Genomic DNA, 43466 nt, shown 5'->3' with positions numbered 1-43466 from the left:
CATGATAGTGATTTGGTCTTTCAACAAAAGTAAGCATTAATTTTAAAAAATTAAAACGTTATAGCATGCCCGTTACATTAAACTTAAAAAAGGAGAATCATATGATCTCCTTTTCCTATTATATTACATTTTAAATAATCTTAAATTGCTTGCGTTTTGGTTTTCAACCAAGCCTTTTCATCATCATTCAATCTGCCTTCCAGTTTATCATAAACCCATTGGTTATACTGATTCAACCAGTTTATATGTTGCTGATCCAGTAACGTTTTATCAACTAGATCTGTTGCAATATAGCAGATTGTCAATGTTTCAAAATCCATAAACTCTCCGAATATGGAAGAACCGGCATGTTTTGATAAGACAAGATTTTCAATGCGGATACCATGTTTTCCCTCACGGTATAAACCCGGTTCAATCGAACTGATCATTCCCGCTTCAATTGCAACATCAATATTTGCGGCATTAAACGTCTGCGGACCTTCGTGTACATTCAAAAAGAAACCAACACCATGACCAGTACCATGTCCATAATTACGTAATGTAGCCCAAATCGGACGACGTGTAATCGCATCAATCTGATAACCTTTAGATCCTTGCGGATAAATAGCCTGGCTACCTTCTATCGTACCCTTCAATACAGTTGTATAATCTTCCTTCTCTTCCTGCGTAATATTTCCCAACGAAACCACACGCGTAATATCTGTTGTTCCTGTCTGATATTGACCTCCCGAATCGACCAATAACAGCCCTGACGTTTTTAAATCGTAATTGCTTTCTTTACTAGCGGAATAATGTGGCAATGCACCGTGGTCTAAATAGCCGGCAATGGTACCAAAACTAATATCATTAAAACCAGGTTGCTCCTCTCTAAACTCTTGTAATCTTGCGGCTATAGAAATCTCAGACTCACCACCGGCAGGTACTGCCGATTCCAGCCATTTAAAGAATTTAGTCATCGCAACACCATCATTGATCATTGTTTCGCGCGTATGTCCAATCTCTACTTCATTTTTAATTGCTTTCAGAGAAGCTGAAGGATTGATTTTCTCAATGATTTTTACGCCAGAGGGAATAGAATCATAAATAGCAAAACAAGTTCTTTTTGGATCAATCAAAATAGATTCTACAGCTAGATTGCTCACTTGTGCATACACTTCCTCATAAGGCTTAACAGTTACACCGGAAGCTTCTAAACTGATAACCGTTTCCGAATCCAATTTAGCTGTTTCAATATATAAAATAGCTTCATCTGCTGTTACATAAACGAATCCTAAAACAACAGGATTACATGGTACGTCACGTCCGCGGATATTAAGCAACCAAGCCAAATCATCTAAAGAAGAAACCAGATGTGCCTGTGCTCTATTTTTGGCCAATACAGTACGCACAGCCGCCAATTTAGATTTTGTAGATTGACCTGTTGTCGTATCGGCCAATAAATATGCTTTTGCTAAAGGCAAAGCCGGCCTACCCTCCACAATGGAGACAATAGATCCACATGACCGTCAACTACAATATCAAGAGGTTTCAAGATTTGCTGAACAGATTGTGCAACTAACAAAGAAGCTAAATTACCATCAAAAGCAACTTTGGCACCTTTTGTTAAATGCTCACCTAACCAATCTGCGTACTCCGCATTCCCTTGAACTTTTAATTTTACAAGTTCGAAACCGCTCCCTGCCAGCTGTTCATTTGCCTGAACAAAATAACGGGTGTCTGTCCACAGACCTGCGAAATCCTGTGTAATAACTAAAGTACCTGCTGAACCTGTAAACCCTGATGTCCAAGCGATACACTTATAACGATCTGGTAAATATTCACTTATATGCGGATCAGAAGAAGGAATGATATAACCATCAACACCTTGCTCTTTCATCAGACTTCTAATTGCCGTCAATTTTTCTGAATGCGTCATTGTTTCTTTAATTTGATCATGCAAGTTATAAAATTTCAAGAAGTAAACACGTTTTGAAGGCTAACTTTTGACTTTCATATTAAACACTTTTGATCAAACAATAGTATCTTTATGAAAACAGAAAGATTTAATATTAATGAAAACCAGTATATCCCTTACCCTTCTCAGTATCTGCTTATCCCCGTTATACAGTATTCCTACTTATTCACAGTCAGCAACAAAAACCAAAATTGAAGAAGCTTATCGTCAATTTGAAAAAGACCCTTCGTTAAAAAATGGTACAGCATCGCTATCCGTATTTGATGCAATCACAGGAACACCCATTTTTCAGCATAATCAAGAGATAGGATTAGCAACGGCTTCTACGATGAAGATTATCACCGCGAGCACAGCATTTGATATTCTAGGCAAGGATTAAATTTAAAACCAATCTATCATATACCGGAACGATTCAGGCCGACGGCGTGCTCCATGGAGATATTATTATTGAAGGTAGTGGAGATCCCACGTTGGGAAGTAACCGTTACCCCGAAACCAGTGAAGAACAAATACTCAACAAATGGATCTATGCAATCCAGAATGCTGGTATTAAGGAAATAAAAGGCCGTATCATCGGGGATGACAGTCGCTACCAAGGATATAAAGTTCCTGGAGGCTGGATCTGGTCCGACATTGGAAATTATTACGGTGCAGGAGTGTCTTCACTAAACTGGAGAGAAAATGCCGTAGGGGTAGTTTTCACACCTAACGATGCCCTTGGAAAACCAGCAACAATACAAAAGCTTACTGCGGATCTTTCCTATATAAAAATCACGAATGAAGTTACTACGGGAAAAAATGGCTCAGGAGACAATGTATACGCCTATTCAGGTCCATATGCTACAAACATTTACATCCGGGGCACGTATGGTTCAGATCTTAAAAAAACAATTGAAATCTCCGTACCGGATCCAGCTTATGATGTTGCCTTTCAATTAACAAAGGCACTTAAGAATGTCGGCATTAAAACCGCTGAATTACCGAGTAATAGTAAAGCGATTTCAACAACAGAAATCTCAAGACATATTCTGGACACCCATGAATCACCTGATCTTGCTGCGATTATCTACTGGTTCAACCAAAAAAGTATTAACCTATACGGTGAAGTATTACTGAAAGCAATTGCATACCAAACGGCACAAAAGACTGAAACAAGTGAGGGAGCAACCTTTATTCAAAAATATTGGGAAAATAAATTGCAGATCAATAGCAGTGAACTCAACAATCAGGATGGATCTGGTCTTTCTCCACAAAATAGAGTGACAACCGCTGCCATGACCAAGATTATGCAGTACGCACAATCACAATCCTGGTTTCCCGAATTCTATAAAAGTCTGCCCGAATACAATAATATGAAGATGAAAAGCGGTACGATTGGAGGAGCTTTAGGCTATACCGGTATCCAAAATAATAGCACAGGAGAGAAATTCACCTTCACCTTATTAGTGAATAATTACTCAGGATCGACTAGTGCAATGCGCAAACGAATGTTCACACTTCTTGATGCCTTAAAATAAATTGACACTTCAGAATAAATTTTTGACTATTTATCATTTCTTTCTCAAAAAAAGAATGATACATTTGTAACCTTAGTTTAACAAACTAGCACTATATAAAAGAATTAAAATGAGTAATGTAAATCGTAAACAAGCGGCATTAGACTACCACTCAATGGGTAGACCTGGTAAAATAGCTGTTGTGCCAACCAAGCCAACAAATTCTCAAAGAGACTTATCGCTAGCTTATTCGCCAGGGGTTGCTGAGCCTTGTTTAGCTATCGCTGCAAATAATGAAAATGCTTACAAATATACTGCAAAAGGTAATTTAGTTGCAGTTATTAGTAATGGTACGGCTGTTCTAGGTCTTGGAGATATTGGCGCTGTAGCCGGCAAACCAGTTATGGAGGGAAAAGGTCTATTATTTAAAATCTTCGCTGATATCGATGTTTTTGACATTGAACTTGACACTAAAAATGTAGATGAGTTTGTCAATATCGTAAAAGCAATGGAACCTACCTTTGGCGGTATCAACCTGGAAGATATTAAAGCTCCAGAATGTTTTGAAATCGAAAGACGCCTAAAAGCGGAAATGAATATTCCGGTTATGCATGATGATCAGCATGGTACAGCAATTATTTCTTGTGCAGCCTTGATCAATGCGTGCGAACTGATCGGAAAAAATATCGAGGATGTTAAAATCGTCGTAAACGGCGCAGGTGCTGCCGCTATTTCTTGTACAGGTATGTATGTATCTGCAGGTGCAAGAAAAGAAAATATTGTTATGTTAGACAGTAAAGGTGTAATCCGTCGTGACCGTGAAACGTTAGATGCGATGAAAGCTACTTACGCTACTGACCGTGATATCCATACGCTTGCTGATGCGGTAAACGGATCTGATGTTTTCATCGGACTTTCTGCAGCAGATGTGTTGACTCCAGAAATGTTATTGACAATGGCTAACCAGCCGATTGTATTAGCAATGGCAAATCCTAACCCGGAGATCGCTTACGACTTAGCAATTGCAACACGTAACGATGTCATTATGGGCACAGGACGTTCAGATTATCCGAACCAAGTTAACAATGTGTTAGGTTTTCCTTACATCTTCCGTGGTGCGTTAGACGTACGTGCAACAGCGATCAACGAAGAGATGAAAGTGGCAGCTACAAAAGCAATTGCTGACCTCGCTAAACAACCAGTTCCAGAAGAAGTAAACTTAGCATATAATACCAATAATCTAAAATTCTCAGCAGATTATATCATCCCAAAACCTAATGATCCACGTTTGATCACTGAAGTTTCAGTAGCAGTTGCAAAAGCAGCCATTGAATCAGGTGTTGCAAAGCATACAATCGAAGATTGGGATAAATACAGAGAAACTCTTCGTAAAAGATTAGGTCAAGATGATGCTATTATGCGTAACTTGACAATGGCAGCAAAACGTAATCCTAAACGTGTTGTCTTTGCTGAGGCAGATAACTACAAAACACTTCGTGCGGCACAGATCGTAAAAGAAGAAGGTATTGCAGTTCCTATTTTGCTAGGTAAAAAAGGAAAAATCAATGCTTTAATCAATGAGTACGGTTTTGAATTAGCAGGCGTACAGATCATTGATCCATTTGAAGAAATGGAAACAGAACGTGTCAACCAATATGTTGAACATTTGTTTGTGAAAAGACAACGTCGCGGTCTTTCAAAATTAGATGCTAAAAAGCTTTTAATTGACCGCAACTACTTCGGAGCAAGCATGGTGCAGTTTGGCGATGCCGATACCTTAATCTCCGGATTAACAAAAAACTATGCAAATACGATCAAACCAGCAATCCACGTTATCGGAGCAAAAGAAGGTAGCCGTATTGCGGGTATGTACATGATGTTAACAAAAAAAGGCCCTATCTTCTTAGGAGATACTACTGTTAACAAAGAGCCTTCAGCAAAAGAGTTGGCAGACATCACCGTATTGTTAGATAAAGCAGTTAGAAAAATGAATGTAAGCCCTCGTATTGCATTACTTTCTTATTCTAATTTCGGTTCTAACGAAGGTAACACACCGACAAAAGTTCGTGAGGCAATTAAAATCGTACACCAGGAGCATCCTGAAATTGTTGCAGATGGTGATTTACAAGCAAACTTCGCATTAAACAGCGAGCTATTAGAAGCAAACTTTCCATTCAGTACATTGAAAGGACAACCAGCAAATACGTTGGTATTCCCGAATTTGGAATCTGGAAATATTGCATACAAATTATTACAGGAAGTAGGCAACGCCGAGGCTGTTGGTCCAATCTTATTGGGTATGAACAAACCAGTTCACGTATTACAATTGGATAGTTCAGTTCGCGAAATCGTGAATATGGTAACGATCGCTGTTGTCGATGTACAATCTCACGAAAAACAAGGTAATTAATTCCGTATCGCTATGTATGCATATTTTAACGGAAAATTAGCACATAAAGCACCTACCCATGTTGTTCTCGACGTGGGTGGGATTGGCTATTATATCCATATTTCCCTCAATACTTTTTCCTTGATTAAAGACCAGGAGCAGTGTAAGCTATTCATTTCTTTTCAGGTTAGGGAGGATGCGCATACCTTATACGGATTTGCAACAGAAGGTGAAAAAAAACTATTTGAAAATCTGATTTCAGTATCAGGTATTGGTCCAAATACAGGCCGTATGATCCTTTCATCCAATACACCGGAAGAAATACAATCTGCTATTGTAAATGGTCAGGTTACACTGATTCAGCAAATAAAAGGTATTGGTCCTAAAACAGCACAACGTTTGATTTTAGAATTGCAGGATAAGCTAAAAAAACAGGGCGTAGAATCCTTGTCAACGATTCCAATGGCACAATCTGTACCAGACGAAGCATTATCCGCTTTGGTCATGTTGGGATTCAATAAAGCTACCTCAGAAAAAGTTTTAAATACTGTCATCCAAACGGATCCAAATCTGACCGTCGAAGGAATGATCAAATTAGCTTTGAAAAAGTTGTAAAGAAAGATTATTTATTTTTAACAAGCGCTATTATTCTGTTAACTTTGAACAGCATAATAGCGCTTTTTTTATGGCAGAAGATTTAACAATTAAAAAAGGAACAAAGGAAGAACAATATATTGCTCTTCTTCCTCAAATAAAAGGCTTGATCACCGGTGAAACGAATCAAATCGCTAACCTGGCAAATATTGCCGCAGCACTGAAGGAACAGTTCAATTTTTTCTGGGTAGGTTTTTACTTAATTGAGGGTGAGCAACTTGTACTAGCACCTTTTCAGGGACCAGTAGCATGTACGCGTATCCAGTATGGTCGTGGCGTTTGCGGAACTTCCTGGAAAGAAAATAAAACCATTATAGTACCAATGTGGATGAATTCCCCGGGCATATCGCTTGCAGCTCACTTTCAAAATCAGAAATTGTTATCCCTGTTTATAAGGGCAACAACATCATCGGTATTCTAGATGTAGATAGTAGCGAACTCAACGATTTCGATGCTGTCGATGAGCAATATTTAACTGAAATAGTTGCTTTGCTTTCTTAAGAATACCTAAGACAATTTCATCTCCCAGACTTTGATTAATTTATCATCACCTGCAGTGAGAAAGTATTTTCCAGAAGTAGTCCAAAGTCCGGTGTTGATCGATAAAGTATGCGAGTCATAAAATTTATCACGACTGACTGTTTTGCGTAAAGCATAGGTTTCCTCATCCCAAATTTTGAAAGATTTGTCCCGGCTAACCGTCGCAAATACTGGATAACTGGGATGTGGGTAAATGCCATATACGGTAAACATATGCGGAACAAACCCATGCTGCTCTTTTAAAGTTGCTACGTCGGAGATTTTCAATGCAGCATCTCTAGCTCCACTCAAGAGCTCAAGTCCGCTACGAGAGAAGATCAGACTCGTAATCGGCATGGTATGTTTCTGGTTCGCTAATAGAAAATGATAATCTTCTGCAGAGAATAAAAATATATCCCCGTTCTTATCTCCAAATGCGATTTTCTTTTGATCATGAGAAAGAGCAATCGTACGGATTGTGTTGGAGGAAATAGCAAATTCATATATCTTCTTGTAATCTGTCAAACACCATACACTAGCAATACCGTCCTCCCCTACGACAACCAGCTCATTCTTGGTCGGAATACTCTGAAGGGCAAAAATTGCTTTCTTAGAAACTTGAATGCTCGCTATTAATTTTTGATTTTCAACATCAACAATCATAACCTTACCCTCACGAAGTGCAATCGCCAAAAAAGAGGTATTAGGGATAAGATGTAAGGCGTAAATTGAAGAACTTACCGCACAAAGAATGCGCTTGAATGACTTCGTTTGCAAATCCCATTCCACTACACCTTTATCATTTCCTCCAGAAAAGAACGTATTGGTAAAATATCCTCTCTCCAAAGCGAAGATAGGATTTTGATGTCCAGTTAATGTTGCTGCTAATTCCATTTCTAATGTATCCATAATCATATTACCCTATACAAACTTAGCTAAATTTACATCAACTAGAAGCTATATCAGTAAATTTACAGCATATTATAAATCTTAAAAGGCACCCATAGGTGCCTTTTTTACAAATTTTATACATCTTAATAACGTAGAACAATACTATTGATGTCTACCTTCGAGATTCTTAGCAATTGTCTCTAATGAAATTCCTTTTTCGCGTAATAATACGAGAAGGTGAAACAATAGATCAGAAGTTTCATTAATAAAATCATGCTCTGTTTCTGTCAATGCAGCGATAACTGTTTCTACGGCTTCTTCACCTACCTTTTGAGCAATCTTATTGATTCCTTTTGAACGCAAACGATTAACATATGATTCATCGGAAGGAAATTCATAGCGATGTTTGATGATTCGCTCTAGCTCCAGCAAGAAATTTTGATTAAAATCAGTATTAAAACAACTGCGGCTACCTGTATGGCAAGTAGGGCCTGCAGGTCTCGCTTTAATTAATACCGTATCTTTATCGCAGTCAATATGTAAGCCGACAACCTCTAAAAAGTTCCCACTTTCTTCACCCTTAGTCCATAAGCGGTTTTTACTTCTTGAAAAAAAGTAACACGCTTCTCGGCTTGTGTTTTTTGCCATGCTTCTTCGTTCATATAACCGAGCATTAACACTTCCAATGTTTGGGCGTCTTGTACAATTACAGGGACAAGTCCGTCACTTTTTGAAAAATCTAACATTTCTTTTAATTAGTATCGAGTATATGGTATGAAGTCATTAGAGTTGCTATAGTAAGCAAATTTAACGTACTACAATGCCATTACTCCTTAAAGTATTCTTTAATTCTGGGATAAGGATTTCACCGTAATGAAACACTGATGCTGCCAAAGCGGCATCTACATTTGCCTGTTGAAATACATCGACAAAATGTTGCTGATTACCCGCACCACCGGATGCAATTAACGGAATAGTAATAGCATCATTGATTTTTTCAATAATCCATTATCAAATCCATTCTTCGTTCCATCATGGTCCATAGATGTCAGTAAAATCTCACCAGCTCCTCTTTCCTGTGCCTCGTGTACCCAATCCTCTGTTTTGATATCAGTCTTGATACGGCCTCCACTTAAGTGGACAAAGTTTTGACCATCTAGAAAACGCGTATCAATCGCAACAACAACAAATTGTGCACCAAACGCTGCGGCAAGATCATTGATCAATTGTGGATTACGAACAGCAGCAGAGTTGATCGAAATCTTATCTGCTCCAGCATTCAACAAAATCTCAGCATCTTTCATTTCGTTAATTCCACCTCCGATTGTAAATGGAATATTGACCTGACGCGCAACAGCCTTAACCAGGTCAATAGTTGTTTTACGCCCTTCATGCGTGGCTGCAATATCTAAAAAGACCAATTCATCAGCTCCCTGTTCAGAATACTGCCATGCCAATTCAACTGGGTCACCAGCATCACGTAAATCAACAAAATTAACTCCCTTTACTGTGCGGCCATCTTTAACATCAAGACAAGGAATTATACGTTTTGCTAACATCCTTAGAAGTTAATTAACGATTTCAAATTCCAATCTTTAATCTCTTCAATTGAAATTCTATTCTCATAGATCGCTTTACCAACAACAACAGACTCCATTCTTCCCAATGATTTTAAGTTGCTGATGTCTTCCATTGAACTGATACCACCAGATCCGATTAATTTAATTATAGGAGAATGATCTAATAATTTCTTATATAATTCAACACCAGCACCGCCTAATTTACCATCTTTGCTGATATCCGTACATAAGAAACGGTAAAAACCTAAAGCTAAACACTTATCGATATATGCAATTAACTTGATTGGAGAAGATTCCAGCCAACCTGAATATTTAATCACCTCGTCCAATACATCAATTGCAATAACGATATGATCGGCATATTTAACTTTACCTTCATTTAAGCTACTTAACTCTTCCAAAAATGATGGATTAGTGATTGCCTGAGTACCAACAATAACACGGTAAATACCAGCATCAACCAATTCTTTAACTTATCAATACTACGAACACCGCCACCGTATTGAATTTTCATTTCTGTTTTTTGAATGATATCAAATAAATATTCTTGATTACTAAAATCACCTTTTGCACCATTTAAATCAATGATATGTACCAATTCTGTACCATTTGCATGATACTTCTCAATCTGCTCTTCTAAACTGATTTCATAAGTAGTAACATCGTCATAATTTCCTTCTCTTAGACGAACAACTTTCTTATCTAATACATCAATTGCGGGTATAATATACATTGTAAACTGTTTTTTATTTTCTAACTTAATTTTGAAAAATTCACTAATAATTGCTCTCCAGCCTTTCCTGATTTTTCAGGATGAAACTGCACACCATAAAAATTACCTTTTGCTATAGCGGCCGAAAATGGCAATCCATAAGCACACATTGCTGCCGTGTATTTCGCATCATACTCAATGAAATACGAATGTACAAAGTAAAAATAAGCATTATCTTCTATATTGCTGAATAATGGATTGTCATTTCTGATCGATACACTATTCCAACCCATATGCGGAACTTTTTCCTTGATTTTTTTATCAAAGTGTAAAGTCTTCAAAGGTATAATGGATAATAAAGAGGCATTTCCTTCTTCTGAGAAATCTGTTAGCAACTGCATGCCCACACAAATACCCAGAACAGGCTTATCAATGTTATGGATACATGAAGCTAAACCTGAGTCACGCAGTTTTTGCATCGCTGCACCTGCATGTCCTACTCCAGGAATGATAATACGATCATATTGCTCCAGCTCTTCTTCCTTGTTGACCATGCCATAAGCTAGTCCAACACGATCTAAAGCTGCTGTCAATGAAAATATATTACCTGCTCCGTAATTTATAATTCCTATCATTTTTGTTTTTTTAGATGTCAGATAATAGATATCAGACATGAGATTGAAGATATCTGATTTTCTTATATGCTATTTTTTTAGAAATTAGGAAACGATATCCGGTCTCCAATCTATTATCTATCGTCTCAAATCTAATATCTCTAACCTACCGATTACAAAACTCCTTTCGTACTCGGGAGCTCCATATTATCAGCATCACGACGTACAGCTTTCTTTATTGATTTGGCAAAAGCCTTAAATATTGCTTCGATCTTATGGTGCTCATTGTCACCTTCAGCTTTGATATTTAAATTAGACTTAGATGCATCCGAAAATGATTTGAAAAAGTGGAAAAACATCTCTGTAGGCATATCACCAATTTTCTCACGCTTAAAATCAGCTTCCCAAACAATCCAATTACGGCCACCAAAATCCAAAGCAACCTGCGCTAAGCAATCATCCATAGGTAATGTATATGAATAACGTTCAATACCACGTTTATCACCCAAAACCTTTAAGAATACTTCTCCGAGCGCAATACCAGTATCTTCTATCGTATGATGTTCATCAATATATAAATCACCCTTCGCTTTTACTGTCAGATCGATTGCACCATGACGGGCAATCTGATCCAGCATATGGTCAAAAAATGGCAAACCTGTTTCAATATCACCTTTTCCTGAACCATCTAAATTCAATTTGATATAAATATCCGTTTCATTCGTTTTACGATGATGTTCACCGGTGCGTGTTCCTAACTTCAGGTATTCATAAATAGACTTCCAGTCGGTTGTTTCAAGACCAATTGTTTCTGCATCAATCTGCACATTTTCCAAAGCCCCCAAGTCATCATTATTACGTAGCCAAATAGCTTTAGCACCTAGATTTTGAGCCAGCTTTACATCATTGACACGATCTCCGATAACAAAAGACTGTGCTAGATTATATTGTGAAGGATCGAAATAATCCAATAGCATACCGATACCTGGCTTGCGTGTAGCCGCATTTTCATGAGGAAACGTACGGTCGATATGTTCTTTAGAAAAAACTACACCTTCAGCCGCAAATGTATCCAGTATAAATTGATGGACAGGCCAAAAGTTTTCTTCTGGATGAACATCTGTACCCAGACCATCTTGGTTAGAAACTAATACTAAGTCGAAATCTAATTCTTTCGCGATGCGTGGAAGGTATTGCAATGCACCTGGGTAAAATTTAAGTTTAGCAAAAGAATCAATTTGTTGATCCTCAGGTTCCAAAATTAAAGTACCATCACGGTCGATAAACAATACACGTTTTAGCTGATTAGGCATTATTTTATATGTTGATTGTGGTTAATTTTTCCAATAATATACTATTCTCTTCTGGTGTACCGATTGTAATTCGAAGACATCCTTCACAAAGTTCAACTTCGAGCGGTCACGTACAATGATACCGTGTGATACCAAATAGGCATATACTGCTCTTGGATCATTCATTTTTACCAGAATAAAGTTGGCGTCAGAAGGAGTAATGTGTTGGACCATATCCAGTTTGTACAATCCCTGCACTAACTTTTCACGTTCCACCACAGTTTGTTTGATCCAGCTATTAACCTGATCAACTTGATCTAATGCTTCCAGAACAATATCCTGTGTCGCTTGGTTAATATTATACGGTGGTTTTATCTTATTAAATACCGAAATAATTTCGGTACTTGCAAAGGCCATACCTAAACGTAAAGCGGCTAACCCCCATGCTTTTGAAAGCGTCTGTAAAACAACTAAATTTTGGTATTCGGCCAATTCCTGAGTAAAGGATTTAGTTTGTGAAAAATTAATATAAGCTTCATCCACCACAACCAGACCATCAAAGTTGTTCAAAATGGTTTCGATATCATGACGATTTATCGTATTACCGGTTGGATTATTCGGTGAACAAATGAAGATCAATTTAGTATGCTCATCGACAGCATTTTCAATACCTTCTAAGTCCAATTGATATTCCTTTGTTAAATTTACCTTCCGAAAAGCAACATCGTTGATGTTGGCTGAAACCTCATACATGCCGTATGTAGGTGGGACTAAAATTACATTATCAACACCTGGACGACAAAATGCACGAAATAAGATATCAATAGCCTCGTCACTTCCATTACCTAAGAACATATTCTCTGCAGGCACTCCTTTAATATGTGCTAGCTTATGCTTAAGTTGATGTTGCAGAGGATCTGGATAACGGTTATAGTTATGCGCTAAAGGAGAACCAAAAGCGTTTTCATTGGCATCAATTAAGATAGATGCTTCCCCCTTGAATTCATCTCTAGCAGAAGAATAAGGTACGAGATTTTTAATATTTTCCCGTAAAAGTTTCGTTAAGTTGAATGGAGTGTCCATTAAATTATTAAATTATAAATCGTAAACTTAGATAAATTTGCTTACATCCACAATATAATTACAGATCAATAGAAATTTAGCCTTATTTATTGTTAGTTCATAGGTATTGACGCATGCTGCTCAAATATAACTTTATTGCTCCCTTCTGAGAATTTTTGGCTAATTTAATATAACAGGGAGATTTTACAAATAACATTATACCGAAAACCATTTTCCCTCTTGCGATAGCATCGTTTTCGGGAAAACAGACTGCGCCTCAAGTAATAAAGGCTGTAAATCTTTATATCGTGCAGAATAATGACCTAATAGTAATTTATCTGCATGCGTTTCCTTGGCTATCTCTGCAGCCTCCAGGGCTGTAGTATGAAAAGTTTCCTTTGCACGATCGACCATATCATGGAGAAAAGTAGATTCGTGGTAGATTAATGTTGCATGTTGAATATAGGGTAAGTAGTTTGCTGTACGAATGGTATCTGAACAATACACATAACTGCGGGATAATGGTGCAGGCAACGTATAATCTGATGCGCTGAACACCTGTCCATCTTCACGAACATAGTCCACCCCATTTTTTAATAATTGATAATAAGCAACAGGTATACCGGCCTCCTCAATATCTTCTACAAGTAGGTGTCGTGAACGCTGTCCCTCATCAAAACGAAAGCCAGTACAGGGAATTCGGTGAGTCAAAGGAAATGTACTTATTTTAATGGTTCTATTTTCAAAAATAACCTGCGGTTCTTCGGCAGAAGTTTCATGGAAAATAAGATCGTAGCGAAGTAATGTCTCTGAATATTTAAACTGAACAGCTAATATTTCATCAAGTCCCTTTGGTCCATAAAGGTGTAGATCACTTTTACGCCCAATCAGGTGCATGGAGGACAATAACCCAACTAAACCGAGGTAATGATCTCCATGCAGATGACTGATAAAAATATGATTTATTTTATTGCTTTTAATGCCATAACGGCTAAGCTGCATTTGTGTACCTTCTCCACAATCAATTAAGAACAATTGCTCATTGAAGTTTACGACTTGACTAGTTGGATGCCTATCGTACATAGGCGTTGCGGAACTATTCCCTAAAATCAAAACTTCAAATCGCATATTATTTTTCTTTCTCTCCTCTATAATCTAATTCAATTTCATGTGCAAAAACACGGTCTTCAGCATCTTTAACAGAATTACGATCGTAAAGTTGGTCTGTAGGTGAGACATTTCCAATACCTCAAGGACTTCAGAATCCAAGTTTGCTAAAATGAATAGCCCACCACTTGAATCACAAAGACGATTTGCTAATAGTGCCAAGCGAATACTGCTTTCGTCTATTTTACGCACATTAGATAAATCTAAAATAATATTACGTTGACCAACCGTGTTTCTCAACAAAAACTCACCTTTTAATTTAATCGCTTTTTCCGCATCTAAGCTATCACAAAGCGGTTCTATTACAATATAGCGGTCATGCTTATCAATCGTATATTTCATAATCTAGATCCTTTCTCTTAATATTTTAGTTGTTTTAAAGCTTGAGTCACATTCCGTTCTACACGTTCCAAAACATCTTCTTGATTTGGATAAACAAACTTCTCGCCTACAATATGCTCATAAAGTTCGATATATCGCTCAGAAATTGATTTTATTATTTCATCTGTCATTTCCGGAACCTGCTGTCCATCTTTACCTTGAAATCCGTTTTCAATTAACCATTTGCGTACAAATTCTTTCGACAATTGCTTTTGTGCTTCACCACTTGCCTGACGTTCAGCATAACCTTCCGCATAAAAATAACGGGAAGAATCTGGTGTATGAATTTCATCGATCAAAATAATCTGACCATCTTTTTTGCCAAATTCATATTTGGTATCCACCAAGATCAATCCTCTTTCAGCTGCGATTTCAGTACCTCGTTGAAATAATGCTTTTGTATATTTCTCCAACTGGATATAATCTTCTTCACTCACGATTCCTCTTGCTAAAATAGCATCTCTGGAAATATCCTCATCGTGACCTACTGCTGCTTTTGTCGTGGGAGTAATAATAGGTTCAGGTAATTTATCATTTTCTTTCAACCCCTCTGGCAGCGCTTCGCCACATACCGAACGTTTTCCTGCACTATACTCTCTCCAAGCGTGACCAGATAAATAGCCACGGATCACCATTTCTACTTTAAAAGGCTCACACATTTTACCAATCGTAACACTTGGGTCCGGAACAGAAACTACCCAATTTGGCAGAATATCTTCCGTTGCTTTCAAAAATTTTGCAGCGATCTGATTTAACACCTGTCCTTTGTACGGGATAGGTTTTGGTAATACCACATCGAATGCCGAAATACGATCTGAAGCCACCATAGCTAAATATTCATGAGCAATGGTATATACATCACGTACTTTACCTCTGTAAAAAGAGGTTTGATTTTCGAAATTGAAATTTGTTTCTTGTATTGCGTTCATATATTGATGAATGGATAGTATCTCTCTATCTCAAATTTATTATTGACTATTAAATATCTCCGTAAGCCTCTAAAATGCGTTTCACTAGTTTGTGCCTCACAACATCTGAACCGTTTAAATGTATAATATCAATACCCTCAATATTATCCAGCAATCGTACAGCAGTTGCTAGTCCTGACTGATTCTTTCTTGGTAAATCGATCTGTGTCACGTCACCCGTAACAATGAATTTTGCTGTCGGTCCCATTCGGGTTAAAAACATTTTCAATTGCATATCGGTTGCATTCTGTGCCTCATCCAAAATCACAAAACAATTATCTAAAGTACGTCCACGCATAAAAGCTAACGGAGCGACCTCAATGGTTCTATTCTCGAGATATCCTTTAAGTTTTTCTGCTGGAATCATATCATCAAGCGCATCGTATAAAGGACGTAAGTAGGATCAACTTTTTCTTTTAGATCTCCCGGAAGAAAGCCCAAATTTTCTCCAGCTTCAACAGCCGGTCGTGTTAAGATGATACGTTTGATTTCTTTATTGCGTAATGCACGGACCGCTAAGGCAACGGCGGTGTAGGTTTTACCTGTACCTGCAGGACCTATAGCGAAAAGGATGTCATTGTTTGTGATGCTATCCACCATCTTTCTTTGATTCGGTGTACGTGCACGCACAATAATGCCATTAGGTCCAAAAACAATAGGCTCGGAACCGACACTTGCAGCTTTATCAGCAAGCATTTTTTCTTCCAGTACAGCAGATCCCGAAGTTGTCTGCATCAGGTTTTCCAAATCCATTAAGGAAAGTTTATTGTACTTTTCCAAATGGTTGATAACATCGTCAAAGGAATTTTTGAAAGATTCAAGTTGCTTTTCATCACCCAATACCTTCATCTCATTACCCCTAGCTACAATTCTCAATTTTGGATACTGTTTTTTTATGTAGTCAAAGTGCTCATTCTGAGCGCCCCAAAGTATCGCTAAATTGATAGCATCCAATGTAATTTGTAATTCGTTCAAATCATTCAATTTAAGGTGAATTATTTCCATATTGGCCTGTTACCTACAAACATCAACCAATATCCAAAAATACAGTATTAATATCAATTTTAGCATCAGAATATGCAACAAAAATAAAAAAAGAGTTCATTTTTTATTTTTATATTGGTGGATATCAAGATTAAAAACATCCAACTCAAATCGATCGGATCGAATATGTACATTCTATTTATTTTTATCAGAAGACATTACGTACTTTTGCGTACCTTTTCTTTTTTTTGAGTTAATTTTACTTTAATTTTGAGGATTAAGTTTATATATTAAAACCTTAACAAAAAGAATTCTAGGGTATATCATAAAGGGTAATTAAGAAGAATGGGAGTTATTACATTAACAACAGATTTAGGACATAAAGATTTCTATCAAGCAGCACTTAAAGGCAGTTTGATATCGGAACTTCCGGATGTTCGAATTGTTGATATTACACACGAGATACCTGCCTTCAATATTCCGAGAGCAGCTTTTGTGCTGGCCAATGCTTATCATTATTTCCCAAAAAAACAGTCCATATCATTGGAATCAACACCTTATTTCATGAAGGATCACGTTACGTGGCAATGATGTATAATGATCACTTCTTTGTAGGTGCTGACAATGGCATCTTTAGCTTACTCTTAAATGGTGATAAACCTCAAGAACTTGTTGAACTTAATTTGATTCAGGATCTTCGATACTTACATTTTCCACTTGCTGATATTTTGACCAAATCGGCCTGTCACATTGCTAAAGGGGGTAAATTAACGGATATTGGCAATTCCATAGATCAGACAGTTGAAAAAGTTACGTTACAACCTATATATGACAATGATACCATCCGCGGTAATGTCGTCTATGTCGATGCTTTTGGAAATGCGATTACCAATATCTCCAAGGAACTATTTAACCGTGTACAAAAAGGTCGAAGCTTCACACTCTATTTTAAAAGAAGTGAAACCATCACTAATTTATCATGGAACTACAATGAGGTAACGGAGGGAGAAAAACTATGTTTGTTTGGAATCAGTAATTATCTGGAGATCGCTATGAATAAAGCAAACGCAAGTCAGCTCTTAGGATTATTTGATGATGAATCTCATATCATCAGAATCGAATTCCACAATTAATAACAAAACGAGCGATTAAACTTTTATTCCTTTTTTTGTCTTATCCAAGATTTTAAAAAAATATCATTTGAATATGCAGTTTATAAAAAGTCTTTCTTTTCTTCTATTCTTTCTGACAGGTTTTGCTGTTAGCGCACAAAATGCAGACTCAACTTCCTTTGAGGCACAACGTATGCGTGTCAATAAACTTATTGAAGATCGTAAAGTAAAATTTGGAGAATACGATCTAAGTCTGGAAAAGAAATCAGCCATATTTGGGCTTTTTAAATCGAAAGATGATATGCAGCGCACCATAGATATTTTAAAAAATATCGTCATCACTGACAACAATATTTTTTGGAAACACGTAGACTCATCAGCATCAAAGATGATGAAAAACAGAAGTTCCAGAATCTAGCTTCGGAATATGACAAACAGGTTTCTGCTTACATGGGCACCATCAATAAGCTGCAAAAAGAGAATGAGAAACTCAAAAAAGACATAGAAAATCTAGAAGGAAGTGACAATAGTTCAAATATTTTACTTTATATCGCCCTCGCTATCATAGCTGTTCTGAGTTATTTCATATACCGAAATCAAAAAATTACTAAAGGATGATAAGTGATTAATGAAGAGTAGTTACTTTTGCAGGTCTCAATATTAAATTGATTGGTGCTATGGCAAGAGGATTTAACAGCGGAAATAAGCAAGAAGAAGAACTACCAAAACCGAAACTTAATAAGGAATTATTAAAAAGAGCGGCACAAATACTATCGTATCTAAAACCATTTAGAACCAAGTTTTTGTTAGGAATGCTTTTCTTGATACTTTCAAGTTTGGCAATGCTGACTTTCCCAGCACTTTTAGGTGCAATGATTGATGCTTCTGAAGGAAAACAAACTTACACATGGCTCCCAGCCGATGTTTTTGAAATAGGATCCATCGCTTTTGTTATCCTCACTTTTACTTCCATTGTCTCTTTTTTTAGAATTCGCCTATTTGTGGAGATTGCAGAAAAATCTCTCGCATCAATTCGCCGGGATTCATACCAGAAATTGATATCACTTCCCATGGAGTATTTTGCCAATCGTCGCGTTGGCGAACTCAACAGTAGGTTATCTGCAGATTTGGCGCAGATACAAGACACCATGACAACTACTTTAGCTGAAATCTTGAGACAGTGTATCAGCTTAGCATTTGGTGTTGCATTATTAGTTTTTGTATCACCAAAGCTAGCTTTAATGAACTTATGCATTTTGCCAATACTCGTTGTAACAGCTATTGTATTTGGTAAATTCATCAGAAATCTATCACGTCAGGCACAAGATAAATTGGCAGAATCTAACACCATCGTGCAAGAGACATTACAGGGAATCAGCAATGTTAAAGCTTTTGTCAATGAATATTATGAATCAAACAGATATTCCAATAAATTAGATGCCGTTGTTGGCTTAGCGGTAAAAGGTGCAACATATCGTGGTGCATTTGCTTCCTTTATCATCTTCTGTATCTTTGGTGCTGTCATTGCAGTGATCTGGTACGGTTCTACTCTAGTGTTTTTAGGAGAAATGTCTGTTGGAGATTTGACTACTTACATTCTATATTCGATGTTCGTTGCTGGATCTATGGGTAGTTTTCCAGAACTCTATGCCAATATTCAGAAAGCTCTGGGAGCAAGCGAACGCGTACTGGAAATCCTACAGGAAGAACAGGAAAGTATCACAATCGATGAATCTTCTAAAGAGATCCGTAAACATTTTCATGGTGATCTGACTTTCAACCATGTATCTTTCTCTTATCCTAGCAGACCTGATATTAAAATATTAAAAGATATTACCTTTCATGCGAAAGCTGGACAAAAAATTGCGATCGTCGGCCCGAGTGGTATCGGTAAGTCAACTATTGCTTCATTGGTCTTGCAATTTTACAAACCTGACAGCGGAGAGATTCTATATGATGGGATGAGCAGCGCTGACTATTTATTGTCTGACATCCGTAATCAAGTCGCCATTGTTCCACAAGACGTCTTACTTTTTGGCGGTACTATTCGTGAAAATATTGCTTATGGACGCCTAGACGCTGATGCTGACCATATCATTACAGCTTCAAAACGTGCAAATGCACATGATTTTATTATGAATTTCCCGGAGGGCTATGATACACTGGTAGGTGAAAGAGGGGTTAAATTATCCGGAGGTCAACGTCAACGTATCGCCATTGCGCGCGCTTTATTGAAAGATCCTGCGATCCTTATCCTGGATGAAGCAACATCATCATTGGATTCCGAATCAGAAAGACAAGTACAATTAGCACTTGAAGAATTAATGAAAGGAAGAACTTCCATTATCATCGCACATCGATTGTCTACTATTGTAGACTCGGATCAAATTATGGTCATCGAAAACGGCGTGGTGTCCGAATCAGGAAATCATATCGAATTAATGAGCAAAGGTAGTGGACTATACCATCACCTGTACTCATTGCAATCCAAACATAAGATTCAAGTGTAAAAAAATGTTAATTCATAAGCCCTTTTAAAACTTTTCTCTGTATCAACTGTTTAATTGGTATCATAGTTGAAAGAAGTATATTAAAATATGAGCGATATGAAAAATAAAAATGGATTAGTTGCATTTGCGTTAATAGGTTTAGCAGCAGGTGCTGCAGCATGGTATTTATTAGGTACTGATGATGGCAAGAAACAATTAAGTCGTGCTAATGACGGAATTAAAGATCTGACTCGTTCTCTAAAAGATGTATCAAAAAGAGAAGCAAAAAGAGCTCGGAAATTAGCAAACCAGGCTTCCGAGGAATTACATGCTTTAAAAAATAAAGCTGCTGAAGGATTTGGATCATTGAAAGATAAAGCTTCTGATGAAGTGGATGCTTTAAAAAATAAAGCAAAAGAAGTAGGCAGAGAAGCATTGAATAATACCAATAGCGCTGCTCATAAATTAGCAGATCACGTTGACGATGCTGTCGATACAGCAAAAAGCAAAGTTGATAAAGCCTAAAACCTTTTAAAATTTACTTCCTCGTTGCACTATTCATTCAGCTTATTACATTTCATTTGTATCTTTGCGCTGTATGAATTTACTACAACAAGTAAAAACTTTAGTCTATAAAGATGCTATTCTAGAGTGGCGATCCAAATATGCCATCAATAGCATTTTACTATATGTAATATCTACAGTATTTGTTTGCTATCAAGCATTCAAATCTGTAGATGCTACGATATGGAACGCTTTATTTTGGATTATCATGCTCTTCGCATCGGTGAATGCCATTAATAAGAGTTTTACACAAGAAAACCAACAACGCCAACTTTATTATTACTCCATCGTAAACCCGAAAGCAGTTATACTCGCTAAAATCTTTTATAATATGTGCTTGATGGCATTTTTGGCCGTTGTTGCATACATCACCTACTCTGTAATTTTTAAAAATCCATTAGGCGATCCCGTTTTATACTTTTTGCAGTCATCCTGGGCAGTGTCAGTTTTGCTTCTGTTTTCACTATGGTTTCGGGTATTACTTCTAAAGCTGGAAATAACAGCACTTTAATGGCCATCCTGAGTTTTCCCGTTATTATTCCGTTGCTTATTGTACTGATTAAGCTGTCACAGAATGCAATGCAGGGTATGGATAGAGCAGAAAGTTTGAATGAAATCGTCGTTTTAATTGCAATTAATATCATCACAATCACTGTTTCTTTATTGTTATTTCCTTACCTTTGGCGTGATTAATTGCACAATTACAGTTTTTAAATATTCATAAAAATGAGAAAAAGTTGGTGGAAAATTTTGGCAGTAGTCTTAATTTCATTGGTCATCATTGCAGGGCTACTAGGTCCAGTACCTGCTTTATTCCTTCTTCATGAAACCATCCGAAATATTTACTTCCATGTCCCGATGTGGTTTGCAATGCTATTCCTTTATACAATATCTGTTATCTACAGTATCAAGTACTTGAATACGGGCAAGCAAGAGTATGATTTAATGGCGGTAGAAGCTGTAAATACCGGGATTACATTTTGTTTTATGGGATTAGCTACAGGTATGCTATGGGCAAATATTACCTGGGGAGAAGCATGGCCCAATGATCCTAAATTGAATGGATCTGCAATTGCGACATTGATGTACTTGGCCTACTTGGTCTTACGAAATGCGCTTGAAGAAGAGCAGAAAAGAGCTAAAATATCTGCCGTATATAATATTTTTGCTTTTCCTATCATGATTGTTTTGCTTTATATCTTACCAAACTGACTGATTCACTGCACCCAGGAAGCGGAGGAAATAGCGCTTTCAGCAACCTGGACATGAACAATCAGTTAAGACCGGTATTTTATACAGCCGTCATTGGGTGGATTTTGATCGGTACTTGGATGTTTACCTTACGCTACCGTTTACGTATCATCGAACAGAAGCAAAATGAAATTAATTAATTTTTTGAAAAATCTTATTACAATTGATATGAAAAAGTTATCACTATCAATCGCTTTAGTATTAATGACAACATTGAACATTTTTGCACAAGGCGATATTGATATGGCAACTGGACTAAGAAGTTCAGGTAAAATATACGTGGTTGTTTTGGTTATGCTCGTTTTGTTCTTAGGAATAGCTGGTTATTTGTTTATCCTGGATAGGAAAATAACAAGATTAGAAAAGAAACAAAATCAAAAATAATTTTACAATATCATCTTATAAAAGGCAATGCTATCATATCAAAAATGTGATGGCATTGTTGGTTTTAATCAACCTAATTCGGAATTAAATAGTAATATTGTAGAGAACAACTTGTAACAAGGCATACATGATTATCAGTCAATTTAGGAAATTCACGCCCATTAATATCGTTCTTCTTATACTTATAGGATTTTTCCTATGCTTTGGCGTATTCATTCATCTGCCCGAAAGCCTGACTCCTATCCTGTTTGAGCCCGCACTTGGCAATTTACTCGGAAAGGACGGTATCAATACCTTATCACCGCAAATGAATGTGCTGGTGACATTAGGATTAACCATTATTCAAGCGACCATACTAAATCGAATCATCGGTCATTTCAACTTGTTGGGTAAACCAAGTTTTCTTGTTGCATTGATGTATTTGACTTTAGCCAGTTTGTTTTTACCATTTCTGGTTATATCACCTACCCTGATCTGTAATTTCATATCGGTATGGATGCTGAGCAAATTATTAAGTTTATACCGGCAACAAGATATCAAAGCACTGATGTTTGACCTGGGCATGATCGTAGCTATCGGTAGCTTGATCTATTTCCCTTTCATCATCATGTTTCTTTTACTTTGGATCAGTCTCATCATTTTCAGACCATTCAACTGGAGAGAATGGATTTCACCGTTGTTGGGTTTTGCAACCATCTATTTTATCCTTGCGGTAATCTACCTCTGGTTAGGGAGATTTAAGGATTTCTATAGCATCTGGCTACCGCTGACGAAAACATTTCCAACAACAGTAACGATGGAAATCCATGATTACTTTGTACTTATACCCATCGTATTTAATTTGATACTTTTTCTCATCATTCTAAAAGATAATTTTTTTAAGAGCGTAGTACATATTCGAAAATCATTTCAGCTCTTATTTTTCATGTTGTTATTAGCAGTTGGTTCCTTTTATTGGAACAAGCAAATAACCGAAACACACTTTCTACTATGTGCACCTCCATTGGCAATTTATATGGCTTATTATTTCACACATGCAAAGAAAAAATGGCTTTTTGAGAGTGTATATGCAATCATTATTTTAACAATACTGTATTTTCAGTTTTTCTAAAATTTTAGCTATCAGGAGTTTAACCTTTTTTAACAAAATCAACTCTACAAGGTCGCAAAAATTAAATAGTTTTGTATGCTGATAGGATCATCTTAAAATATAAATTTGAACAGATTTTTAACCCGTTATACCGATCTTTTCGCATATTTTTAGAATCTTTGAAACACAAAACTTTAATATATTATTTATATAAAATAAAAGTTTCGCAACTTTAATCTATAATCATGCAGAAACGCTTTTTAAGCTCCATTACAAGTAAAGTACCTCAAGTGTTATTGACTTTAGGCTTATTATACAGCTCGTCAGCAGCATTTGCGCAGAAGTCGACGTCTGCATCACCTTATTCACAATTTGGCTTAGGTCAAATGCGTGAAGATCTACTACCTCAACATCGTGCGATGGGTGGCTTATCCACGGGTGTCCGTTACTTCGGTTCAGTTTATAATACGAATCCTAGTAATCCAGCTTCTTACTCTGCTGCCCAATTCAGTACTTTTGATGCCGGTCTATATGGAAATTTCACCCAATTGAGTTCGAAAAATAAGTCAGATAATACGGCAGATTTTGCTTTCAGTCATATCACAATGACCTTCCCAATGAAAAAAGCGGGCGGTATCAGTATCGGTCTTTTACCATACTCAGATTTAGGTTACAACTCAAACAGTACACAAAAAATAGACACCGTTAATTACAGAAAAACATTTACCGGAGAAGGTGGGTTAACAAAAGCTTATTTCGGATACGGTGTTAATATCACGAAGAATTTCAGTGTCGGAGCTAATATTTCTTACCTATTTGGTACGTTAAATGATTTTAGCCGACTTGAATTACCCTTTAACTACGGTCTGAACGTACAACAACAAGATAAACGTGAAATCCAAGGCGTAAGCTTTGACTACGGAGCGCAGTATTACAAAACGATCAATAAAGAATATTCTATAACAGTTGGTTATTCGGGATCATTGAATAATGCGATCCATGACCGCACAACATCATTTGTGACGCGTACGCTACCCTCAAACAATAGTGATGACACAAACATCGCTTTGGATACAGTGAGTCAAACTGAGCGAACAAGAAGAGATTTAAACCTTCCATTAAAACATAATGTAGGTATTACTTTTGCCAGAACAAACCGTTGGTTAGTAGGGGCAGAATTCAAATATGCAGACTGGTCGAAATTTCAGGTAAGAAAAAACGAAGAAAACTTAAAAACAAATTATGGATTTGCAATCGGTGGACAAATCACACCAGATCCAACTTCATTTAAATACACAAGCTTAATGGATTACCGTATCGGCTTCCGTTATAACAGAACGCAATACTTTATCAACAAACAGGATATCAATGATATGGCTATTACCTTTGGTGTTGGCCTTCCATTAGCAAGAAATCCTTACAGTGGTGCATTTTCCAAAATCAATATCTCTGCAGAACTGGGACAAATGGGAACCATGAACAATAGCTTGATCAGAGAGAGATACGTCAACTTGAATGTTGGTTTTACTTTAAATGACCGTTGGTTTAGAAGAAACTCCATTGATTAATCAAGAGACTGATATGGCAACACATACAATTGCCTCAAAAAAGCATTATACATTGCCTCTACTGCTCCTCATTGCAGTAGGGGCAATCTTCTTTACGGCTTGTGAACCCGATTTAAAAGAAGTAGATCGGATCGCTAATCTTAAAAAAGAAGAAGCCGTTGATATCTCTCGTCACGTCGACGTCATCTATAGCGATTCAACGATCGTAAAAGCACGGATGACTGCTCCTGAAATGCGCATTAAACATGATAGTACGCAAGTGTATGAATTTCCTAAAGGTATCCAGATCATATTCTATGATAAAGATGTTAAAGAAACACAACGTATTATCTCGGATTATGCGATTCAGCATGAAGCGGCAAAAACAACAACATTCAAAAAGAACGTTGTCGTAACGATGGCAGACGGGTCAATCATTAAAACAGATGAAATCATCTACGATGAAGGCAAAGAATCTTTCTATAATAATATGTCTATAACGGCCTATTTCAAAGATAATAGAGGTAACCTACAAGGATCTTCCTTTACTTCTGATAAGGATTTTAAAAAAATAAATATCCAAAATTCAACAGGTGTCATGCTCGTAAAAGACAATAGTATGTTCCCTTCATTTGGTCAATAAAATTTGCTCAAAACAAATTTGGATGAAATAAGTTTCCCTTAATCAGAAATAATTACTCTTTTTTTTATAAAAATTGTATCTTGCACCGCATTTAGGCATACTATTTCCTAAATAATGGTATTTTAAGTATTTAAACAATAATAAACACAATAAACAGACTATGGGATTAATGAGCTTTTTGCGCAACCGAGCTGGTTTCATTTTAACTGGAGCTATGGCTGTGGCAATTCTAGCATTTTTATTAGGAGATGTTGTCAAATCTGGAACTCCGTTTTGGGCTAAAAACCAAAATCGCGTAGCAGAAATAAATGGAGAGAAAATCGATTTCCAAGAATTCAACCAACAAGTTGATCAAACAGCAGAAATGTTTAAGCAACAAATGGGTGGTAACTTGACTCCTCAAATGAAATCATATGCTGTACAACAGGTATGGAATCAATTGTTGCAAAAAGAAATCCTAAAAAGCGAGATTGAAAAAATCGGCTTAGAGGTTGGTAAGAATGAATTAAATGATTTAGTAACTGGTAATCGTCCTTCTAATCAAATCGTTCAAGCTTTTACTGATCCACAGACAGGTCAATTTAATCGTAACCAATTGTTAACATTCATTTCACAATTAAACACCGCGGGTAATCCTCAGGCAGCACAACAGTGGGAAATGTTATTAGCAGCTGTAAAGGAAGAACGTTTGAACAATAAATACACAAGTTTATTAAACAATAGTGTTTATGTTACTTCGTTAGAAGCTAATGATGAATATCAACAACGCAATAAATTAGCAAATTTCAAATATGTATTATTGGATTATGCTGGCGTTAAGGATAGTGAAATCAAAATCACGGATGCTGACTATCAAGCATATTACGATGAGCATAAAAACTCATTTAAAAATCAAGAAGAAACTCGCTCTATCGAGTATGTTGTTGTAGATGCACGTCCTACTGCAAAAGATATCGATTATGCAAAAGAGACTATCAATAGATTGAAAACTGAACTAGCAGCTTCAACAAACGATTCTTTATTTGCATCGATCAACTCAGACAATAAATACCCTTATACTTTTGTTAAAAAAGGTCAATTAAGCCCAGCATTGGATTCAGTACTTTTCAATGTTCCTGCTGGAACTATTGTAGGTCCTTACGAATCTAACGGTCTATTTGAGATTGCTAAAGTAGCACAAACGACTGTTGGACCTGACTCCGTAAAAGCTAGTCACATTTTATTGAACGCAACTGCTGAAGGTGGTGTTCAGAAAGCATTAGCAAAAGCAGACTCAATCAAAGGTTTATTAGCGAAAGGAGAAAGCTTCTCTTCACTAGCTGTCCAATTCAGTACTGACCAAGGTAGTAAAGTAAATGGTGGTGAACTTGGTACATTCCCTCGTGGACAAATGGTTCCTGTTTTTGATAACGCTGTATTCAACGGAAAAACAGGTGATATTAAAGTTGTGGAATCACAATTTGGTGTACATATCATCAAAATCGAGAATCAAATTGGCTCTGCAAAATATGTTAAAGCTGCGATCGTAGATAAAGCGATAATCAGTGGTAAAGAAACACTAAACACGGCACATAGCAAAGCAAATGCTTTCTTAACTGCAGCTACAGCACAAAACTTTGCTCAAGAAGCTCAAAAATTAGGATTGAAAGCAACTACTGCAACTCGTGTTTTAGCAATGGACAATACATTGGACGGCAATGAAGCTCCAAGAGAATTGATCAAATGGGCATTCGAAGCTAAAAAAGATGATATTTCTGATCGTGTATTTGAAACAGAACAATCGTATATATTAGCACGTCTTGTTGATGTACAACCTAAAGGTATCCTGCCTTTAGCAACTGTGAAAAAAGATATTGAGCCTGCTGTAAAAAACGCAGTTAAAGCAAAACTATTGACAGAGAAAATGAATGCTGCTTTAAGCGGTGCTGGTTCTCTTGATCAGGTAGGACAGAAATTAGGTAAAACTCCAGTAGCGGTTGAAAATATCGTATTGGCAAATCCAGTTATCCCTGGAGTTTCTTTAGAAAACAAAGTGGTAGGTACTGTATTTGGTTTACAACCGAACAAACCATCTAAAGCAATTGAAGGTGCACAAGGTGTATATGCTGTTCAAGTGAATGGCTTTGTTAACCCAGCTGCGATTCCTGATTTAAATGCTCAGAAAAAACAAATTTTAGCAGGAAAACTTCAACGTTCTTGGGCTTCAATTTTCAAAGCTTTACAAGATAAATCAGAAATCACTGACAATCGCGTGAAATTCTTTTAAGATAATTTTAATTAACTTTGTAGCCGGACGAGTATATCGTCCGGCTTTTTTATTATTTGATATGGATATTCAAACCGACATTGTAAATAAAGTTGCTCAGAGTGGTATTATCACTGTAGATCTTGCGAAGTTCAAGCCATCAGGTGAACTTGTTGAATATGATATTAAAGACAATCTATTTCATGGCCTGATCTTAAAAGAGAAAGACTTTAGAGATTTTATAAAAACACATGACTGGTCAGCTTATGCAGGCAAACATGTCGCAATTACATGTTCGACTGATGCTATTGTCCAGACATGGGCATATATGCTGTTAGCGACCAAATTAGAGCCGTTTGCAAAGACTGTTGTATTTGGAGATCTTGCTGAACTCGAACGTATTCTATACGCCCAAACTATAGCCGAAATTGATATGTCTGAATATACTGATCAACGCGTTGTTGTAAAAGGATGTGGAGATATCAAAATTCCGGAATCGGCTTTCGTTCAGTTCTCTACTGCCTTGGCAAAAGTTGCGAAAAGTATCATGTATGGAGAACCTTGTTCTACCGTTCCTGTATTTAAACGTAAATAGCGGTATTCGTAATTTCAAAATATTTTTGTATTCTTACGTATATGAAAAAGCTAGTCTCGTTAATACTCTTAGTGCTCAGTTTCTGCGGTCAGATATTTGCTCAAGAACTTCCTCATTTGAAAGAAGCCGCTTTTAAAGGCGGAGAAAAATTAGAGTACAAATTAAAGTATGGTTTTCTATCTGCGGCAACTGGCCTATTGACGGTAACAGATACTAAATCAGGTAGCGGGGCACCGGCATTCCGGTTATATGCAACTGGGAAAACTGCCGGAGCATTTGCTTTATATACAGTTAAGAACGAATACAACTCCTATATAGATGGTAAGACTTACCTGCCTTATTATTATACTGAAAACATCAGAGAAGGAGGCTACAGACGGAATGATAAGGTTACTTTCGATCAAAAGACAAGATCAGTAAGCGGAAATAAAGGAGACTTCAAAAGTGTAGTATCTCAAACATTTGATTTACTATCAGCATACTATTTTGCGCGCAATTTAGACCTTTCGTCTGTCAAGCCAGGAGAGTCATTTAAATTGACTTATTTTTTAAACGACGAGATCGCCACATTAGGAATTAAATATATTGGTGTAGAAACCATAAAAACAGATTTAGGATCGTTAGAATGTCTTAAATTCAGTCCTGAAATAAAGCCAGGAAGAATTTTCAAGAAAAACAGTAAGTTATATCTTTGGGTAACCAATGATGGGAATCGTATCCCTGTAAAAGCTAACGTAGACATTTTAATTGGTTCTGTCACATTAGAACTCTTAAAAGCCGAAGGCTTGAAACATAAACTCGGACAACGTGCGAGTTATTCAAAATAAAAAATATCATGATAGAAGTAGGAAATGTATTAGTGCACGAAGATTTGATTAACAATGATTTCGTATGCAATCTTTCCAAATGCAAAGGCATTTGCTGTATAGAAGGAGATTCCGGCGCTCCATTAAAACAAAATGAGCTGGCCATACTTGCGGAGATATATCCAAAAGTAAAACCTTACATGACAGCTAAGGGTATAGAAGCCATAGAAGATCAAGGCACACATGTCATTGATATGGACGGAGATTTAACAACCCCATGTGTCGATGGTAATAAAGAATGTGCATATGTTACCTGGGAAAATGGTATCACAAAATGTGCCATTGAGAAAGCATATGAGCTTGGAGATATCAACTGGAAAAAGCCCATTTCCTGTCACCTATACCCTATTCGTACGACAACTTATCCTGAATTTGATGTGCTTCATTACGACAGATGGCACATCTGCAAAGATGCATGTACTTTTGGAAAAGAACTACAGGTTCCTGTATACAAGTTTCTAAAAGATCCGTTGATTCGGGAATATGGTGACGAATGGTACCAAAAATTAGAGAATGCGGTAGATTCATTATAATCTATTGCTTATATTTATAGACATTTAAGGAGATTATAGTGGTTTTTAACCATCTTGCATGCTGAAATTAAAAGAAATACAACGTCCCATCCTCAAGGAATTGGCAACTTTTGAAACTGAATTTAAAGCTTCAATGAAAAGTTCAATCCCTCTATTAGATCGTATTACAGGATATATTGTGAAAACCAAAGGAAAACAGATGCGTCCAATGTTTGTTTTCTTTTCGGCAGGTCTGTGCAACGGTATAAAAGAATCCACCTATCGTGGCGCTTCCTTAGTTGAGTTGCTTCATACAGCGTCATTGGTTCATGATGATGTTGTAGACAATGCAAATGAACGAAGAGGTTTCTTTTCTGTGAACGCACTCTGGAAAAATAAAGTATCCGTTCTAGTCGGTGATTTTTTACTTTCCAAAGGATTGCTTCTTTCAGTAAAGCATCATGAATACGACTTACTGAAAATTGTTTCAGAGGCCGTTGAACAAATGAGTGAAGGTGAATTATTACAGATTGAAAAAGCACGAAAACTAGATATCGAAGAATCAATCTATTTTGAAGTCATCCGTCAGAAGACAGCTTCATTGATTGCTTCCTGTTGTGCTTGTGGAGCATCATCATCTGGTGCCGATGCGACGACCGTTCAGAAACTACATGCATTTGGCGAAAAAATAGGTATAGCCTTTCAAATAAAAGATGATTTATTTGATTTTGGAATCGACGATGTGGGCAAGCCACTCGGTAATGATATCAAAGAGAAAAAAATGACTCTACCACTGATATATGCATTGAGTCAAGCGGACAAATCAGAAAAAAGAAGAATCATCAATCTGGTAAAAAACCATAGTGATGACAATAAAAAAGTAGCAGAAGTCATCGAGTTTGTAAGACAAAGTGGTGGATTGGAATATGCAACAGAAAAAATGTTGGATTACCAAAAAGATGCTTTTAAAATATTAGATGAATTTCCTGATAATGAATATAAAACAGGATTATTACAACTTGTCAAATTTACAACTGAAAGAAAAAAATAGAAAATGAGTCACGAGATCATGTTTTTTGGAGGATTTTTAATCTTCATTATTTTAATGTTAGCGATCGATTTAGGAGTGTTTTCAAAAGGAGACAAAACTGTATCCCTAAAAAGTGCCGCCATCATGAGTATAATCTGGGTATTATTAGCATTAGGCTTCTACTGGGTTTTACGTCACTATGGCCATGAATTACACAACATTCAAGATCTAGATCATCTGCAACAAGTCATCAAAGCTCATCTGCATGACGTTAAAATCATACCTGGAGATCTGGAAGGGAGTATTGCGTTATACAATAACAACCTAGCCCTAGAATTTATAACAGGCTATGTAGTAGAATATGCCCTATCTGTCGATAATATCTTCGTTATGGTGCTCTTATTTTCATCTTTTGGTATTCCAGAGCGTTACTACCATAAAGTATTGGTATGGGGCGTAATTGGAGCTGTATTAATGCGTTTCATATTCATCTTCTTAGGAGCAGCATTGATTACAAAATTCGGGTGGATCTTATACATCTTCGGTGGATTCTTATTGATTACCGGTATTAAGATGTTCTTAAATAGAAATCAAGAGGAAGAAGTAGATCCACAAAACCATCCTGTGGTAAAATTTGCATCTAAATATTTTAAGGTGACGCCTAAATTAGATGGTGGTCACTTTTTCCATATTGAAAATGGTGTCAAATATATGACACCTTTATTCTTGGTTCTGTTGGTAATTGAATTTACCGATTTAATTTTTGCTGTAGATTCTATTCCAGCGATCTTCTCGGTAACAAAAGATGCATACGTCGTATTTTTCTCAAATATCTTCGCGGTATTAGGATTGCGCTCTATGTTCTTCTTATTGGTTAATATCATTCACAAATTCCATTACCTGAAGGTAGGATTAGCATTTTTACTAATTTTCATCGGATTAAAAATGTTACTGCATCACTGGTTGGTACAAATTGGTTTTTCAACATCACATTCATTGATTATTATCGTCAGTATTTTGGTGATCAGTGTCGTCGCGTCATTGGTATTTCCTAAAAAACCAGATCTCAAAATAGAAAATTAATAAAAAACGGGGCTTTAAAAGCCCCGTTTTTTGTTAAGCACAATTTTATTACAATCAAATTGTAAGAATGTCATGATGGTAAATGAATTTATTTTTAATTTAGCATCATAAAATCATTAACTTTTAAAAAATGAATTGGAATAAATCACTCGTATTGGCAGCATCACTATTTGCAGCTTCATTACAAGTAGTACAGGCTCAGGATAATTTAATCAATGCCTTAAAAACAAATCAAAATGATAACAGTAAGGCTGGCTTTACTTTTACCGAAATCATTAATCTAAAAAATACTTCGATCAAAAACCAAGGTTCTTCCGGTACTTGCTGGTCATATTCTGGGAATTCATTCCTAGAGTCTGAAATGATTCGTATGGGAAAAGAACCTGTAGAAATTTCACAGATTTTCTCTGCTCGTAATACTTATTTAGGAAAAGCAAAAAACTACGTGCGTTTACACGGTGGATTATCTTTAGGCGAAGGTGGACAATTTCATGATGTTTTAAATGCGTTCCGCCACTATGGTGCTTTGCCACAAACAGAGTACACAGGCCTACACTATGGATCTGATAAAAACAACTTTGGTGAAATGACCAATATGTTGGATGCCATGTTAGCTACTTTTGTAAAAAGCAAGACGTTAACTCCAAACTGGGAAAAAGCATACACTGCAGCAATGGATTCGTACCTAGGTGAGGTCCCTAAAAGCTTCCAATACAAAGGTAAAAGCTATACACCTCGTACATTTGCTGATCAAGTAATTGGTATCAACCCTGATGAATATGTCGGTATTGCCTCTGTTACAGATCAACCTTACTACAATAAATTTGTATTATTGATTCCTGATAACTGGTCATTTGATAATTTTTATAATGTTCAAATCAATGACCTGACTGATATCATTGACAATGCATTGAATAATGGTTATACAGTAGCTTGGGCAACAGATGTTTCTGAAAAAAGCTTTAGCTGGAAAAATGGTGTTGCTTATGTCCCTGCAAAACCATTCGAGCAAATGACCCCACAGGAACAACAAGAAATGTTTGTTGGACCAAAACCTGAGGCTAAAATTACAGCTGAACAAAGACAGACTGCTTTCGACAACTACCAAACAACTGATGATCATGGTATGCACATCGTTGGATTAGCCAAAGATCAAACAGGCAAAGAGTATTATATCGTTAAAAACTCTTGGGGTGTGACAAACGATTATAAAGGTTACTTGTATGTAACAAAAGAGTTTGTTCGTTACAAAACAACATCACTTTTAGTTCATAAAGATGGAATTCAAAAAGGTTTAAAGTCCAAAATGAAGATCTAGGCCTATAAAAAGCACCATTCTACAAATAGGTTACAGAAATAAATTTCTGTAACCTATTTTTTTTACAATTTTATTACATAACTTTAATTTCAAGAAATGATTAAGTGAGCAACTTCTTAGAGACTGGTTATGAAAAAGATATTATTATTCCTCCTTATTTTACCCTTTGCCGTTATAGGTCAAGAAAAAGGAATAACATTTGAGCACGGATTGAACTGGAGCCAAATTAAAGAAAAAGCAAAAAAAGAAAACAAATTTATCTTTGTGGATTTGTTTACTACCTGGTGTGGTCCTTGTAAATACATGAGTGCTAGTGTATTTTCACAAACAAAGTGGGAGATTTCTTCAATTCTAAATTTGTTAATACCAAAATCCAAATGGATAAAACGGACAAGGACAGTGAAGAAGTGAAAGCATGGTATGAAGAAGCCGAGCGGTTCGGTAAAGACTACAAAATTGCCGCATATCCTACCTTCTTAATTTTCAATCCTCAAGGTGAACTTGTGCACCGTATGGTCGGAGGTGGCGATGCTGATGAATTTATTGAGCGGAGTAAAGATGCTTTAAAACCTGAAACACAGTATTATGCCTTGTTAAAAGCGTTTAACGAGAATCCAACAGATTTATCATTAGCGCACCGTATGGTTAGAGCTGCGAACACAGCTTATGATGAAGCTACTGTGACACAAGCTGAAGATATCATTATCTCCCATACCAAACCTGAAAATTTAACGAAAGAATGTGCAGCCTATCTCGTGGCAAACACACACACATCCCGATCTAAAGCTTTCGAGCTACTACGGGATAATCCTGAAAAAATTGATGCTTTATTAGAAAAAAATGGCGCGGCAAATCGTGTACTTGCCACTGTGGCCATCAATGAAGTATTAGGAACTAAAATTGATTTCAATACAGAACCTGATTGGGAAGCTTTAAAAACCGAAATATCCGGCAAATACGCTAACATCAATTTGATCCAATCTTCAAATTGATGAAGGCACAGTATTATGTACAATCGCGTAATTGGTCTTCTTTAACAAATATTGTTGACAGCTATTTAACATCTGAAGATCTAAATTCAAATCAATTGAATAGTTATGCTTGGGAAATTTTTGAAAACAGTACCGATGCGGCATGTTTAGAAGCAGCTTTAAAATGGAGCAAAAGAGCTGTAGAACAAGATGTAAAAAGTGCATATTTAGACACTTATGCCAATTTATTGTATAAAAAAGGAGATAAGATAAATGCTATAAAATGGCAAGAAGAAGCATTATCTCTGGCGACAGAAGGCGAACAAGATAACTATCAGGATACACTAGCTAAAATGAAAAGTGATATCCCAACCTGGAATTTATAATACTCTTGAACATAATTATTAAATAGAAAAAGGGTTGAAAATTATTTATTTTCAACCCTTTTCGATACCGCAGAAATTATTAACTGTTTTTCAATGATTTCATATCGATTACAAAACGGTACTTCACGTCTGATTTAATCATACGTTCGTATGCATTATTGATATCTTGAATATTGATAACCTCAACATCTGAAACGATCTGGTGTTCACCACAGAAATCTAACATTTCCTGCGTCTCTTTGATACCACCGATCAACGATCCCGCTAAGTGTCTACGCTTACCGATCAGCAAACCACCATGAACTCCTGGTAATGGCTCTACAGCTCCCACAATACACATTGTTTTATCCAATTTTAAAAGACTTAAATATGGATTAACATCGTGACCTACTGGAATCGTATTCAATAAAAAGTCAAAAGTATTCGTATGCGCCTGCAATTGTGACGCATCTTTAGAAATCAAAACTTCATCAGCACCTAATTTCTTTGCATCTTCACCCTTTTCTGGAGAAGTTGTAATCATGACAACATGTGCACCCATCGCTTTCGCAAATTTAACACCCATATGCCCTAATCCTCCAAGGCCAATAACACCAACTTTATCACCTTTTTTCACATTCCAGTGACGCAAAGGCGACCATGTTGTAATACCGGCACACAATAGAGGAGCAGCTGCTTTCACATCAATTGTTGTCGGGATACTCAGAACAAAATCTTCTTCTACAACGATATTCTCCGAGTAGCCACCATAAGTAATACCACCATGTTTAGATTTAGCACTGTTATAAGTGCCGATCATCCCACTTTCGCAGTACTGCTCCAACCCTTCATCACAAGGATTACAGTGCTTGCATGATTCGACCATACAGCCTACACCAACAAGGTCACCGACCTTATATTTTGTCACATTTGGCCCTACGGCCAACACACGCCCAATAATTTCATGGCCAGGAACTACGGGGTAATGTGGCTGTCCCCATTCTGCTCTTGCTGTATGAATGTCACTATGGCAAACACCACAATATTCAATATCAATAAAAACATCCTTATCCTGCAAATCCCGGCGTTGAATATGATGTGGTTTTAAATCTTCGGCCTCCGAAAAGGCTGCATATGCTTTTGTACTCATCTTAGTTTGTTTTAAGTAAAAGTAGCTCTTTTAATAAAAAATCCACTCTTGTCGGGAGTGGATTTACTTTGAAATGATATTTATTTTAGTGCTTTAATTCCCATATTCCACAGGGTAAAAGCATATTTATCAGCTGTTTCATTAATCACCACTTCTGTCGAACGACCTGCCCCATGACCCGCTTTTGTTTCAATCCGAATAAGAACAGGACGATCACACTTCTGTTTTGCCTGTAATTCTGAAACAAACTTATAAGAATGTGCCGGCACTACACGGTCATCATGATCTCCGGTGGTAACCAATGTCGCAGGATAACAAACACCTTCTTTAACATTATGTACAGGTGAATATCCCTTCAGATAATCAAACATCTCTTTGCTGTCATTAGCAGTACCATAATCATATCCCCAACCTGCTCCAGCTGTAAATGTATGGTAACGTAACATATCCAGCACGCCTACTGCTGGTAAAGCTACTTTTGCAATAGTTGGATCTAACGTAATGGTTGCCCCAACGAGCAATCCTCCATTTGAACCTCCAGATAGTGCAGTATAATCAGGAGAAGTATAGCCATTGCTCTGTAAATACTTTGCTGCGGCAATAAAATCGTTAAACACATTCAGCTTATTAAACTGACGGCCACCATCATGCCATTTTTGGCCATATTCGCCGCCACCTCGTAAGTTTGCGACAGCATATACGCCGCCATTTTGAATCCAATTGGCTGTAGATACACTAAAACCAGGAGTCAAACTGATATTAAAACCACCATAACCATAAACAATAGTCGGATTTTTACCATCCAGCTTCAATCCCTTTTTGTGCGTGATGATCATTGGAACTTTTGTTCCATCTTTTGATGTGTAGAAAACCTGTTTAGATTCAAACTCATCAGAATTAAACTTCACTTTAGGTTTAATATAAACCTCAGATTGTCCATTGTCTACATTAAATGTAAAACTTGTAGATGGGGTGATGTAATTGGAAAAACCGTAATAGATTGTTTTTTCCTTTTTCTTACCCGAAAAACCTGCAGCAGTTCCTACACCCGGTAATTTGATCTCACGAATTTTTTTACCTGTATAATCGTATTGTTCAATAACTGAAATGGCATCTTTAAGATAATTGGCAAATAAATAACCACCACCAGTCGAAACTTTAAGGACATTTTCCGTTTGAGGAATAACATCAATCCAGTTCTTCGATTCAGGTTGACGAATGTTCATCTTCACCAATTTATTATTTGGTGCATTTAAATTTGTTTGCACATAAAAAGTATCGCCATCATTATCAATGATACTTGTGTTACTGTCAAATCCACTTAAGATGTTGATGATCTTACTTCCAGGCTTAGATAAATCCTGTACATACAATTCATTGCCGGTCGTTGTATTTGCGGCAGAAATGATTAAAAACCGCTCATCATCCGTTAAGTTGGCACCGATATAACGGCGTTGAACAGCAGCTCCACCGAAAATCATTTTATCTTTTGCCTGTGCGGTACCTAGTTGATGAAAATAAACTTTATGCTGATCTGTTTTCTCCGATAATTCTGAGCCTTTCGGTTTATCATAGCTGGAGTAATAAAATCCAGTATTCCCCTTCCATGCAATGCCTGAGAATTTGATATCAATTAACGTCTCACCAATTTGTTTTTTATCAGCAGTATTCAAAATAATTACTTTTCTCCAATCCGAGCCTCCTTCTGAAATAGAATAAGCCATCAAACTACCGTCTTTTGAAAAACTTACATCTGACAAAGAAGTTGATCCATCTTTAGAAAATGTATTTGGATCTAAAAAGACCTCTTCCTTTCCACCTTTATTTGATTTTCTATATAGAACGGCGTGTTGCTGCAAACCATCATTTTATAAAAATAAGTATAAGCACCCTCTATAAAAGGAGTTCCAACTTTCTCATAATTCCAAATATCTGTCAATTGTTGTTTCAGCTGATCGCGATATGGAATCTGAGCTAAATAATCATACGTCACTTTATTTTGCGCAACAACCCAAGATTTTGTATCCGCTGCTAAGTCATTTTCCAACCAACGGTAAGGATCTGGAACTGATTCGCCAAAGAACTGATCAACTACCTGACCTTTTTTTGTTTCTGGATATTTCAATTCTTGTGCGTTTCCAAGATGTACGGACGACATAGCTATTACTGTTAAAATTAAACTCAGTTTTTTATTCATGTTATTTTCAAATGAGGTTATAAACAAATTTAATAAATTATAACGTGTTTCAGCGCCGCTTAAATAATTAGATTAGGCAAACATTTTTTCAACAAAATTCGTTTACTACAGAAAATATCGCAAATTGCCTAAGTATAAATTAACATCCAATGATTCATAAAATATTTTTAACGCTAAGTGTACTAACTGCTGCCAGCTTAACAACAGTAATAGCACAACCTAATCAAGCGTTACCGATCAATCAATACCGGGTCACAGAGACTAAAATCAATGATTTGGTCCATACTAAACTGAATGTAAAATTTGATTACGGAAAACGCTACCTATATGGAGAAGAATGGTTGACGCTAAAACCTCACTTCTATCCGACCGACTCTTTACGCTTAGATGCCAAAGGGATGGACATAAAAGAGATTGCACTACAAGAAGGTAATCAAAAAACACCGCTCAAATATGATTATGATGGCGAATCGCTATTCATTAACTTGGGAAAACCATTTCAAGGGACCGAGAAATACACCATTTATATAGCCTACACCTCTAAACCAGATGAATTAAAAGCCAAAGGCAGTGCGGCAATTTCCGATGCAAAAGGATTGTATTTTATCAACCCGGATGGAAAAGTTCCAAATAAACCGATCCAGATATGGACACAGGGTGAAACGGAGGCCTCTTCGGCCTGGTTTCCTACCATAGATAAACCAAATCAAAAAACTACTTCTGAAATCTCCATTACGGTGCAGGACCATTATACAACCCTTTCTAATGGAGCGTTAACAGCACAGCTTAAAAATACGGATGGTACCCGAACAGATACTTGGAAAATGACCCAAGCTCATGCTCCATACTTATTTATGATGGCCGTTGGTGATTTCAAAATAACAAATGATCACTACAAATCCATTCCGGTGGATTATTACCTTGAACCAAAATACGCTCCATATGCGAAAGATATATTCGGTAAAACACCAGCAATGATGGCTTACTACAGTCAAATTTTAGGCGTAGAATATCCCTGGAATAAATATGCCCAAGTAGTTGCGCGAGACTATGTATCGGGAGCTATGGAAAATACAACCGCAACTTTACATGGTGAACCGGTACAAAAGACAACACGGGAATTACTAGATGATAATGAGGAAGGAACTATTGCCCATGAGCTATTTCATCAATGGTTCGGTGATTTAGTAACAGCCGAATCATGGTCAAATCTGACCATGAATGAATCTTTTGCTACATTCGGAGAGGTGATATGGCGCGGTCACGATGGCGGACAAGATAAAGAAGATAAATCTCGGTTTGAAAAACTGCAAGTTATTTAAGATCGACCAAAAATGGAATAAGCCCTACCTTAGCACGCTTTCATTATAACGATAAAGAAGATATGTTTGATAATATTTCCTATTCAAAAGGATCGGTAATTCTCTATGCATTAAAAAATCAGATGGGAGATGCTGCTTTCTATAAATCGTTACAAAAATATTTAACAGACAATGCCCATAAAACAGGAGAAACGCACCAGCTTCGACTTGCTATGGAAGAAATAACAGGTAAAGATTGGAGTCCATATTTCAATCAATGGTATTATCAAGGCGGTCATCCTATTTTAAATATCCAATATAGTTATGAAAACGGAGCGCAGAAATTAGCCATTAAGCAGATGCAGGATGTCAGCGTACAAACGTTCACTTTACCTTTAAGCATCGATTTTTATACGGCAAATGGAAAAGAGACTAAAAGTATTCTTATTAATCAGCGAGCACAGGAATTTAGTTTTCCTTTTGAACAAAAACCTGATTTTATCGATTTTGATCCTGCTAAAATATTGGTTGGTGAGGTTATCGATAATAAAACAATGTCCGACTATACGTATCAATATCAAAATGTACCGACCTATTATAACCGTATTAAAGCAATTGGATATGCCTTACAGAATAAAAATACGGAAACAACAAAATTGTTAATAGAAGCATTAAACGACAAAGAAGAAGATCTTAGAGCTGCTGCAATTCAAGGATTGGATTTAACAGACCCATCCGTTAAAAATAGTGTTGAAGCAAAAATTATCTCCATGGCGCAACAGGATCCCAAAACGAAAGTAAGAGCTTCAGCATTGGTCGCATTAGGAAATAGCGGTAATCATAAATACTTGCCTATTATTGAAAAAGGTCTAAAAGAACAATCCTATGCTGTATTAAGTGCATCATTGCTGGCCATAAAAAAATCGCTCCTTCAAAATTGGATAAATCAATTGAATCATTGGATTCCGAAGCAAAAGCATATTTAGCACCATTCATCAAACAGCTTAAAGAAAAACGCTGATGGTAATTAATGGATGTTATTTCCATTAAAAATTAGAATTGTAAAAAACAAATTTATCGAAGTTTGAAATCCGAAGTGATTTAGGTAGTTTTGACCACATGTCAACAGGAAAAAATATCTATTTCGCTTCGGATTTTCATTTGGGATCTTATCCACAAAGTAAATCCAAAGAAAGGGAACGTCTAATTATATCTTGGCTTGATCATATTAAAGATGATGTTGCTGAATTATATTTAGTTGGTGATATTTTTGACTTTTGGTTTGAATACAGTACCGTTGTACCAAAAGGATATATTCGTTTTCTAGGAAAACTGGCAGAATTGGTGGATAAGGGAGTCAAATTAACCATCTTTAAAGGAAATCATGACATGTGGATGTTCGATTATTTTAAAAACGAACTGCAAGCAACTATTGTCGATGACGAACTACTCATAAACCGAGATCAAAAATCTTTTTATCTCCATCATGGTGATGGCTTAGGTGCGGGAGATCGTAAATATAAAATCTTAAAAAAATTCTTCCGAAGTAAGACCTGTCAATGGCTATTTGCAAGATTGCACCCAAATTTAGGAATCGGCATTGCCACACGCTGGTCAAAACACAGTCGACTTGCTAATCATGAAGATGAGCATTTTTTAGGTGAAGATCAGGAATGGCTCATTGGTTATGCAAAAGAAATGGAAGCCAAGCAGCACCATGATTTCTACATTTTCGGACATCGTCATTTACCTTATGACATCAAACTTTCGGATCAGAGCCGAGTGATAAACTTAGGTGAATGGATGAATTACCAGACCTATGCAGTCTGGGATGGTCATAAACTAAAACTTGAAAAATGGTCAAAATAAAAAAAAGTTTACGCGATTGCCTTTTGAGTTACTACCCCTTAGAAGCAGATGACATTGAGGCTATAGAAGCTATTACGACCGAAGTCCACATCCCTCGGAATACCATCATTATACAACAGGACAAACTGCAACATGATATCTACATACTATCATCAGGATTAGCACGCGTCTATTATGAAGTTCCTAATAGAGAAATCACACTTGATTTTAATGATGCAGGCTGTATGCTGATGTCGATCAATACCTACGCCCGAAATGAGCCTGGATATGAAAACATTGCTATTGTAGAAGATGCTACTTTATTTAAAATAAACTCTCCCGCCCTTTTCAGGTTGTATGAAGAAAATATTCGCATTGCTAACTTAGGGAGAAAAATTGCAGAGTACGAATTTATTAAAATTGAACAGAGAGCGATGTCCAAACTTTTCAATACTGCACAAAGTAGATATATGGATCTGCTAGACAAATACCCCACTTATATCAACCGTATCAAATTAGGTTACATTGCCTCCTATTTAGGAATTTCCCAAGTCACCCTAAGCCGTATCCGCGCCAACATTCGGTAATTTTTTAACATTAGTAAAAAATAATTACGCTAATTGTATCCATCTTTGCAAAAAAAAGGCTATGAATTGGATATTATTAATTTTAGGTGGGTTATTTGAAATTGGGTTTACCACCTGCTTAGGAAAGGCAAAACAAAGCGAAGGTTCTGCCATGTATCTTTGGTATTTCGGATTTGTCCTTTCCCTGTTTTTAAGCATGGGTTTACTAATCAAAGCAACGCAAACATTACCGCTCGGTACTGCGTATGCAGTTTGGACAGGAATTGGTGCCGTAGGAACAGTTTTAATCGGAATCTTCTTCTTTAAAGAACCTGCAGATTTTTGGCGCATATTCTTCATTTTCACTCTTATCGCATCTATTGTAGGCTTGAAGGCAGTTTCTTCACATTAAGCAATAGAACTATTATTAAATCGACAAAATTTCTTTACTTTTGTAAGCTTAAAAGCTCTTGCGCATGTCGCAGGGTTTGAATAATGTGAATTATGTTAGAAAAATTACAGGCGATAAAAGAAAGATGGGAAGAAGTGGAGGCTGAATTAAGCAATCCAGAGACCATCAAAGATATGAAGCGTTTTGCTAAATTAAATAAAGAATACAAAGATTTAGGCAAAATCGTAGATCAGTACCATATTTACAGAAATATGGTAAGCAATATCGATACCAATAAAGATATTATCAGCAATGAGAAAGATCAAGAACTTCGCGATATGGCGAAAGAAGAACTTGATGAATTATTAGTTGCAAAAGAAGAGAAGGAAGATGAAATCCGCATGATGCTGATTCCGAAAGATCCGGAAGATGATAAAAATGCAATTTTAGAGATTCGTGGTGGTACTGGTGGTGATGAAGCGGCATTATTTGCAGGTGATTTATACCGTATGTATACCCGTTTCTTTGAGACCAAAGGCTGGAGAGTTGAGGTTATGGATGTAACGGAAGGAACTTCTGGTGGTTACAAAGAGGTAATCTTGAAAGTAATCGGAGAAGATACTTACGGACAATTGAAATATGAATCAGGTGTACACCGAGTACAACGTGTTCCTGATACAGAAACGCAAGGTCGTGTCCATACTTCTGCGGCATCTGTTGCTGTTCTTCCAGAAGCTGAAGAAGTGGATGTTGACATCAACCCAGGAGATGTTGAGATGCATACGTCACGTTCAGGTGGTGCCGGTGGTCAGAACGTCAATAAGGTAGAAACAAAAGTACAGTTGACTCACAAACCTTCTGGTATTGTAGTGGTATGTCAAGTAGAACGTTCTCAATTAGCGAACCGTGAATTGGCAATGGAAATGCTTCGTACTAAACTTTACGAGATCGAATTGAACAAAAAGAACGGCGATATTGCAGCAAAAAGAAAAACTTTAGTCTCAACCGGTGACCGTTCTGCAAAAATTCGTACTTATAACTACCCTCAGGGAAGATTTACAGAGCACCGTATTGGAATGACAACATACAATTTACCAGCTATTTTGGACGGTGATATTCAGCCGATTATCGACGCATTACAGTTCGCTGAGAATGCAGAAAAGATGAAAGACGGAGCCGTAGACTAGTTTTTTTTAAATAATATTAGCAAATAAAGAAATAAACGCTATATTTGCACACCTTCAAGAGAGAAGGTAAACGGTCTGGTAGTTCAGCTGGTTAGAAT

35 protein-coding genes and 11 pseudogenes are annotated in these 43466 nt (G+C 36.7%); 31 read left to right on the top strand and 15 right to left on the bottom strand.

Translation table 11 applies throughout. The annotated features are described in order from the left end of the window. Positions 1 to 140 precede the first annotated feature (140 nt). On the bottom strand, positions 141 to 1478 hold the full coding sequence (locus L950_RS09030; protein WP_231577011.1) for an aminopeptidase family protein P: 1338 nt from the start codon (positions 1476 to 1478) through the stop codon (positions 141 to 143). After that, the gene (locus tag L950_RS32545; RefSeq protein WP_231577010.1) at positions 1451 to 1915 is read right to left on the bottom strand and encodes an aminopeptidase P family N-terminal domain-containing protein; all 465 of its coding nucleotides are present in this window, start codon (positions 1913 to 1915) and stop codon (positions 1451 to 1453) included. Before L950_RS32545 ends, L950_RS09030 begins: the two co-directional genes overlap by 28 nt. A 136-nt stretch (positions 1916 to 2051) precedes the next feature. On the opposite strand from L950_RS32545, the pseudogene dacB reads away from it, so the two are divergent. The 4 genes and pseudogenes from dacB to L950_RS09010 all read left to right on the top strand — a co-directional run bounded on the left by dacB (position 2052) and on the right by L950_RS09010 (position 6994). Then, positions 2052 to 3471 (top strand): annotated as a pseudogene (gene dacB, locus L950_RS09025) (D-alanyl-D-alanine carboxypeptidase/D-alanyl-D-alanine-endopeptidase). A gap of 109 nt (positions 3472 to 3580) precedes the next feature. Then, entirely contained in the window at positions 3581 to 5860 is a 2280-nt protein-coding gene (locus tag L950_RS09020) for an NADP-dependent malic enzyme (protein ID WP_021189327.1), read from the top strand. A 12-nt stretch (positions 5861 to 5872) separates the two neighbouring features. Continuing rightward, entirely contained in the window at positions 5873 to 6454 is a 582-nt protein-coding gene (gene ruvA, locus L950_RS09015; protein WP_021189326.1) for a Holliday junction branch migration protein RuvA, read from the top strand. Positions 6455 to 6524: 70 nt separating this feature from the next. After that, a pseudogene (locus L950_RS09010) lies at positions 6525 to 6994 on the top strand (GAF domain-containing protein). 6 nt (positions 6995 to 7000) lie between these two features. On the opposite strand, the gene L950_RS09005 reads toward L950_RS09010, so the two are convergent. The 11 genes and pseudogenes from L950_RS09005 to L950_RS08955 all read right to left on the bottom strand — a co-directional run bounded on the left by L950_RS09005 (position 7001) and on the right by L950_RS08955 (position 16654). Then, positions 7001 to 7921 carry a WD40 repeat domain-containing protein gene (locus tag L950_RS09005; RefSeq protein WP_031287868.1) on the bottom strand — a complete coding sequence of 307 codons (921 nt, stop codon included), beginning with the start codon at positions 7919 to 7921 and terminating at the stop codon, positions 7001 to 7003. Between the two features lie 144 nt (positions 7922 to 8065). Further along, positions 8066 to 8649, bottom strand: a pseudogene (gene hisIE, locus L950_RS09000) (bifunctional phosphoribosyl-AMP cyclohydrolase/phosphoribosyl-ATP diphosphatase HisIE). A 61-nt stretch (positions 8650 to 8710) separates the two neighbouring features. Further along, positions 8711 to 9462, bottom strand: a pseudogene (gene hisF / locus L950_RS08995) (imidazole glycerol phosphate synthase subunit HisF). Between the two features lie 2 nt (positions 9463 to 9464). After that, a pseudogene (locus L950_RS08990) lies at positions 9465 to 10216 on the bottom strand (HisA/HisF-related TIM barrel protein). A gap of 20 nt (positions 10217 to 10236) precedes the next feature. Beyond that, positions 10237 to 10830 carry an imidazole glycerol phosphate synthase subunit HisH gene (gene hisH / locus L950_RS08985; protein WP_031287866.1) on the bottom strand — a complete coding sequence of 198 codons (594 nt, stop codon included), beginning with the start codon at positions 10828 to 10830 and terminating at the stop codon, positions 10237 to 10239. A gap of 152 nt (positions 10831 to 10982) precedes the next feature. Further along, on the bottom strand, positions 10983 to 12122 hold the full coding sequence (hisB, locus tag L950_RS08980; protein ID WP_021189323.1) for a bifunctional histidinol-phosphatase/imidazoleglycerol-phosphate dehydratase HisB: 1140 nt from the start codon (positions 12120 to 12122) through the stop codon (positions 10983 to 10985). A 4-nt stretch (positions 12123 to 12126) separates the two neighbouring features. Next, a pseudogene (gene hisC, locus L950_RS08975) lies at positions 12127 to 13184 on the bottom strand (histidinol-phosphate transaminase). 195 nt (positions 13185 to 13379) lie between these two features. Further along, positions 13380 to 14291, bottom strand: a complete 912-nt coding sequence (locus L950_RS08970) for a ribonuclease Z (RefSeq protein WP_021189322.1) — start codon at positions 14289 to 14291, stop codon at positions 13380 to 13382. A 27-nt stretch (positions 14292 to 14318) separates the two neighbouring features. Continuing rightward, positions 14319 to 14672, bottom strand: coding sequence for an STAS domain-containing protein (locus tag L950_RS08965; RefSeq protein WP_231577009.1), 354 nt, complete (start codon positions 14670 to 14672; stop codon positions 14319 to 14321). Between the two features lie 17 nt (positions 14673 to 14689). After that, positions 14690 to 15640, bottom strand: coding sequence for a phosphoribosylaminoimidazolesuccinocarboxamide synthase (locus L950_RS08960; RefSeq protein WP_021189321.1), 951 nt, complete (start codon positions 15638 to 15640; stop codon positions 14690 to 14692). 49 nt (positions 15641 to 15689) lie between these two features. Next, positions 15690 to 16654 (bottom strand): annotated as a pseudogene (locus tag L950_RS08955) (PhoH family protein). A 354-nt stretch (positions 16655 to 17008) separates the two neighbouring features. Here L950_RS08955 and L950_RS08950 point away from each other — a divergent pair. From L950_RS08950 to L950_RS08860, 21 genes and pseudogenes are all read left to right on the top strand, one after another. Then, positions 17009 to 17796: pseudogene (locus L950_RS08950) on the top strand (S-adenosyl-l-methionine hydroxide adenosyltransferase family protein). A 73-nt stretch (positions 17797 to 17869) separates the two neighbouring features. Beyond that, entirely contained in the window at positions 17870 to 18193 is a 324-nt protein-coding gene (locus L950_RS08945) for a hypothetical protein (protein WP_021189320.1), read from the top strand. Beyond that, the gene (locus L950_RS28540; RefSeq protein WP_156169615.1) at positions 18133 to 18393 is read left to right on the top strand and encodes a hypothetical protein; all 261 of its coding nucleotides are present in this window, start codon (positions 18133 to 18135) and stop codon (positions 18391 to 18393) included. Before L950_RS08945 ends, L950_RS28540 begins: the two co-directional genes overlap by 61 nt. Positions 18394 to 18452: 59 nt before the next feature. Further along, a complete protein-coding gene (locus tag L950_RS08940) occupies positions 18453 to 20285 on the top strand; it encodes an ABC transporter ATP-binding protein (RefSeq protein ID WP_031287864.1) in 1833 nt (610 codons plus the stop codon). 96 nt (positions 20286 to 20381) lie between these two features. Beyond that, positions 20382 to 20789, top strand: a complete 408-nt coding sequence (locus L950_RS08935) for a hypothetical protein (protein WP_031287862.1) — start codon at positions 20382 to 20384, stop codon at positions 20787 to 20789. Positions 20790 to 20862: 73 nt separating this feature from the next. Continuing rightward, positions 20863 to 21521: pseudogene (locus tag L950_RS08930) on the top strand (heme exporter protein CcmB). 33 nt (positions 21522 to 21554) lie between these two features. Continuing rightward, positions 21555 to 22219 (top strand): annotated as a pseudogene (gene ccsA, locus L950_RS08925) (cytochrome c biogenesis protein CcsA). Beyond that, the gene (locus L950_RS08920) at positions 22206 to 22463 is read left to right on the top strand and encodes a CcmD family protein (protein ID WP_021189316.1); all 258 of its coding nucleotides are present in this window, start codon (positions 22206 to 22208) and stop codon (positions 22461 to 22463) included. The pseudogene ccsA and the gene L950_RS08920 overlap by 14 nt, the downstream one beginning before the upstream one ends. A gap of 127 nt (positions 22464 to 22590) precedes the next feature. Next, a complete protein-coding gene (locus L950_RS08915; protein WP_021189315.1) occupies positions 22591 to 23574 on the top strand; it encodes a DUF6427 family protein in 984 nt (327 codons plus the stop codon). Between the two features lie 224 nt (positions 23575 to 23798). Then, positions 23799 to 25121 (top strand): hypothetical protein, encoded by a 1323-nt coding sequence (locus L950_RS08910; RefSeq protein ID WP_021189314.1) that lies wholly within the window; start codon positions 23799 to 23801, stop codon positions 25119 to 25121. Beyond that, positions 25087 to 25743: an LPS export ABC transporter periplasmic protein LptC gene (gene lptC / locus L950_RS08905; RefSeq protein WP_021189313.1), complete on the top strand. Its 657-nt coding sequence runs from the start codon at positions 25087 to 25089 to the stop codon at positions 25741 to 25743. Before L950_RS08910 ends, lptC begins: the two co-directional genes overlap by 35 nt. A 160-nt stretch (positions 25744 to 25903) precedes the next feature. Continuing rightward, a complete protein-coding gene (locus tag L950_RS08900) occupies positions 25904 to 28009 on the top strand; it encodes a SurA N-terminal domain-containing protein (protein WP_021189312.1) in 2106 nt (701 codons plus the stop codon). A 61-nt stretch (positions 28010 to 28070) separates the two neighbouring features. Then, positions 28071 to 28583, top strand: a complete 513-nt coding sequence (locus L950_RS08895) for a DUF2480 family protein (RefSeq protein WP_021189311.1) — start codon at positions 28071 to 28073, stop codon at positions 28581 to 28583. Between the two features lie 41 nt (positions 28584 to 28624). After that, positions 28625 to 29410, top strand: coding sequence for a DUF3108 domain-containing protein (locus L950_RS08890; RefSeq protein WP_021189310.1), 786 nt, complete (start codon positions 28625 to 28627; stop codon positions 29408 to 29410). 8 nt (positions 29411 to 29418) lie between these two features. Then, the gene (locus L950_RS08885; protein ID WP_021189309.1) at positions 29419 to 29982 is read left to right on the top strand and encodes a DUF3109 family protein; all 564 of its coding nucleotides are present in this window, start codon (positions 29419 to 29421) and stop codon (positions 29980 to 29982) included. 58 nt (positions 29983 to 30040) lie between these two features. Further along, positions 30041 to 31012: a polyprenyl synthetase family protein gene (locus L950_RS08880; protein WP_021189308.1), complete on the top strand. Its 972-nt coding sequence runs from the start codon at positions 30041 to 30043 to the stop codon at positions 31010 to 31012. A gap of 3 nt (positions 31013 to 31015) precedes the next feature. After that, complete coding sequence (locus L950_RS08875) at positions 31016 to 32074, top strand: TerC/Alx family metal homeostasis membrane protein (RefSeq protein ID WP_021189307.1); 1059 nt, start codon at positions 31016 to 31018, stop codon at positions 32072 to 32074. Between the two features lie 130 nt (positions 32075 to 32204). Beyond that, positions 32205 to 33392 carry an aminopeptidase C gene (locus tag L950_RS08870; protein WP_021189306.1) on the top strand — a complete coding sequence of 396 codons (1188 nt, stop codon included), beginning with the start codon at positions 32205 to 32207 and terminating at the stop codon, positions 33390 to 33392. Between the two features lie 129 nt (positions 33393 to 33521). Next, positions 33522 to 33803, top strand: a complete 282-nt coding sequence (locus tag L950_RS37205; protein WP_052764371.1) for a thioredoxin domain-containing protein — start codon at positions 33522 to 33524, stop codon at positions 33801 to 33803. Continuing rightward, on the top strand, positions 33770 to 34384 hold the full coding sequence (locus L950_RS26250) for a TlpA family protein disulfide reductase (protein WP_052764370.1): 615 nt from the start codon (positions 33770 to 33772) through the stop codon (positions 34382 to 34384). Before L950_RS37205 ends, L950_RS26250 begins: the two co-directional genes overlap by 34 nt. Further along, on the top strand, positions 34384 to 34749 hold the full coding sequence (locus L950_RS08860) for a hypothetical protein (protein ID WP_031287856.1): 366 nt from the start codon (positions 34384 to 34386) through the stop codon (positions 34747 to 34749). The genes L950_RS26250 and L950_RS08860 overlap by 1 nt, the downstream gene beginning before the upstream one ends. A gap of 79 nt (positions 34750 to 34828) precedes the next feature. Here L950_RS08860 and L950_RS08855 read toward each other — a convergent pair whose 3' ends face one another. Further along, positions 34829 to 35878 carry an NAD(P)-dependent alcohol dehydrogenase gene (locus tag L950_RS08855; protein WP_021189305.1) on the bottom strand — a complete coding sequence of 350 codons (1050 nt, stop codon included), beginning with the start codon at positions 35876 to 35878 and terminating at the stop codon, positions 34829 to 34831. Positions 35879 to 35958: 80 nt separating this feature from the next. Further along, positions 35959 to 38075, bottom strand: a pseudogene (locus L950_RS08850) (prolyl oligopeptidase family serine peptidase). A 149-nt stretch (positions 38076 to 38224) separates the two neighbouring features. Between L950_RS08850 and L950_RS35190 the strand changes: the two are divergent. The 6 genes from L950_RS35190 to prfA all read left to right on the top strand — a co-directional run bounded on the left by L950_RS35190 (position 38225) and on the right by prfA (position 43368). Next, complete coding sequence (locus tag L950_RS35190; protein ID WP_052764369.1) at positions 38225 to 39397, top strand: M1 family metallopeptidase; 1173 nt, start codon at positions 38225 to 38227, stop codon at positions 39395 to 39397. Between the two features lie 62 nt (positions 39398 to 39459). Beyond that, positions 39460 to 40362, top strand: coding sequence for a HEAT repeat domain-containing protein (locus tag L950_RS35185; protein ID WP_052764368.1), 903 nt, complete (start codon positions 39460 to 39462; stop codon positions 40360 to 40362). A gap of 133 nt (positions 40363 to 40495) precedes the next feature. After that, positions 40496 to 41245 (top strand): UDP-2,3-diacylglucosamine diphosphatase, encoded by a 750-nt coding sequence (locus L950_RS08840; protein WP_021189303.1) that lies wholly within the window; start codon positions 40496 to 40498, stop codon positions 41243 to 41245. Beyond that, the gene (locus tag L950_RS08835; RefSeq protein WP_021189302.1) at positions 41233 to 41811 is read left to right on the top strand and encodes a Crp/Fnr family transcriptional regulator; all 579 of its coding nucleotides are present in this window, start codon (positions 41233 to 41235) and stop codon (positions 41809 to 41811) included. Before L950_RS08840 ends, L950_RS08835 begins: the two co-directional genes overlap by 13 nt. Positions 41812 to 41872: 61 nt before the next feature. Continuing rightward, positions 41873 to 42202 carry a DMT family transporter gene (locus tag L950_RS08830; RefSeq protein ID WP_021189301.1) on the top strand — a complete coding sequence of 110 codons (330 nt, stop codon included), beginning with the start codon at positions 41873 to 41875 and terminating at the stop codon, positions 42200 to 42202. Between the two features lie 92 nt (positions 42203 to 42294). Further along, the gene (gene prfA / locus L950_RS08825) at positions 42295 to 43368 is read left to right on the top strand and encodes a peptide chain release factor 1 (RefSeq protein WP_021189300.1); all 1074 of its coding nucleotides are present in this window, start codon (positions 42295 to 42297) and stop codon (positions 43366 to 43368) included. The last annotated feature ends 98 nt before the right edge of the window (positions 43369 to 43466 follow it).

The organism is Sphingobacterium sp. IITKGP-BTPF85, assembly GCF_001006065.1.
Taxonomy (GTDB): Bacteria; Bacteroidota; Bacteroidia; order Sphingobacteriales; family Sphingobacteriaceae; genus Sphingobacterium; species Sphingobacterium anhuiense.
Note: the sequence above shows the minus strand (reverse complement) of the source record. Positions and strands in the feature narration are given on the sequence as shown.

What these genes read in the sequence shown, in the direction of transcription:
- L950_RS08970 (WP_021189322.1), bottom strand. Translation starts at nt 14,291, where the DNA reads ATGCGATTTGAAGTTTTGATTTTAGGGAATAGTTCCGCAACGCCTATG.
- L950_RS08935 (WP_031287862.1), top strand. Translation starts at nt 20,382, where the DNA reads ATGAAAAATAAAAATGGATTAGTTGCATTTGCGTTAATAGGTTTAGCA.
- L950_RS37205 (WP_052764371.1), top strand. Translation starts at nt 33,522, where the DNA reads ATGAAAAAGATATTATTATTCCTCCTTATTTTACCCTTTGCCGTTATA.
- L950_RS08900 (WP_021189312.1), top strand. Translation starts at nt 25,904, where the DNA reads ATGGGATTAATGAGCTTTTTGCGCAACCGAGCTGGTTTCATTTTAACT.
- L950_RS08875 (WP_021189307.1), top strand. Translation starts at nt 31,016, where the DNA reads ATGAGTCACGAGATCATGTTTTTTGGAGGATTTTTAATCTTCATTATT.
- L950_RS08840 (WP_021189303.1), top strand. Translation starts at nt 40,496, where the DNA reads ATGTCAACAGGAAAAAATATCTATTTCGCTTCGGATTTTCATTTGGGA.
- L950_RS08855 (WP_021189305.1), bottom strand. Translation starts at nt 35,878, where the DNA reads ATGAGTACAAAAGCATATGCAGCCTTTTCGGAGGCCGAAGATTTAAAA.
- L950_RS08880 (WP_021189308.1), top strand. Translation starts at nt 30,041, where the DNA reads ATGCTGAAATTAAAAGAAATACAACGTCCCATCCTCAAGGAATTGGCA.
- L950_RS08835 (WP_021189302.1), top strand. Translation starts at nt 41,233, where the DNA reads ATGGTCAAAATAAAAAAAAGTTTACGCGATTGCCTTTTGAGTTACTAC.
- hisB (WP_021189323.1), bottom strand. Translation starts at nt 12,122, where the DNA reads ATGCCTAATCAGCTAAAACGTGTATTGTTTATCGACCGTGATGGTACT.
- L950_RS08940 (WP_031287864.1), top strand. Translation starts at nt 18,453, where the DNA reads ATGGCAAGAGGATTTAACAGCGGAAATAAGCAAGAAGAAGAACTACCA.
- lptC (WP_021189313.1), top strand. Translation starts at nt 25,087, where the DNA reads ATGACCGTTGGTTTAGAAGAAACTCCATTGATTAATCAAGAGACTGAT.
- L950_RS32545 (WP_231577010.1), bottom strand. Translation starts at nt 1,915, where the DNA reads ATGACGCATTCAGAAAAATTGACGGCAATTAGAAGTCTGATGAAAGAG.
- L950_RS08945 (WP_021189320.1), top strand. Translation starts at nt 17,870, where the DNA reads ATGCAGTTTATAAAAAGTCTTTCTTTTCTTCTATTCTTTCTGACAGGT.
- L950_RS08960 (WP_021189321.1), bottom strand. Translation starts at nt 15,640, where the DNA reads ATGAACGCAATACAAGAAACAAATTTCAATTTCGAAAATCAAACCTCT.
- L950_RS08920 (WP_021189316.1), top strand. Translation starts at nt 22,206, where the DNA reads ATGAAATTAATTAATTTTTTGAAAAATCTTATTACAATTGATATGAAA.
- L950_RS08870 (WP_021189306.1), top strand. Translation starts at nt 32,205, where the DNA reads ATGAATTGGAATAAATCACTCGTATTGGCAGCATCACTATTTGCAGCT.
- L950_RS08965 (WP_231577009.1), bottom strand. Translation starts at nt 14,672, where the DNA reads ATGAAATATACGATTGATAAGCATGACCGCTATATTGTAATAGAACCG.
- L950_RS35185 (WP_052764368.1), top strand. Translation starts at nt 39,460, where the DNA reads ATGTTTGATAATATTTCCTATTCAAAAGGATCGGTAATTCTCTATGCA.
- L950_RS08830 (WP_021189301.1), top strand. Translation starts at nt 41,873, where the DNA reads ATGAATTGGATATTATTAATTTTAGGTGGGTTATTTGAAATTGGGTTT.
- L950_RS09005 (WP_031287868.1), bottom strand. Translation starts at nt 7,921, where the DNA reads ATGGATACATTAGAAATGGAATTAGCAGCAACATTAACTGGACATCAA.
- L950_RS08860 (WP_031287856.1), top strand. Translation starts at nt 34,384, where the DNA reads ATGAAGGCACAGTATTATGTACAATCGCGTAATTGGTCTTCTTTAACA.
- L950_RS08890 (WP_021189310.1), top strand. Translation starts at nt 28,625, where the DNA reads ATGAAAAAGCTAGTCTCGTTAATACTCTTAGTGCTCAGTTTCTGCGGT.
- L950_RS26250 (WP_052764370.1), top strand. Translation starts at nt 33,770, where the DNA reads ATGGATAAAACGGACAAGGACAGTGAAGAAGTGAAAGCATGGTATGAA.
- L950_RS08885 (WP_021189309.1), top strand. Translation starts at nt 29,419, where the DNA reads ATGATAGAAGTAGGAAATGTATTAGTGCACGAAGATTTGATTAACAAT.
- prfA (WP_021189300.1), top strand. Translation starts at nt 42,295, where the DNA reads ATGTTAGAAAAATTACAGGCGATAAAAGAAAGATGGGAAGAAGTGGAG.
- L950_RS08910 (WP_021189314.1), top strand. Translation starts at nt 23,799, where the DNA reads ATGCAGAAACGCTTTTTAAGCTCCATTACAAGTAAAGTACCTCAAGTG.
- hisH (WP_031287866.1), bottom strand. Translation starts at nt 10,830, where the DNA reads ATGATAGGAATTATAAATTACGGAGCAGGTAATATATTTTCATTGACA.
- L950_RS09020 (WP_021189327.1), top strand. Translation starts at nt 3,581, where the DNA reads ATGAGTAATGTAAATCGTAAACAAGCGGCATTAGACTACCACTCAATG.
- L950_RS08915 (WP_021189315.1), top strand. Translation starts at nt 22,591, where the DNA reads ATGATTATCAGTCAATTTAGGAAATTCACGCCCATTAATATCGTTCTT.
- ruvA (WP_021189326.1), top strand. Translation starts at nt 5,873, where the DNA reads ATGTATGCATATTTTAACGGAAAATTAGCACATAAAGCACCTACCCAT.
- L950_RS35190 (WP_052764369.1), top strand. Translation starts at nt 38,225, where the DNA reads ATGATTCATAAAATATTTTTAACGCTAAGTGTACTAACTGCTGCCAGC.
- L950_RS08895 (WP_021189311.1), top strand. Translation starts at nt 28,071, where the DNA reads ATGGATATTCAAACCGACATTGTAAATAAAGTTGCTCAGAGTGGTATT.